We start from the raw sequence: 55,178 nt of genomic DNA on the forward strand, positions 1-55,178 counted from the left end.
CATGAGCGAAGAGGTGAGGTAGGCGGCGCGGGGATCCATGACCTGACGCGCTTCCGGCGTGAAGTCGGCGACGACTTCACCGCGATCGTTGCGGACAGAGGAGAGCATCCAAGGGTTCAGGTGCACGCCGTTGTTGGCAAAGACGGTGTAGGCACCTGCCATGTCGAGCGGTGTGGCATCGTAGGCTCCGAGTGAGACAGCAGGAGTGCCGCGCGCGGCGGTGATGCCGGAGGCGCGTGCCAGTGCGGCGACGTTCTCAAACCCGACCTGCTGGCCGAGCGAGATGGTCGCGTTGTTGAGCGACTGCGCGAGGGCCACGATGGCGGGAACGCTGCCGTGGAAGTGATCCTTGTAGTTGCGCGGGTTGTAGGTCTGGCGGCCGTTGTCGAAGGTGAAGGTCGTCGGTTCGTCGTTGAGGATGGTGGTCGCCGTGAAGACGTTGCCGTCAGAGAGTGGAGTTCCATTGACGGCCTGCACGTTGGCGGCGGCGTAGACGAAGGGCTTGAAGATCGATCCCGTAGGGCGTTTGGCAACGGCGTGATTCAGTTGCGAGGTTCCGTAGTTGCGACCGCCTACGAGTGCGAGCACCTGGCCGGTGTGGGGATTCAACGCGATCAGCGAGACCTGCGGATACGTGATTGCGCTATCGCCGTGATGGAGTTTGCGGACCTGCTCGTCCACGTTCTGCATACCGATGGCGACAGCGGCGGAGGCGGCCTTCTGCAGGTCGGGGTCAAGCGAGGTGTAGATACGCAGAGCGCCGCGCGCATTGTCCGAGTCGCCGAGTCGCTGCACGAGCTGGTCGTGCACGAGATCGACGAAGTAAGGAGCTTCGCTGGCGTCTACGTTGGGCGAAGCGAGGTGGATGGGCTCGGCCTTGGCGCGTTCTGCTTGCGCGGGGGTGAGCGCTTCGGTCTCCACCATGGACGAGAGTACGAGGTTGCGGCGTTCGAGCACGCGGTCCATGTGCTTATAGGGGTTGAAGTAGCTAGGCCGCTGGATGATGCCCGCAAGCATGGCGCACTCGGAGGTGTCGAGCTGCTTGAGGTCTTTGCCGAAGTAGGCCTGGGCGGCTTCGGAGAAGCCGGCGACGGCGAAGGAGCCACGCTGTCCCATGGGGATCTGGTTGGCGTACATCTCGAAGATCTGCTGCTTGGTGAAGCGCGCTTCGAGCTGGAAGGAGATCATGATCTCGATCAGCTTGCGCTTGAATTTCTTCTCCGGAGAGAGAAAGAAGCCGCGCGCGAGCTGCTGCGTGATCGTCGAGCCGCCGCAGTTCTTTTTGCCGGAGAGGAGATCGCCGACGGCGCAGCGGATGGTGCGGCCCACGTTGATGCCGGAGTGGTCGAAGAAGCGGCGATCTTCAATCGCGGTGACGGCTTGCACCATGCGCGGAGGGATGTCTTTGTACGTGACAAGTCGTCGCTTGGTGCGGTTCTTGTCTTCGGAGAGGCCGGTGATGAGCTGTGGTTCGAGCTCGTAGGCGCTGAGAGCGACGCCGTTTTCTGCGGTGATGGCGGTGACCTGACCGTCGGGCGTGGTGATGGTCGCGCCGTCCGTGGAATGGAAGCTCTGCGGACCGGGCTTGATCATGATGCTGTCGCCGTTGAGCTGGAAGCTGCCGAGCTGATCGTTGGAGTTGTAGCCAGCGCGGCGCAGCTCGGAACCGATCAGCTCAGCGGTCATCTTCTGGCCGACACGGACTTCACGCGGCCCCGCGTAGATCTGCGAGGTGCTGGCGAAGAGCGGGCCGTTGTTCAGGCGATCGTCTACGACGTGCTGATACTTGTAGTAATAGAAGCCAAAGACGGCCGCACCGACGACGAGGCAGGCGAGACCGACGACGAGGAAGAAGCGAAGCGCGCGGTGCAGAAAGGGATCTCTTCCGCCACGGACCGCACTGTTGGAGTCGTACTGTCCTTTGTACTTGACCTTCACTGCCACGGTGTCACCTGGTCTTCCTTGGAGCTGCTTACTGCTTGATCGCTGCCTGAAGCTGGGGAACGACTTCGTTGACCGCGCACTCGATGGTGTTGCCTGTGAGTCGGTCAACGAGTTCTACGAGGCCGTCGACAAGTTTCTTGCCGACGTTGACACGGTACGGCACGCCGATCAGGTCGGCGTCTTTGAATTTGACGCCTGCAGACTGGTCACGGTCATCCAGCAAAACATCAAAACCTGCAGAGTCGAGCGCTTTGGCGATGGTTTCGCCTGCTTCCGCCAGCGTCGCGTCGCTCTGTTTGGTGACGGTGACGATGACCTGGAAGGGAGCGATGGAGGCGGGCAGGGCGTAGCGAATGTCGCCGCGATCGCTCAGGCCCATCGATGCCGCGGAGCGTTCCATGGCAGCGGTGAGGATGCGCTCGATCCCGATGCCGTAGCAGCCCATGATCGGCATGGTTTCTTTGCCGTTCTGGTCGAGGACGCGCGCGCCCATGCTCTCGGTGTATTTGTAGCCGAGCTTGAAGATATGACCAATCTCGACGGCCTTCCCGAGACGCAAGGGTTGGCCGGTGATGGGGTCGGGCTCGCCTTCGTTGATGTTGCGGATGTCGGCGATGACTGTTGGTTTGAAGTCGCGGCCCGGCGTCACATTGCGGAGGTGATGCTCTTCCTTGTTCGCTCCGGCGATGAGGTTAGCGCGGCCTTCGAGGGCTTTATCGAGGACGACGAGCGTCTTCTCGCTGTCGAGGCCGATGGGGCCGAGGTATCCAGCAGGCGCATTGAAGGTGGCGAAGATCTCCTCCGCAACCATGGGGCGTAGTTCCGCACCGGCGACGAGCGAACCGAGCTTGGCTTCGTTGAGCTGGTGGTCGCCGCGCAGGAAGGCCACGACGGCCTTGGTCTTCACAACACCCTTGGCGTCTGCGGGCCATGTGGCAATGAGGGCCATGGTCTTCATCTGGTGATGCTGCGCGACGTTGAGGAACGCGCTCACATCGTCGATGGTCTTCTGGCCGGGGGTGTGAACGAGCTCCGGTGCGGCCTCGCCGGGAAGGTCTTCGACCGTGACGAGGGTACTGGTGGCCTTTTCAATGTTGGCCGCATACTGGCCGTCGGGTGAGCTGGCGATGAGGTCTTCACCTGCTTCGGTGTAGACCATGAACTCCTGCGACTGCGATCCGCCCATGGCGCCCGAGTCGGCTTCTACGGCGACGAAGGAGAGGCCGCAGCGCGTGAAGATGCAGCGATAGGCTTCATCGTGCAGCTTGTAGCTGACGTCGAGGCCCTCTTCGTTGAGATCGAAGGAGTACGAATCCTTCATGGTGAACTGGCGCACACGGAGCAGGCCGCTCTTGGGGCGGGGCTCGTCGCGGAACTTGGTCTGGATCTGGTACCAGATCTGGGGCAGCTGCTTGTAGCTGCGGATCTCCGAGCGCGCGATGGAGGTCATGACTTCTTCATGCGTCATACCCAGGCAGAGATCCGCTCCCTTGCGGTCCTTGAGACGAAACATGTTATCGCCCATGCCGGTCCAGCGGCCGCTCTCCTGCCAGACCTCGGCGGGGTTCAGGGCAGGGAGATACATCTCCTGTCCGATGCGGTCCATCTCTTCGCGCACGATGGCTACGATCTTGTTGATGGAGCGCGTGGCGAGGAAGAGGTAGCTGTAGAGGCCCGCGCCGAGCTGACGGACGTAGCCTGCGCGGAGAAGGATCTGGTGACTGGCAACGACGGCGTCTGCCGGGGCCTCGCGGAGGGTAGGAATGAAGAGTTTTGACCAACGATGCATAAGTGTTGATTCTAACTGGCTGGCCGGAGCGATGGGCTGAATGAGCGCCTTAGTGGATGCCCGCTTTCGCCAACTTTGCAAGAAGCTGCCTCTCCGTAAGCATATTGACGGATTGAGCGACGAGCTTGCCTTCCCGGTCGAAGATGAAGTTGCGCGGAAGGTCGTCCACGTGAAAACTGTCGGACACCTTGCCCTCCGGATCGAAGAGAACAGTGGACTTGTACCCCATGTCACTGATGAACGGTGTGACTTTGGCGGTGTCTTCTTGTGTGATCGACAGAACGACGAGACCCTGGCGCGCGAAGCGAGCGTGAAGGGCATCGAGGTCTGGCATCTCCTTACGGCAGGGCGGGCACCAGGTAGCCCAGAAGTTAACCACAACCACCTTGCCGCGCAGATCGGAGAGCTGTACCTTCTGGCCCTTGAGAGCATCCAGGGTGAAGTCCGTTTTCTGGATCTCCGCTTCCTCCTGCGCAAGAATCTCCTGGGCGCGGTCGATCTCCGGCCCCTTGAGATCCGTGGTCATACCCTCGAAGCGCACGAGCTTTGCCAGCAGCATGTACGGCCGTCCGGGCCGGTTGTTGCGCATCGAAATCGGTGCTTCTTTGATCGCCTGGCTCAGCGTGGTGGTGACGGCCTGGAGCGCCGCCGCGCCGGGATCGCTTTCGGTGGAATAGCTGGCGAAGCCGGTCGCCAGCTTTCGCTTGTCTCCCCCTGCGGGAAGAGCGCGGATCTTCAGCGCAATTTCAGTGGTACGCGCGCCGCGCTGGGCGTCGGGGACCTGCCGCAGGTCTCTGATTTCCCCGGTGATCTCTTTGGTGACATCGTCCGCATCGGGCGTCGCCTGCGCGTTAAGAAACCTGTGCGCAAAGGGCGCTGCGAGGCATATCAAAGCGAGAAAAGCAGTCCGGTGAGCTTTCATGACCGGATTTTATCGCGATCTGCCTAGCGTTCCCAGAGGTCATGCAGATGCAGGACGCCGGTGACGGTGCGGTTGGCATTACAGGCGACGATGGCAGTGATCTTCTTTGCTTCCATAATCGCCAAGGCCGTGGCGGCGAATTCGTTCTCGTCAATCCATGTTGCGTCCGCGTGCAGGACTTCTCCTGCAGTTCGTTCCAGAGCGAAGCCGCCTTCGCGTTCGAGGAGGCGGCGGAGATCGCCGTCACTGATGACACCGAGGAGTTGGCCTTTGGGGCTGAGGACCGTGGTCATGCCGAGACGCTTTTCGCTCATCTCGTGGATGACCTTGAGCAGCGGTGTCTCCGGAGGAACCTGGGGCAGGCGTTCGTTGGCGTGCATCAGTTCGCGTACGCGCTGAAGGCGGTGGCCGAGGCGGCCTCCTGGATGGAGAAGGGCGAAGTCTTCCGGGCGGAAGTTGCGGCGTTGTCCGGCTTCGATGGCCAGAGCGTCGGAAAGCGCCAGCATGGAGGTAGTGGATGCCGTAGGGGCGAGATTCATGCCGCAGGCTTCTATGTCCACGCTGACGTCGAGGACGAGGTCTGCGGCACAGGCAAGCGTGGAACCGGTGCTGCCGCAGAGGGCGATGAGGGCTGCTGCACGGAGCTTCAGGGTGTCGAGCAGGCGGAGAAGCTCTTCGGTTTCACCGGAGTAGGAGAAGGCGATCAGGAGATCGCGTTTGCCGACCATCCCGATGTCGCCGTGTGCGGCCTCCGCTGCATGAAGAAACTGTGCCGGGGTGCCCAAAGAGTTAAGAGTGGCGACGAACTTCTGCGCGATATGGCCGCTTTTGCCCAAGCCGACGGCGATCACGCGACCACCAGTGTCGGCGCAGGCCACGATGCGGTGAATGGCGTCGTCAATCGAGGCTTTCATGGGGCCGCTCATGCGGTCGGCGAGGCGCATGAGGGCGTCGGCTTCGACGCGGACGCACTCGGCGGGGGTAAGCGGGGAGTTCTCCATCGAACCCGATGCTACCAAAGCAAGGCCGCCGGGAAGCCGATACACTTGAAGAAGGAGTATTCCGTGAAGCGCAATGTCGTGGTTCTTGCCGTTATCGTTCTGTTCGTGGCCGGACTTTTCTGGGCCGGGGTCCACAATGTTCGCCGACGTCACGCCGAAGAAGCGCGCGTGCGGCAACAGCAGATCACGCTGATTCCGGATGGCAAGGCCGGCTCTCCGGTTCCGGATGACGACGTGCCGGACCTTCGCGGCAAGCAGGCGGCAGGCTTCACGCTGGCCACTCTGGAGGGCAAGAAGGTCTCGCTGGCCGATTACAAAGGCCGGCCGGTGATGGTGAACTTCTGGGCGACCTGGTGCGCACCGTGCAAGGTGGAGATGCCGTGGTTTGAAGAGTTCAGCAAAAAATATGAGGGGCAGAAGCTGACCATCCTCGGCATTACGGAAGACGCCGTCAGCAAGGAAGAGGTCCAGAAGGCTGTGAGCAAGACCGGCGTGACGTATCCGATTCTGCTGACGGACAACAAGGTGGATACCGCATACGGCGCGGTCAACTATCTGCCGTCGACGTTCTATATCGGACGCGATGGCAAGATCGTCGCACAGACGGCTGGCCTTGGCAGCAAGGACGACGTTGAGGCAAGTATCAAGAAGATTGTGGGTGAATAATGCGCTTCCTCCTTGCGATGCTTTTGACAGTTTTGCCGGTGGTTCAGACGCAGCAGATTGAAGGCGCGCCTGCGGTCAATAAGCCGAAGGGCCATGTGGTGTTTGTTCCCGAGGCGCAGGTGATCGCGGCGAATAAGGCGACGACACTGGTCCTCCACTTTTCCGTGGAGGAAGGCTTCCATATCAACTCGCACACGCCGCACTCTGCAACGCTGATTCCGACAAAGCTGGCGGTGCAGGACGACCCGACGGCGAATGTGCGCACGGTGGATTTTCCCAAGGGGCATGACTATAGCTTCGCCTTCGATCCGAAGGAAAAGCTGGATGTGTATACCGGGGATTTTGCGTTGACGCTGCATGTGACGGCGAAGCCGGGTGAGCACACCATTAAGGGCGCTCTGCATTACCAGGCGTGCGATTCTGCGGCTTGTTATCCGCCGCGGTTGCTGCCGGTGGAAGTTTTGTTTACCGCGAAGTAAGCGGGATGTGCCCCATTCTTCGCGGCTTTATCGCGAAGGGTGGGTTCGCGCGGAGCGCACAAACCTGATTTGTCCGAAAGCCGAAACCGGTGCCCCATGTCCCGCTTTTGGGACATGGGTTATGCGCAAAGCGCATCTATCGCTCGAAGAGCGACCCCTAAGGAGATTCTCAAAGAGCAGATCCCGCCGCTACGCTGCGGGATGACAAGAGTCTTCGAAGTTCTATTTCTTGGCGCTGGGTGCGAGCTTCTTCTGCGTATCCACGAAGCGGCGGACGCGGTCGAGCGAACGTGCCTTGCCGAAGACGACGAGCGATTCGAGCAATGGCGGAGAGGCCGTTGAGCCAGTGAGGATCGCGCGCAGAAGCATATAGCCTTCCTTCACGCTCCACTCTTTTGCCGTGAGCAACGCGCGGAGAGCCGCGTCGATCTCTGGCTCCGTCCAGGTTGCGGCTTCGAGAGCAGTGAGAAGATCCACCGTGAAAGCGAGCGTCTCTTCGCGTGTGCGCTTCTTGGGAAGGAAGACTTCTTCCGCAGGCATCACGTTGTCGCGGAAAAGGAAGTCGGCCATGTCGCCTACCTGACCGAGGGTCTCCACGCGCGTCTGGATGAGCGGCACAAGCTGGCGGAGGATCTCATCGGAGAAGACGGTGTTGCGAAGTTCCGTGAAGTACTGCTCCGGCGTCAGTGCGCGGAGATATTCGCCGTTGAGCCACTTCAGCTTGACGAGATCGAAGACCGGCCCGCCGAGCGAGATGCGCTCGAACTGGAACTTCTCGATCATCGCGTCGAGCGTGAAGATCTCGGCGGCGCGGTTCTGTTCGGGCGTGTTGTTGTGGTCGCCCGGCGCGGGCATGCCTCCGCCCATCAGGCCGAGGAAGTTCAGCATCGTCTGCGGAAGGTAGCCCGCCTGGCGATAGTAGATGAGCGAGACAGGATTTTTGCGCTTCGAGATCTTGCTCTTGTCCACATTGCGCAGAAGCGGCATGTGCCAGAAGCGCGGCAGGTCCCAGCCGAAGGCGTTGTAGAGGAGCACGTGCTTCGGCGTGGAGGAGATCCACTCTTCTGCGCGGATGACGTCGGTGATGCCCATAAGATGGTCGTCGACGACGTTGGCAAGGTGATACGTGGGGAAGCCGTCGGACTTCATCAGCACCTGGTCGTCCACGTTGAAGTGGTCGAAGGTGATGTCCTTGCGCAGCTCATCGCGGAAGGTGGTGGAACCCTCTGACGGGACCTTCAGGCGGATGGTGAAGGGCTTGCCCGCTGCGAGGTTAGCGTCGATCACATCCTGTGACAGATTGCGCGAGGCTCCGTTGTACTTCGGCGGCTGCTTGGCGGCGATCTGTGCTTTCCGTGCCGCTTCCAGCTCTTCCGGCGTTTCGAAGGAGCGATAGGCGTGGCCGCTGGCGAGCAGTTTGTCGCAGTATTCGCGGTAGATTTCGGTGCGTTCGGACTGCCGGTAGGGGCCGAAGGGGCCACCGACATCGGGGCCTTCATCCCACTCAAGGCCGCTCCAGCGAAGGGCGTCGAAGATCATCTGTTCGGAGGACGAGACGAAGCGTGTGCGGTCGGTGTCTTCAATGCGCAGGACGAATTTGCCACCACGTTGGCGGGCAAAGATGTAGTTGAGCAGGCCGATATAGGCAGTGCCAACGTGTGGGTCGCCGGTGGGCGAGGGGGCGATGCGGACGCGGATGGGTTTTTGAGTCTCAGGCATGATCCTAATAAGTGTATCCGCTCCTGCGGCGTTGACTAACCTGACCAAGTTGTATACTCGCCGCAGAGGTGAGTCATGGCGGCATACAACATTTATGAAGCGAAGACGCACCTCTCGGCGCTCGTGGAGCAGGCCGTCAATGGCGAAGAGGTCATCCTGGCGAGGGCAGGAAAGCCTGTGGCAAAGATCGTACCCATCAAGGATGAGAAGCGTCCGAAAAAGCGCAAAATCTTCGGCCAGAACTTCCTTGGAATCACTTACGTCGCTCCCGATGCCTTTGATCCAATGACAGAAGAAGAGTTGAAGGAGTGGGGCCTCTAAAGATGGCGAGGTTCCTTCTGGATACTCATGTTCTTATCTGGCTTGACGAGGGTTCTGCCAGGCTGCCTGCCAGTTATCGCCATGCCCTCGAAGATCCTGACAACAAGATCTATCTGAGCGCCGTAACTGCCTGGGAGATCCAGACAAAGAAAGTGAAGTGCGCCCTGGCTTTCGAAGGATCGGTTGCCGCACATGGCGAACGGTTCGGGTTTATCGAGTTGCCCATTACGATCGCGCATGCAGAGGAAGCTGCCGAACTGCCGCCCTTCCACCGTGACCCTTTTGATCGCTTGCTCATAGCGCAGGCGCGAGTGGAAGGATTGACGATGCTCAGCGTGGATGCAGCAGTTCGTCAGTACTCCGTAACCTGCCTCTAAAGGTTTGATTTACGTAGTGTCCAGGCATAAGAGTCGCAATGCCTGACTTTGATGAGAAGCTGCGCCACTTCTCGTCTTAAGTAATGTCGTCGGTATCGAAGGTGGGTTTGCGCCCGAGAGCGCTGGTATCGCGAACGCCGTTGACGAGCGTACGAACCACGACGTCGACGTCGATATCGTCGTCTGCTTCCGCAGTCTTTGTCTTCAGCGTGTCGGGCTCTGCGATGGGCCTGAGCAGAACGGTGCAGTGGGCCACGGCGACGCCGTCCTGGTTGAGGCCTTCGGGAGTTTTTGCCTTGATGCCGACATCGCGCGGGCTGATACAAAGCAGTTCGGCCACCTTTTCGCGGAGTTCCCCAGCGATGGGCACGATCTTGGGCTGCGCGAGAATGAGGACGGTGTCGATGTTGCCAATCTCGTAGCCTGCGGTGGCGATCTCTTCGAGCGCGGTGCGCAGGAAGATGGACGAATCGGCGTTCTTCCAGCGCTGATCGCTGGGCGGAAAGAAGGTGCCGATGTCTCCGGCGGAGACTGCGCCCAGCAGGGCGTCGGTGATCGCATGCAGAAGAACGTCGCCGTCGGAGTGGCCCGCGAGCCCGGAGTGGTGCTCGATCTTGAGACCGCCAATGACGAGGGGGACGTCCGGTTTGAATGCATGCGAGTCGAAGCCGTAACCAATTCTCATAGTCGAAAGAAACCCCTCTTGCCCATTGTCTATGATCCGCGGAGATTTGCGATGAGAAGAAGAGGCGATATACTCCGATTCCTATGCAAGTACACGTGATTCTTCCCGCCGCGGGCATCGGAACCAGGATGGCCGCAGGCACACATAACGTTTCAGCACCCAAGCAGTTTCTGGCCCTTGGTGGTATTCCTATCCTGATTCACAGCCTGCGCGCCTTTGCCGCAGTGCCCTCAGTCACGACGATTCTTGTGGCGGTTCGGGCCAATGAGCGCGAACGCGTGCAGGCGCAGATTGATGAGTATGAGCTTTCCGATCGGGTAAAAGTCGTCGAGGGCGGCGACAGCCGTCAGCAATCTGTGACCAATGCGCTTCATTCTTTGAAGGCCGAAGCGGACGACGTGGTGCTGGTGCACGATGCCGTGCGCCCGTTGATCGATACGGCTTCGATTGAGCGCACGATTGAGGCGATTGCGCGTCATGGCGCTGCCATTGTGGGGCTTCCTGCTGTGGATACGATCAAACAGGTAGATCGCACGGTGGATGGAGCGATCATTGCCACTACCGTTCCGCGTGAGCGCATCGTGATGGCGCAGACGCCGCAGGGCGCGAAGTTTTCGCTGATGAAGCAGGCGTTTGACGAGGCGGAACGCGACGACTTCGTCGGCACCGACGAGGCCAGCCTTCTGGAGCGCGCGGGGATCGAGGTCTCCGTGGTGGCAGGTTCTCCACGCAACCTGAAGATCACGCAGCCTGCGGATCTCGCGCTGGCCGAGTTTTACCTCTCCCAGACGGCGTAACTACTCCCAGCCCTGCGTGTCTTCGTTCAGGCGAAGAATCATCTCGTTGTTTTGGGCAAAGCCGAAGCGCTCGTAGATAGGCCGCCCGAACTTCGAGGCATGCAGGGTGACGACGCCGATGCCGCGCTTTTTGCACTCTTCCACGCTGATACGGAGGAGTTCCTTGGCCAGGCCGCGACCGCGTGCGGCGGGAGCGGTGTAGAAGTTGGTGAGATAGCCCCGCGCCGGGGCGATGTCCATCCAGTGCGGCAGGAAATCCATGATCCAGAGGCCGCAGGCGGCGAGGATGGTGTCGTCTTCCACGGCGAACCAGCCGAGGTAGCTTCCGTCCGCGAGTCGTGGCGTGACCCATTCGGTGAAAGCGGCTTCGAGCTGATCAAACTCCTGTTCAGTGCGGCTGAAATTGTCCGCGAACATGAGGCGGCGCTGGCGCGAGATCGTGGCGGCGTCGTCTACGGTGGCAAGTCGGATTTTGTGCATCTTGTGACGATACGATGAAAGCGATGGCAGATCGCGCAAACCTTCCTTTGAATACCTCGCTTTTCCGACCGGGAGACCGTATCGCCGTGGCCGCTTCGGCTGGCGCGGACTCCACCTCTCTGCTGCTGGCGCTCCATGAGCAGAGAGTCGCCCTGGGAATTGGGCTGTCGGCGGTGCATCTGCATCATGGAACCCGCGGTGCAGAGTCGGACCGTGATCGGGATTTTGTGCAGGCGCTGTGTGCGCGGCTGGACGTTCCCCTGCGTCTGGCGGAATCTGATATTCCCGCGGCTGCCGAGGCCGACGGCGAGACGCTGGAAGAAGCTGCTCGGAATGCGCGTCTTGAACTCTTTCGGACCCTGATGTTGGGTGGCGAAGTGACCATGGTGGCGACGGCCCACACGCAGGACGATCAGGCCGAGACGGTGCTGGCAAAGCTGCTGCGCGGCGCGTGGACTGAGGGTTTAAGCGGCATTCACCCGATCCTCTTCCTCGGCGAGGGCGAGCGTTTGCCGGTGATTCGACCAATGCTCCATCTTTCGCGGGTGCAGGTCGAGGCATTCCTGGAGGCGCGGGGCGAGGCCTGGTGTGAGGATTCCAGCAACACGTCCACAAAGCATATGCGAAACCGGATCCGTCATGACCTGATGCCGAAGATGCGCGAGTTCAATCCGCAGATCGCGTCCGCCTTGGCTACGACGGCAGAGCTGGCACGCGAGGAAGAAGCGCGCTGGGCCATTGAAATCGAACGACTTCTGCCCCAGTTGCTTCTACCGGGAAAGCCGGTGCGCGGGGGAGGCCGGGCGGTAGGAACTGCGTCGGGGGAGTCTGCTTTCTCCCTGGAGATCGAGCGTCTGCGACCGATGGACCTGCCCATGCGGAGGAGAATCCTGCGCGGGGCCGTCAAACGGCTGGGTTTAAGCCTCTCGGCGGCGGATACGCTGCGTCTGCTCCGGCTCGCGGGATTGGCTCCTGCGACGTCTCCGGTAGACCCTACGGTTTCAGCAAAAGTGGGCGCGCGCCTGTCCCTCGGATCGGGTCTGCAGGCGGAGCGGTCGGCGCGGGAACTGCGGCTCTCTCGTACCCGTTAGGCGCGTCCTCCACAGGTACCGTTCCGTTGGTGCTGGCCCCGACAGAAAAATCGTGCGTACGCGTTAACTTTCCTGTCATAAGAGTAGAATCGCAAGACGACATTTAGAGCGAGTCGAGTTCGTCGCATCTTTGGCGCCTGACCTTCGTCTAATGGACTAGCCCGCAGTACGGGGTGTGGCGTGCGCGGATGTGGCTGCCTGGGAATGAATCGAGGGAATCGGATTGAATTCGACCGTCAAGACAATATTGATGTGGGTTTGCATGATCACCTGCCTGGTCTTTGTATTCCAGTTTGTGGTGAAGGGCAGTAACACGGGACACGATAGCGCGATCAGCCTGTCTAACCTGATGGACGACGCCGACAAGGGTAAAGTTGCCGAAATTACGGTCAATGGAACTGAAGTTACGGGTAAATACCGTGACAGCAAGGAACAGTTCCATACGACAATTCCGGCCAACTATCCTGACATGTACAAGGTGCTGCGCGAAAAAGGCGTGAACATTACCGTCAAGGACCAGAACAACAACGCCTGGTTCGCCATTCTTCTGCAGATCGCACCGTTCGCCCTCATTCTGGGCATCATGATCTTCTTCCTCCGCCAGATGCAGTCGGGCGGAAACAAGGCCATGAGCTTCGGCAAATCGCGCGCACGTCTGCTCAGCCTGCAGCAGAAGAAGGTGACGTTCAAGGACGTCGCCGGCGTGGATGAAGCCAAGGAAGAACTGAAAGAGATCATCGAGTTTCTGCGCGAGAGCGCGAAGTTCCAGCGTCTCGGCGGCCGCATCCCCAAGGGTGTGCTGCTCGTCGGACCTCCGGGAACGGGTAAGACACTGCTGGCTCGCGCGGTTGCGGGCGAAGCAAATGTCCCGTTCTTCTCGATCTCCGGTTCGGACTTCGTGGAAATGTTTGTCGGCGTGGGCGCTTCGCGCGTACGCGATCTGTTCGAACAGGGTAAGAAGAACGCTCCCTGCATCATCTTCATCGACGAAATCGACGCTGTTGGACGGCACCGCGGTGCTGGCCTGGGCGGCGGGCACGATGAGCGCGAGCAGACGCTCAACCAGCTTCTCGTCGAGATGGACGGATTCGAGTCCAACGACGGCGTCATTCTCGTAGCCGCCACCAACCGTCCCGACGTTCTGGATCCAGCTCTTCTTCGTCCGGGCCGCTTTGATCGTCGCGTGATGGTAGGGCGTCCTGATGTGCGCGGCCGTGAAGAGGTTCTTCGCGTACACGCCAAGAAGGTTCCGCTCTCGGAAGACGTCAATCTGAACGTTCTGGCTCGTGGAACCCCAGGGTTCTCCGGCGCCGACCTTGCCAACATGGTGAACGAAGCTGCCCTGGCTGCCGCCCGCTATAACCGTAAGTCTGTCCACATGTACGACTTCGAAGTAGCCAAGGACAAGGTCCTGATGGGTGCTGAGCGGAAGAGCATGTTGCTGACCGACGAAGAGAAGAAGGTCACCGCGTATCACGAGGCCGGACACGCTCTGGTGGCCGCGATTCGCGACCACGCCGATCCTCTCCATAAGGTGACGATCATCCCGCGCGGCATGGCGCTTGGCGTTACGATGCAGCTTCCGGAAGACGATCGCCACACTGTGACCAAGGACTATCTCGAAACGCAGCTTGCCATCCTGATGGGCGGACGCTGCGCAGAAGAGATCTTCCTGAAGAAGATCACCACGGGTGCTGGCAATGACATCGAGCGTGCAACCGAACTCTCACGTCGCATGGTGTGCGAGTACGGTATGAGCGACCTTGGACCTCTGACCTTCGGCAAGAAGGAAGGCGGAGAGATTTTCCTGGGCCGCGAGATCACGCAGCATCGCGACTTCTCGGACGATACCGCCAAGCAGATCGACTTTGCCGTCCGCAACTTCGTAGACCTCGGTTACAAGTCGGCGTACAGCATCCTGGATACGCATCAGGACGCGATGCACCGTATGGCCGTGGCCCTGCTGGAGCGCGAGACGATCGACGCAGCCGAGATCAAGATGATCATCAACGGAGACGAGCTTCCTCCGATGAAGTCGGCCCTGGCACACGCCGAGCCGAATACCGCCGATACCCAGAAGGTACTGAAGCCCGAGGGTGGACGTGCTCCTGGCTTTGGCGAAGGTCGTCCCTCTCCCGCCTAGTTTTTCCTTGTTCCAAAGGGTGCAGCTTCGGCTGCGCCCTTTTTCTTTTGCGGTACGCTCCGGGTGAGGCGTTCGCAGGCGACAATGGGGAGGTATGAGAATGCGTTCACTGCTGGGGCTCGGATTGGTTCTGCTGACGGGCTGCGGATATCACACGGCAGGATCGGCGACACATATTCCCGCCGGCATCTCGGTATTGGCGATACCGACCTTCAAGAACAGAACCCATGCGTATCACACGGAAGTGGCTTTCACCTCCGCGGTGATTCACGAGATGAATACGCGCACGAAGTATCGGATCATCAACAGCGCGACCGCACCGAGCGACGCGACGCTGGAGGGTACGATCCTGACGGAGTCCGTTGCGCCTCTGACGTACGACTCCTCCAGTGGAGCGACCTCCAGCTACCTGATTACGCTGACGGCGAAGGTCGTGCTGACGTCCTCCACAGGGCGTGTGCTTTACCAGAACTCGAAGTTTTCCTTTCGGCAGCAGTACCAGTCGACGCAGGATCTTTCGGCCTTTGTGCAGGAAGATACTCCGGCAGTGGACCGGATGGCGCGAGACTTTGCGCAAACGCTGGTTTCAGACATACTGGAATCGCTCTAAATACCACCAAAGATTCGCACCACGGATTAAGGAGCTTTGCCATGCGCCGTTTTTTGATTGGACTCTTCTTCGTTGCCGCTACCCTGCAAGCGCAGACCCACGACCACGGAGGCATGTTGGGGACGCAGATGAACTCAACCAACACAAAGGGCATGGTGGTGAGCTTCAAGAGTGGCGGCGAGACGGTGCAGGCCGAGATGTTTGTGGCTATGGGTAAGCAGCGGGCGGCCACGCCGGTGTTGCTGCTGATTCCGGAGTGGTGGGGCCTGAACGATTGGGTGCGTGAGCAGGCACGGACCTTCGCTGCTGCTGGCTACACTGCGATTGCGGTGGATCTGTATCGCGGTCAGGTCGCTACGGACGCGGAGACGGCGCATGAACTGATGCGCGGCCTGCCCCACGACCGCGCTCTGCGCGATCTGGATGGCGCCTTGGAGTTTGTCCACAAGACGGTAGGCGCTGGCGCTAAGGTCGGGGTCGTGGGCTGGTGCATGGGCGGCGGATACGCCATCGATTTCGCCGTGGCGCAGCCAAACCTGCAGGCCGTCGTTGTGAACTACGGAGCGCTTCCCACGGACAAGACGACCCTTGCCAAGATTCAGGCACCCGTTCTGGGGAACTTCGGCGCTCTGGATAAGGGCATCACGCCCGCGATGGTGGACGAGTTCACCGCTTCGATGAAAGAGCTGCACAAGGACGTCGATGTGAAGGAGTACCCGGACACAGGGCACGCCTTCCAGAACGAAGACAACAAGACCGGGTACAACGCTGCCGATGCGATGGATGCGAGGCGTCGGACGATGTTGTTTTTGAACAGCCAGTTGAAGCGATAGGCCCCGAACCAGCGCGTGTAACCCCAGCGGTGGGGGTATCTGTACCCCCGACCCCATTCTGACCCTGAGTCTGCTTCGGCACGAATCCGGAGAGGTACGGCAAACTCTGCATCTGCGTAGTTTGTGCTTGCCTCCGGGTTTGGCCCCCGTTACTTTGTGGTCAATGGCTGACATGCACATCATGACTCCGGCGGTGCCGGCAACACTCTCTTCGGAGCCCGTGTCGATGAATATCGGTGGGACGATCCGCGGTTTTCGTCTGCAAAAAGGCATGTCGCAGGGCGATATTGAGAAGCGCACCGGCCTCTTGCGTTGCTACCTCTCCCGCGTTGAGAACGGCCACACGGTGCCCTCGCTGGAGACGCTGAAAAAGATTGCCTCGGCGCTGGACCTACCCTTGTCGCAGTTTTTTGCCGAAGAGGGCGTGGTACGGGATATGTCCCAGCAGCTCAGCTTGTCCGAGGATGAGATCAAGTTCCTGACGCAGGTGCAGCGGTACTCGTCGAATCTGTCCGATGGCGACCGGAAGTTGCTGCTGGCGATGGTGCGGAAGTTTGCGCAGACGGCTACGAATTAGGTTTCAGGTTTCTCCCAAAGCAGAAGGCCCGGACGGTTTGTCCGGGCCTTCTGCTTTTTGTTCTTCTTTGTCATCCCGTAGCGGAGGAGAGGGATCTGATTTTACTCAGAAACAGATCCCTCTCCTCCGCTACGGGATGACAAAAGGAAAAGGCTTCCTTAGAAATCCGGTTTGTGCGCTCTGCGCGACCCCACCCTTTGCGCGATGAAGCTGCGCAAAGAATGGGGCACAAAAGCGACTACGGGAGAACGAGGAGTTCTACGCCGCTGGGGGCCGAGGCGGAGTGGAAGATTGTCTGGGTGGCCTTCACGAACTGCTCCGGTTTGGCGTGCGGGATGTCCGTGAAGGTCTGCGGGTTGCGGTCGGTCAGGGGGAACCAGCTGCTTTGGACCTGCACCATGATGCGGTGGCCACGGCGGAAGGTGTGATGGATATCCGGCATGTTGAAGTTGATCTCGGTCACTTCGCCGGGTTTGAGGGTCGTGGGATGCTCCCAGCTCGTGCGGAACTTGGCGCGGAAGGGTTCGCCGCGGAGAAGCTGCTGGTAGTTGCCCATCAGGACCGGCGGAGCGGAGACGATGCGTTTGCCCATGGCTGGGTCAATCGGAGGGCTGGGGTAGTCGGCAGGGTAGACGTCGATCAGCTTCACGACGAAGTCCGCATCGGTTCCGGTGGAGGCGATGCGGAGCTTCGGCGAGATCGGCCCGGCTACGGTGAGGTCTTCGGTCAGCGGTTCGGTCTGGTAGACGAGGACATCGGGGCGCGTCGCGGCAAAGCGCTGGTCGTCTGCCATGTAGCGCTGGGGAACGGTATCCGTGACGTAACCGACGAACGGGACGGGATGGGCCGGATCGGCGACGTACTCATCCTTGCTTTCCTTCGCGGTCGGGGCGTCGAAAGAGAGTTTGCCGTTGGCGTGGAAGTAGACCATCTTCTTCGTCGCAGGCTTGGGCGGCCAGGCGTCGTAGCTGCGCCAGGCGTTGGTGCCGGTCTCGAAGACATAGGCTTTGGGAAGCGGCTTCGATTCCTTGTCCTTGAGGTAATGCTCAAAGAACGGGAACTGGATGTGTTTGCGGAAGTATTCTCCCGTTTTGGCGTTGAACTGCACATCGCCGAGATGGTCTCCGTCGGTGCGCGCCCAGCCGCCGTGCGTCCACGGACCGATGACGACGGTGTTGGTGGCTCCGGGGTTCAGTTCATCGATCGCGTGGAAGGTGACGAGCGGACCGGTGAGGTCTTCGGCGTCGAACCAGCCGCCGACGGTCATGACGGCGGCGTGGACGTTGCGCATGTGGGGCGCAAGGTTGCGTGCCTTCCAGTAGCTGTCATAGGTGTTGTGGAAGGCCTGATCGCTGAAGAGGCTCTCTTTGCTGTCTTTGACGACGAGGGAGTTCAGGTCTGCCAGGTTGCCAGCATGGAGATAGTAGTCGTAGGTATCCGGCGTGCCGAAGTCGAAGTGATTGCGTTCGGCGGATGGCAGCATGGGGTTCTTCTGCGGTGTGAAGCCGGTGTAGAAGCCGAAGTTGGCTCCAAGCATAAAAGCACCGCCGTGGTAGCTATCGTCCGCGCCAATAAAGAGGTTCGTCATCGGCGCCTGGGGACTGGCGGCCTTGATGGCGGGATGCGAATCGATGATGGAAGCGGAGGTGAAGAAGCCAGGATAGGAGATACCGGTGATGCCGACGCGTCCGTTGTTATTCTCCACATGCTTCAGAAGGAACTCGACGGTGTCGTACATATCGGAGGCGTCGTCGACGTCCTTGGGAGATTTCTTGTCGTCGATGTGCGGGCGCATCTCGGTAAAGGTGCCTTCGGACTGATAGCGCCCGCGGACATCCTGGCAGACGAAGATGTATCCGGATTCGACGAGCTCCATACTGGAGCCAGCAAAGGCGGTGGCGAACTTGTCCTCGCCGTAGGGACCGCAGGAGTAGGGCGTCCGCGTCATCAGGAAGGGATAGGGGCCTGCGTCTTTGAAGTCGCCTGACTGCGGTACGTAGACCGCCGTAAAAAGCTTGACGCCGTCGCGCATGGGAATACGGTACTCATATTTGGCATAGTGCGATGGGATGAAGTCTGCAGCGGGTGCGGCGGCCTGTGCTCGGCTATGCGGAGTGCAGAGGAGGGAGACAAAGGCAAAAAAAACGACGAGTCGCTGGAGACGGGACATGCTTCCTCCGGATGAAGTGGTTGGAGAGAAGTGTACTTGGTTGTTGCTTCCGTAACTGGAGGTATGCGACTCAACCCTGACCAGGAATTCCGTAATGGGATAGCTTGTGCCGAGAATACTAGGCGACAGCTACAGAAACACCCGAGAGAATATGGCAGCAGACACGATTTCTGCCTTCGGACTTTGCACGATAGAGGGCTTGATCGGCGCGGGCGATAAGGTCCATAGGATGATCGTTTTTATTCGGAATGACAGTGGCGACGCCACAGCTCACGGTCGTTAGAAGAGAAGCAGGCGGGCGATTCGCTACGAAGCGGGAAGACCTCCGTAAGTCGGTATCGTATGCGGGTGAGCCCGCGATCTCGACTAGGGTGCGGATTCTCTCCGCGACAATCAGGGCGTGCTCTTCATTGGTGTCATCCAGAAGCACGACAAATTCTTCTCCACCGAAGCGGGCGGCGAAGTCTGTCTCTGCGCGAAGCGCCTCCGAGACGAGGGTCGCGACGCGACGGATGACGCGGTCGCCGAAGAGATGTCCGTGGGTGTCATTCAGGATCTTGAAGTGGTCGATGTCCACCATGATGGCTGAGATGGGGCGTGGGTTCGCGATCGTATCGGCAAAGAGCTCCTGGAGGCGTAGGTCGTAGGTGTGGCGATTGTTCAGACCGGTGAGTGCATCACGGGATGCGACGCGCTGGAGATCGAGATTGGCGGCGTCGAGGAGGGCCGTTTGGGTTTCGCTGCGAAGGCGCTGCAGATACGAGATGCGCAGAGCACGAGTAAAGGTAAAGTTGCCGATAAGCGAAAGAACCGCTGCTGCGATGACCGGAGCGGTCGCGAGGACCATACCTCCTAAGCTCAGAGCGGTGAGAGAGGCGACTCCGTCTCCGTACGCGATCAGACATAGCACCGAAGTAACCAATCCGTAGCGCAGATCGACACGAAAGACGCCGTTCAGAAGAACGAAGGCCAGAAAGAAGATCGGTTCGACCGTCGCCTGGAAGAGTTGTTCGGTGCCGCGGCCAAGATAGAGCGTGGCGCAGCAAATCGTCAGGACAATACCGCCGATGGACGCCTCGCGTACGGCGCGTGTTTTGGCGTGGAGAATGGCGAATAGAAAGAGAAGAATCGAGGGAGTAACAACCAGTAAGCGGACCGAAACGGCTTCACCAAATCGTGCCGGGATAAAGATTGAGTCGCCAAAGAGAAACAGGTCGAAGATGAGGAGGGCGCACAGGCCGGTCCAGGCGACGTATTTCCGCCGTCGCCTCGCAGTAGACGCGACGTAGCTTTCCTCCAGAAGCGGGGGGAAGCGTAGGCGGCGAAAGTACGAACCTACGAAGTCCTGGATCTGTTGTTCAACCTGCGGAAGCAGCTCGGTGAAGGTAGACATTCGCTCTCAGTAAAGATGCCAAAGTGCGGGAGGGGTTTGTGTTGATTGCTTCGATTTTTCCGCGGCGATCCGTACCTATTAGTACGGCGCAAATTGGCATTCCGTTACGTGACTGAAGTTTATATTTCGAGCGCGAACTGGGAGGTTTCGACGCCATGAACATTTGCTCGCGGCTCCGTTGCCAACTCCAGCACGAGACGTTCTAAGACGAGCCGCTTGTCTGGAGGGGAATTACGCAGTTCCAGGTCGGCCCGGGCGATCAGGCGGAGAGCGCGGGAGAGTTCGCGGCGCGACTTATAGCGGCGGGCTTGGCGGATGAGGTCGTCTGCGGCAAAAGGGGGCATGCGAAACCCCTGCCAGAGGACCTGCCAGATTGCGCGGGAGTCGCGCACGTTCTTCTCCGCGATGATGAGCATCTGCCGGAAGGTGCGGGCCAGCATATACAGATGGCCGATGGCAGAGTCCTCCCCGCCGTCAGAGGCGTTCAACAGGCCGTGCAGGAGCCCCAGGGCGGCGGCGCGGTCGTGCAGGGAGATAGCATCTGTCAGCTCATAGAGCGACCGCTGCTTGGCGGCAAGGACGAGCGTTTCCACGTCACCGAGGGTAATGCGCGCCTCCGCGTGTTCGACACCAGCCTGTTCGCGCGGCGCGGAGACATAAAGGAGGAGCTTTTCCAACTCGGAGGCGACCAGCATCATGTCCGCGCCGAGGGCGTCGACGAGCTCGCGGGCGGCGTCGGGATCGCATTTGGTGTTCTGCTCATCGCAGGTGGCTGTGACCCAACGGACGGCGTCCTGCTCGTCGACGCGGGCCAACTCCACCACGCCGCAGAGGTCACCGAGGGTCTCCCGGATGCGCTCGAAGCGGTCCTTGTCCTGCATGTCCATCTTGCGGAGATCGGCGGGAAGGCGGAGGTGGTCGGCGACGAAGATCAGAAGCGCCTGCGGGTTCGGCGAACGGAAGTAGGCGTCAATGGCGGCGAACTCGTCCTTTTTGGCGCCGCGCGTGTAAAGAACCTTCAGATTGCGAAAGAAGAAGACCTGGAAGGGAGCCATGAGGGACGGCGTCTGCGCCTGGTCCAGGGCTTCGAAGATGCTGGTTTCCGCGAGATCGAGATCGTGCAGACAGAAATCGCGAAGATTATCCGGAACGAGGGTCTGGAGGACGCCGCGCCGGCAACGCTCGTAGAGAAAGAGCTCGTCGCCCGCCAGAACGTATCCGGGCCGGAGTGCGGGGGATGCGATCTCGGCGAGGAAGCGGTCAGACGAAGCGAAGCTGCGGACAGGGGGCATCTGCATTGAGGATATAGGGCTAAACGCCCGCACATGAGGATATTGCGGTGGAATGCGTGTGGATAGCCCTGTGGATAGCCGGTCCCTAACCCCGCTTCGCTGTCTGTTCGTGCCTTTGCTGTTGGTTCTTTAGGTTCACTCCGCTTTCAGCATAACGGCGGGATCGATTCTGGCCGCACGGACCACGGCGGGAATGGAGGAGAGAAGTGCTGCAATGAGAAGGATCACTGTGGGCCAGAGAAGGACGGCCAGGTCGGTCGGTTTTACGCCGAAGAGGAGCGTGGCCACATAGCGCGAAGCGCCGACACCGAGCGCAAGACCGGCCATGGCTCCGAGGAGGACCATGGCAAACGTTCGCAAGGTGACGAGGCGTGCGATGTTGAACCGTCCCGCGCCAATGGCGATGCGGATACCAAGCTCGCGTTCTCGCTGGAGAACGGAATAGTTCAGGACGCCGTAGAGCCCGATGAAGGCGAGCAAAAGCGCGACGGCGGCGAAGAAGGAAGCAAGCTGCGCGAGGAGACGTTCGCGAATCGTCTGCGCGCGAATGAGCTCTGTCTGGGTGCGGATATTGCTCACGCGAAGCTCGGGCTGCAGGCGAGAAATCTCCCTGCGGAGGGTGTCGGCAAGAGCTGTGGGATCGGCGACCGAGGTTCGGAGGACGAAGGTCGCGCCATCGTAGGCCTGGGGCACACCAGAGGGGTCGACGGAGCGCATGGGCAGATAGGCAATCGGGAGCATGGCTTCGCGCACGTCGCGATAAGCTGCGTTCTCCACCATGCAGAAGAGACATGGCTAAACCGTCCTTAGGACCTGGTTGATGGCGGAGGTGGCGGTGAGCCAGCGGGACTCTTCGACACCAAGCTGCTTCTTACCCGTGGCGGTGAGCTGGTAGATACGGGCGCGGCGGCCGGTGTCGTTCTTGATCCACTCGGCGCGGATCCATCCGGCCTCTTCCATGCGGTGGAGCGCGGGATAGAGAGAGCCCTCTTCGATCCGGAGCAGATCGTCGGAGGCTTCCTTGACTGCAGCCATGATGCCGTAGCCGTGCGTGTTCGGGCGGCGAGAGAGGATCTTGAGGACGAGGAGATCGAGGGAACCCTGTAGGGCGTCTGGCTTTTTCATACTGAGACATCTATATATAGACAGCTTTGTATGAGTCAAGAAAAATCTTTGACATGCGTTTTCTTCTGGCTGGCTTACGATGGAACTCCACTGCCTCGATTGGGTCTGGGAGGATTTATGGGTCATCCGCGAAAGATGTTGGCTGTTCTTTTGGCGTTTGTTGCCGGTTTTTTGACGATTCAGGCGCAGGATCCAATGAAAGCGTTTCCAAAGAACTATAGCGTGATCTTCGAGAACTCGGAGATCCAGGTCATCCATGTTCATTATGGCGCGCATGAAAAGATCGGTGTCCACGATCACTCCAAATCGCCGACGGTGTATGTCTATCTGAGCGACTCCGGCCCGGTCCGTTTCTCGCACGAGGGCGAGAGCGATTATGTGTTGCAGAGACCGCCGTTGAAGAAGGGCGCGTTCCGCGTGAGCCCGGGACGGATCGAGCGGCATGCGGTGGAAAATCTTGGTGACCTGAATTCGGATTTTCTGCGCGTGGAACTGAAGAGCATTCCTATCGGCGGGATGCTGCGTGCGTCTCGCGTAGGCGCTCCATCGATACCTTTGAAGGATACGAATGCGATGGAGTTTCAGAGTGCGAAGCTCGAAGTGCAACGGCTGATTTGCACGCACGCTTGTGCCCTAACGGCATCCCCTCAAGGGAGTCTTGTGATTGCCTTTTCTCCTGTGCAGATCGGTACGGACGCGAGCAAGCGAAGCGTGAAGGGCGGCGAGGTCTTCTGGCTCAACGCTGGACAGGCGGCACCCGCTACGGGCGATGCAGGGGCGCCTGTGCATCTTCTTCGTCTTGCGGTCCATTAGGGCTTTTACGCTCTTTGCTGGCGTTGGCGAAAGGCTGCGACCTTATGCCGGTTGCCGCAGGTTGCCATGCTGCACCAGCGGCGTTGGTGTGACTTGGTGCGGTCGTAGAACCAGAGGATGCAGTCGCTGCTCTCGCATCCACGGACAAGCGCGAAGTCTGCTGTCGCGAGGAACTCCGCGGCGGCTTCTGCGAGCGGGGTCAAAAGCTGTTCGGCAGTTCGTGTGGGATAGATGCGATGAAGTTTATTCTGCGTGAGTGTGAGATAGCTCGGGCTCTTCGCGAGGAAGTCGTTGAGAGCTTCAGGATGAATGCGTTTGCCCTCGGCGCGACGTTCGATGAGGGGACGGACGACTTCGCGGAGCTGGCGGGTGGCATGCAGGAGCGCGTTGGGTTTCAGATTTGTCGCGGAAGGCACGGCGAAACCGAATTGCTTCAGCCAGGCGAGAACGTCACTGTCCGATTGGAGTGTGTCGGCGGGCTGGCCATCCACAAGCGCAACGGTGTTCAGGAAGTCCAGAACGGGCTCGTCGGCCAATGCAAGAAAAGAGCTCATGAAAATATTGTAACCGTTTTTGCATCGTTGTCCGGTTACACTCTGTCTATGTAACCAGTAATGCAATTTATGCAGGTTATGGAGGGATGTATGACACGGAGAAGCTTTGTGGCGGCAGGCAGCGGTCTGGCAGCGTTGGGAGTGAGCGGAACAGCAAAGGCAGCGGTTGCAAAAAACGGTGTGCCCATAACCTCGGTGCATCGTGTGACCGCGGACGGTGTAGAGGTCTTCTATCGCGAGGCGGGACCGAAGGACGCTCCGGTCATTCTGCTTCTGCACGGATTTCCCACTTCGTCTTTCATGTATCGCGAACTCATTCCGCGGCTTGCGGACAAGTATCGTGTGATCGCTCCGGACCTTCCTGGCTTTGGCTTTACGGAGGTGCCCGAGGCGCGGGAATACAAGTACAGCTTCGACGCATTTGCAAAGACGATCGAGGCGTTTACGGATGCTCTTCAACTGAAGCGCTATGCACTGTATGTCTTCGACTACGGCGCGCCGACGGGGCTTCGCCTGGCGATGGCGCATCCGGAGCGCGTGGCGGCGATCGTCTCGCAGAACGGGAACGCCTACGAAGAAGGCTTGGGCGATGCCTGGGCGCCGATCCAACTCTATTGGCGCGAACCAACCGCAGAACATCGCGAGGCGGTGCGACAGGCGTTGTCACCTGAGGGATTGAAAGACCAATACACCTATGGCGTTCCGCATCCTGAACGGATTGCGCCGGAGGGGTACACGCTGGATGCTGCGATGATTGCGCGTCCCGGCAACATGGAGATTCAACTGGATCTGTTCCTGAACTACGCGTCGAACGTGAAGCTATATCCGCAGTTCCAGGAGTACTTCCGCAAGGCCCAGCCACCGTTGCTGGCGATCTGGGGAAAGCACGATCCGTTCTTCATCCCAGCCGGTGCAGAGGCCTACAAGCGCGATCTGCCGAAGGCTACCGTGCAGTTTCTCGACACGGGACACTTTGCCACGGAGACGCATGTGGAAGAGATTGCCTTGGCGATGCGCGGGTTTCTGGCTACGGTGAAGTGGTGAGATCGAGGCGGTAAAACTCAACATCGGGAACGGCGTTGGTGTTGAAGCGCTCCGTGGGCTGGAAGCCGAGCGAGCGATAGAGGTGACCGGCTGCGGGCATCTTCTTCGGCTCGGTGTCGAGGACGACTGCGGTGAGCCGTTGTTCCCGCGCCCAGGCGATGGCGGCTTCCGCGAGCGCACGGCCTGCTCCGGAGGCACGGTGATCGGGAAGGACGTAGAGGCGTTTCATCTCTGCGACGACGTCGCTGCCGATGGTGCGTCGTTTGACCGAGACGCAGCCGAGGGCTTCGTTCTGATCGTTCTTTGCGAGAAGGAGAGGGGCTTCAGGGTTGGTCAGGTTGCTAATGTCGCCTTCCAGGCCGGTGAGGCAGATGTCGATGCCTTCAGCCTGGAGGTGTTCTCCGTAGGCACGGAGGAGAGCCTCGGCGGTGATGCGATCTTCAGGGGTGGCGACGGGGGAGATCGTCATGCCTTATGGTCGTGGGGTTGTGGGGTGGTGTCAACCTTTGTCATCCATAACTTTCACTTTGTCATCCCGTAGCGGAGCGGAGGGATCTGCTGTTTTATCTTCCTGTCCGATCTGTTTGTGCGCTCTGCGCGACCCCATTCTTTCGCGATGAAGCCGCGAAAGAATGGGGCACGGAAAGCTATGCCATGTGCATGCCGCCGTTGATGTCGAGCGTGTGCCCGGTGATGTAGCCTGCGGCGTCCGAGGCGAGGAAGGATACGGCGTGGGCGATATCCGCGTCCCGGCCGTACCGGGCGAGTGGGATTTGCGCAAGAATGGCGGACTTTTGTTCGTCAGTGAGGACGTGTGTCATTGGACTTTCGATAAAGCCAGGCGCGATGGCATTGACCGTGATGTTGCGGGAGGCAAACTCGCGCGCAAGGGATTTGGTGAGACCGATCATCCCGGCTTTGGAGGCAGCGTAGTTCGCCTGTCCGGCAGCGCCGACTTCTCCAACGACGGAGGTGATGTTGATGATGCGTCCGGAGCGGGCCTTCATCATCGACGAAAGCACGGCCTGCGTGAGCAGGAAGGCTCCGGTGAGGTTCGTGCGCAGGACGTCTTCGAAGTCGGCGAGCTTCATGCGAAGGACGAGCCCGTCCTTAGTGATGCCCGCGTTGTTGACGAGGATATCCAGCTTGCCAAAGTGTGCGATCACGGCTTTGGCGGTGGATTTGATGGAATCTTCCGAGGAGACGTCGAGGGCGAAAGTAAGGGCGGTGCCGCCTGCGGCTTCAATTTCGGCTTTGACTTCGGTGAGTTTCGACTCGTTGCGGGCCGCCAGGGCTATTTGCACGCCGTCTGCGGCGAGTTGGAGTGCGATGGCGCGGCCAATTCCCTGTGAAGCACCGGTGATGAGGGCTGTTTTTCCTGTGAGGCTGGGCATGAAGCTCCTTACTGCTGTCGAAGGAGATTATATGAAAGCGTGGCGGCTGCTGCTGACAGAAACGGAGTCCTTCGCTGCCTGCCGGTGGCAAAGGGAAGTATTCTGGTTGGACTTATGGCGAAGAACGAAACGGAAGTCTATGCGATCCACGGGGCGGACCCGGAGGCGCTGGCGTATGCAATGGCAAAGTACTCGCGCTCGGCGTTGAGTTTGAAGGAAAGTCTGAAGGAGATCTCTTCGCAGAAGGCGGAGGAGTTTCTCAATACCTTTTACTTCCAATATGGGCATCGCTCCATTGCGGACCTGGCGCACGTGGCCTTTGCCATCGAGAAGTTAAGCCTGCTGGCGGCCATTTCTCTGGTGGATGAGCAGCGCTGGGATGGGCAGGAACGCTCGACGCGTTACCAGAATTTCCGCAAGAGCGGATGGTTTACGCCGACGTTTGAACCAGCGGATGAGGCTGTGTTTACCGATGCTGTGTCCTCCCTCTTCGAGGCGTATGAGGGTGTAGGCGCGGGGATGCTGGAAGAGTTGAAGGTGCATACCGCTCAGCCTGATGGGATGGATGAAGCGGCGTATACGCGGACGCTGAAGGCGCGGGCCTTCGATATGGCGCGCTACCTGTTGCCGTTGGCGACGAACACCAGTTTGGGACAGATTACGAATGCACGGACGCTGGAAGGACAGATCTCTCGTCTGCTGGGAAGCGAGTTCACAGAGATCCGCGCGCTGGGCGTGCGCCTGAAAGAGGCCGCGAGCGGCGGAGCATGGGATGTATCGCACGCTGCGGCGGCTGGCCTGATTGAAGAGATCGCCGCAGCGGATGCGGCGTTGGGTGAGCGGGCGAAAGAGGCTTGGCTGCGCGAGGTAAAGGTCTCTCCCACGCTGGTGAAGTACACGGCGGCGAGCGAGTTTGCGAAGAAGAGCGCTCAGGAGCTGACGCAGGCTGTCTCCGAACTGATGCGCGGCGCTGCGATTGTGCAGACGCCTGCCGTGGACCTGGTGGAGACGCCGGTGGGCGAGCGGTTTTCGCTGGAGATCGACCTGGCGACGTCGTTGCTTTATTCGCACTGTCACTATGGGTATCGGCAGTTGAGAGCGGCGGTCACAGCGCTCTCTTCTGCGGCGATTGAGGAGCTGATTGCGTTGGGAACGCGGCATCGCGGACGGCACGATGAATTGCCGCGTGCGTTCAGTGCCGCGCAGGGCTTTCGCTTCGATGTGCTGATGGATGTAGGCGGATTTCGGGATATGCACCGCCATCGCAGGTGCACGCAGTTACTGCAGCCCTATACAGACGTGCATGGGTACGAGATGCCGGACTTTCCGGGACAGCCTGCGGTCTCTGGATCGCGTGTTGCAACTGTATTTACAGATGCGATGGAAAAGGCCTTTGCAGCCTATCGCGCGCTTGGTGGCCATGTGGCTGGTGAGGTGAGTGGAGATGCTTCGCCCCTGCCTACGCCGGACGCTGTGGATTTGAAGCCTTTCGATCCTTCCTCGCAGCGCGCTTCGGTGGTCTCTGCCGGAACGGCCCCGGGTGGACGCGGAGGTTCGATTTTCGGATCGTCGCAACGCACGGCCCATTCGCCTGCCGCCGTGCCTGTGCCGCAGTTCGGGCAGGATGGCAGCGTGCGCATGCACTGGGGCGCTCCATTGCCAGTGAAGGCCCGTGCCGAGGCGGCGTATGTGCTACCGCTGGCGACGCGTTGCCGTGCGCTCTTTACGATGGATTACGCCGAGGCGGTGTACATCTCCGAACTTCGGAGCGCGCCTGCGGGGCATTGGAGCTATCGCCGTGTGGCGTGGGAGATGTATCAGGCTGTGGCGCGGGCGCATCCCGCTTTGGGACTTAATGTTCGGATTGAGGACGTGTACGCGCCAGTGGATCTGCTGAAGCGATAGCTTCTGGATCTGCTGAAGTATAGCTTCGCTTTTTGTTTGCTTTTCCCTTAGGTCTGCTGCTAGTATTTGGAAGATAATTGAGACGTGCAAAAGGGAGATTTACGTGGCGGATGATCGCGGCAAGGCAATAGAACTAGCCCTCGCAGGGATTGAAAAACAGTTTGGCAAGGGTTCGATCATGCGTCTGGGAGCCAAGGATGCGATTGTTCCGATTTCGGTGATTTCTACCGGCTCAATCTCCTTCGATCTGGCCCTGGGTGTGGGCGGTGTGCCCCGCGGCCGCGTGATCGAGATCTTTGGACCGGAGTCCAGCGGTAAGACGACGATTACCCTGCAGATTATCGCGGAAGCACAGCGCGCTGGCGGTCTGGCGGCGTTTGTGGATGCTGAGCATGCTTTGGATCCCGTTTACGCTCGCAAGCTGGGCGTGGATACGGATAACTTGTTGATTTCACAGCCGGATTACGGCGAGCAGGCTCTGGAGATCACCGAAGCTCTGGTGCGTTCCGGCGCCATCGACATCCTAGTAGTCGACTCGGTCGCGGCTCTGGTTCCCAAAGCGGAACTGGACGGCGAGATGGGCGATTCGCACGTCGGTCTGCATGCACGTCTGATGAGCCAGGCATTGCGAAAACTGACAGGGACGGTCTCCAAGAGCCGCACCTCCCTGATCTTCATCAACCAGATCCGCGAAAAGATCGGTGTCATGTTCGGCAGCCCCGAAACGACCACTGGTGGACGCGCTCTGAAGTTCTATTCGTCGGTCCGTATCGACATCCGTCGTATCGGCGCGGTGAAGGAGGGCGACGTCGTTGTCGGCTCCCGTACCAAGACCAAGATCGTGAAGAACAAGGTGGCTGCACCCTTCCGCGAGGCCGAGTTCGACATTCTCTACGGCGAAGGCATTTCGCGTGAAGGTGATGTTCTGGATCTGGCCGTCGTCCACAATATCGTGGACAAGAGCGGAGCCTGGTACAGCTACCAGGGCGAGCGTATCGGACAGGGTCGCGAGAACGTTCGTGGCTTCCTGAAGCTGAATCCCGATATCTTCGACCGCATGGACCAGGAACTGCGCGCCAAGCTGGGAATCGGCGCAGCTTCGATTACGGCAGCGCCGGTGCCGGAAGCTCCTGAAGATGGAGCGGAGAAGGCGGCGGAAGTCGTTCGCCGGGGTAAGTCGGCGTAAGCGAGCGAGTCAGCAGGTCAGCGAGTTAGCAAGTCAGCTCAACAAGAAAGCCCGGGATTTTCCCGGGCTTTCTTCTTTTGTACGCGCTGTTTTACAGATTTATCGAGGTTCAGGTCAAAATAAATACGAAACCTAAAGATTTAGGTTGACTTTATAAAAGCTCAGATCCTAATCTCCTATTTGTTTAGGAGACGCGCTATGGTCGGTCGGAAAAAAGGTTCCACCTCCCTTACACCTTTGGAGATGCAGATCATGCAGGTGCTTTGGCGGGACGGCCCGAGCCATGTTCAGCATGTGCAGACGAGCTTGGCTCCAGAGAACGAGTTGGCTTACAACACGGTTCAAACCATGCTGAATGTCCTGCACCGGAAGGGTAGGGTGGAGCGCTCGCTGAGCGGCCGCGCTTATGTGTATAGCACGGTGGCTTCGCGGGAGATCGTTCTTGGCCAGGCGGTAAAGGATTTTGTGGAACGCCTCTTCGGCGGATCTTCCGAGGAACTTGTGATGAGTTTGATCAAGAGTCGACAGGTCGATCCGGAACGGATTGCCGACCTGAGCCGTAAAGTCGCGAACCTGGACAGGGCAGAGGCCAAAGGAGGGAAGAATGAGTAAGGTACTCGGATTCATCCTGTCTTACATTGCCAACTCCGTTTGGGAAGTGTCAGTGATCGCAGGTGCGGGGTGGCTGGTCAACTTTCTCCTGAGGAAGCTTGGTCCCAGGTCGGCACATATCCATTGGGTTGTGACGCTGCTGCTTGCGGTCGTGGCTCCTGCGCTTCCTTTTCTGCGTTGGCTCTTTGCCCTGATCTTCATGCCGCACAGCATGGTTACACGCACTTCGGTTACTTTCGTAGCGGCTCCCATCCATGTTGAAAGCTTTCAGAGGGGACTGGAGCTGCCAGATCTCACCGCGTCGTGTTTTGTTCTCCTTTACCTCGGTGTGCTGCTCTACTTCGCCCTTCGTTTGGGCTGGACCTCGCGCAATACGCTGGCGCTTCTCCGAGAGACGTCTCCTGCGCTCCTCACTGCTGAGCAGGAGGAGATCTGGCGCCAATGCAAGCTTGCCTATGCTTTGCCCTCGGTTCAACTCCAGATCTCGGAGAAGGTATCAGGCCCGGTTACACTCGGATTTCGAAAGCCTGTGTTGCTTGTGCCGCCAAGGTTCATGGAGGGCTGTACTGCGCAGGATCTGCTCTCAGCGTTCGCTCATGAATGCGCCCACATGGAGCGTCATGATTTTGCCAAGAACCTGTTTTACGAAGTGGTCAGTCTTGTGCTGTTTTTTCATCCCGTCGTCTGGATGTTGAAGTCGCAGATTGCGCAAACGCGAGAGATGGTGTGCGATGGCATGGCCGTGGATAGGGCCATCGATTCTCACAGCTATACCCAATCCCTGCTACGGCTCGCGTCCATGGTTTACGAGCATGCGCGAGTCCCTGTCTCACACGCCGTCGGTATCTTCGACGCCAACATTCTGGAGAAGCGAGTCATGGTCATGCGTATCAAAACGCCGAAACTAAACCCTTCCGTGCAGTATGGTCTTGTTCTTTCCGCTGTGCTATTCCTGGCTTCGGTCGCCGCCGCTGGCGCGACGAGGGCGATTGCGGTCGAGCCAGAATCAGCTTTGCAGAGAGTTCCTATGCATGGGCCCGTCTATCAAGTCGGCAATGGCGTCAGCGCACCTGTGCTTCGCTTCCAGGCCGATCCCGAATATCCGAAAGCTGCTCAAGAGGGCAACGGAAAGTTGCGAAGCGGAATGTGTTTCATCAGTTTGGTCGTGGACGCGAAGGGCATGCCAACGGATGTTCACGTTGCCAAATCGTTGAACCCTGATTTTGATGCGAATGCCATCAAGGCTGTCCAGCAGTGGCGTTTTTCTCCAGCACGACGTTCGGGGAAGCCGGTAGCCGTTGCGCTCAACGTTGAGGTGAACTTCCAGAAGTTTTAAACATTCCTATTTCAAGAAAACAGAGAGGCCCGGGAGTTATCCCGGGCCTCTCTTGTGGGTGAGTCTTTATTCGTTAGAGCGCAGGAGAGGATACTGGCGACTCTCCGCGAGGGCCGGGGCCATTTTCTCCACGGGGTCCGCCGGGACCACCCTGGCCACCGTTCGGTCCGCCTTTGAAGCCGCGTACACCCATGCCGCCGCGCATATGATGCTCGGCCTGCAGTTTGGTCCACTGGTCGGCGGTGAGGACGCCACGGATGCTGAGGAGCATCTTGGCATTCGCCTTTTCCATATCGGCGCGTAGGTCTGCCACCTTGTTGATCTGTGCCAGCGCTTTGCCCTGATCGATGGGGTTGGTGCTGAGGAGAGGCTCGAGTTTGAGCTGCTCTTCTTCAATCGAGGCATGCAGATGGATGAGCTGGATGCGGCTCTGCATAAAGGTATCTTCGATGCGCTTCTGCTGGTCCGGGGAGAGACCGATGCGGGCGGTGAGCTCAGGGTTCTTCCACCAGATGCCGAGGGGAAGAATGCCGTCGCGACCACGCATGCCGCCTTCCATGCCATGCTCCATGCCGCCGGGACCGCGTTTATCGCCACGCATGGTCATGGCGCCGGGACCGTGGGGACCTTTGCCGTTCGGCGCTCCACCGGGGAGGGTCTGTGCGCCGTCGGAGGGTGGAGGAGGTGTTGCGTCCTGCGAAAAGGCAGGAACAGACAAGAGCAAAGAGGCTGCAAGGAGAAGCTTGGGGCTCATGGTTAGTCTTCCTTTTGGTTTTCTGTTGTAGAGGTCGTGGAGGTGAGCGGGAGGAGCGGGACCGGGACCGAAGTATTCAGATCACTCTGGATCGTGCTGAGCAGGGCTTCGTCCGAGATCTGGGGTGTCGCCTGCGTCGGCGTCACGGCTACCGGGGCCACGTTGCGATGATGCAGAGCGACGGGTGCGCCGATGGCGAAGGCAAAAGCGGCAGTGGCCATCGCAATACGAGGCATGGTGAACAAAGTACGGCGTGCGCGCGGCAGGCGCAGAGTGCGCGGTCCTCCGATCCGATCGAGATCGCGAAGGTTTTCCGTGGCCAGCGCCGTGGTGGCGAGGCGAAGATCACCAAAGCCCGTGCGCAGGCTGGAGAGTTCGCCGGAGCATGCGGCACAGGTCGCAAGATGCGCGGTCGCGGAGGCGCTGGGGACGCCGAAGAGGGCGATGTCGAAGTCTTCGCTGGAGAGATGCTGGCTGTTGAGAGGGTTCATTTTTTTCCTCGCTTTCGAGAAGCGGGCAGGTTGTTTGTGCGGAGGGAGTCGAGCGCGCGGTAGAGGTGGCTCTTGACGGTGGCGAGCGGAAGGTCCGTGGCGGTGGCGATCTCCGAAAGTTCGAGCTCGTCCACGTAGCGCAGAAGGAAAATGGTGCGTTGCCGCGCGGAGAGTAGCTGAACGTTCGACCAGACTTCGGCGAGGCGTTCCTTCGCGATCATGACATTCTCTGTGGACTGCGCGGGATGCCGCAGTTGCGTTGCGAGATCGTCCGCGCTGACGGCTTCCACCGCGACGCGTTTCCAGAAACGGAAGGTCTCCGTTCGTGTGTGATCGCGGAGAAGGTTGATGGCGATCCGCGTGAGCCAGGTCGCGATGGAGCACTCTCCACGGAAGGAGTCGCGGGCTTTCCATGCCTTCAGGAACGTGTCCTGCGTGATCGTGTGGGCCAGATCGCGGTCCCGCAGAGAGAGCAGGAGGAAGCGGAAGATGCGCTGTTCATACAACGCGTGAACATTGGCGATGTCCTCGAAGGGAGACACGACCGTGTGATCGCTGGACGGCGTCATGTCTGTTGCGAGAGCGGGTTGAATGGCCTGATCGAGCATGTTGTCTTCATAGTGAACAGACGCTCCTTTCAGGAAGAAGCCTACGTCTTTCCGCCGAAATTTTCAGAATGCACTGTTTTGACCGGGTGAAGCAACGTATGTTTCCGCTCGTGAGAAAAGCTCGTCTATGGAGATGAAAGAAAGGCAGGACAGGATGATGGTCGGAAAGATCTGGAGTCGCAGGCGGATGCTCGCTGTGGGAGCCGCGGGCGCGGGGTGGGGATGGATGCGGGGAACATCGTTGTTCGCTCAGGAGAAGGCCGCCTGCACATTGTCTCCGGAGCTGGAGGTCGGGCCTTATTACGTCAACTATGAGTTGATGCGCAAAGACATTCGCGAAGATCGCGCGGGCGTGCCGCTACATTTGAAGATTGTGTTGATGAACTCAAAGACCTGCCTGCCCTTGAAAGATGCGGCGGTGGATGTGTGGCACTGCGATGCCATGGGGATCTATTCCGGCTATACGAAGAACAACCCGGACTCGATGGGTGGCCCCGGTGGGATGCTGCCACCGCCTCCTCCAAAGGGTGCAGCGGGCGGCCCGCATTATGGGCCTCCGGGTATGAAGCAGACGGATCAGGAGACGTTTCTACGCGGCGTGCAGATCACCGGGAAGGACGGATCGGCGGAGTTCCTGACGATCTATCCCGGCTGGTATGTTTCGCGCGATATCCATGTTCACCTGGAGGTACATATGGGAGGGAAGGCCGGAGAGAAGAAGTACGCAGGCGGGCATGTCTGCCACATCGGACAGATCGCGTTTCCGGATGACCTGAGCGATGCCGTGGCAAAATTGGAGCCTTACGCGCAGCACAAAAAAGAACGGACGCGGCTTGAGGACGATCACGTCTTTCATGACGATCTTGCGAATGTGATGCTGCGTTTGCAGCAGATCGATTCTTCTTCGATGACGAAGGGATTTACGGGGGAGATTACGTTCTGGGTGGATCCCGACGCGATGCCGAAGCAGGAGGGGCCGGGTTCCGGTGGAATGCCGGAGCAGTGGGTGGATTAGTGGTTGCTGCGATGACAAAAGTTTTTTGCGGCGCAACGAAGTTCCGTTACGGGATGGTTTGGTTGGCTTGAGAGGTAGAGGCGGCTTATCCTGCTGGTACGCATGAAAACTGTAAAAGCGATTTATCCCGGGACGTTTGATCCACCGACGAATGGGCACTTGGACCTGATTGAGCGCGGTGCCAAGATTGTGGATCACCTTGTGGTGGCGATCCTGCGGAACTCGAGCAAGGCCGAGCCGCTGTTTACGACGGCGGAACGCGCGGCGATGCTGACCGAGTGTGTGAAGCCTTTCGGGAATGTCTCCGTGGCGACGTTCGATGGTCTGCTGGTGGACTTCGCGAAGCAGGAGGGCGCTCGGGCTTTGCTGCGCGGCATTCGCGCCATTTCGGATTACGAGTACGAGTTCCAGATGGCGATGATGAATCGCAAGCTCGCGCCGGAGCTGGAAACGATCTTCATGATGCCCGCGGAGAAGTACACGTATGTGTCTTCACGGTTGATCAAGGGTGTTTATCGGCTTGGCGGCGATGTGGCGGAGTTGATTCCGCCGTTGGTGCTGGAACGGTTGAAACATAAGCGTGGCGCGGTGGCGCCTGAGGGGACTGGGGTGGATCTCGTAGAAGGAAGTCCGGGGGACGATTAGGACCGAGTTTTGAATAACCGAACCGCTCCTGAATATTTCCTCATCCCGGATTCAACGGGGCGTTAGCATCCCACCCGCACATCGCAAAAGCGCGATGTACGGGGCACCCGGGGTTTTAGCTTTCCTCAAGGCTCCTTAGGAATAGTCTTGAAGAGCCCCCATGACAACTCCGCCTCCGATTCCCGACGTAACGGTTTCCACCGATGAGGCTGTGGCATTTCCAGGATTGAAGCGGGGGCTTTTTTTTTATCTCTTCAAGCCGTGGGTGAAGCTGGGACATCCGATTCTGCTCTTCGAGCACTTGCAACAGACGTTTGGAAACGTGGCGCAGTACCGCTTTCTGGGAACGCCCATTGTCTACCTGAACGATCCGGAGTATATCCGCGAAGTGCTGATCAACCAGGCTTCTGCGTTTGTAAAAGAGCGCACCGTCAAGCGGATGAAAGTTCTGCTGGGCGAAGGTCTGATTACCTCGGACGATCCGATTCACATCCGCTCACGGCGCATTGCAGCGCCGGCGTTTCATCGGCAACGGATCGCGGCTTATGGAGATCAGATCGTTGCCATCGCTGCGAGTCAACGGGATCGGTGGCATGAAGGGCAGGTGCTGGATATCGGTGCGGCGTCGATGGAATTGTCGCTGGAGATCGTGGCAAGGACGCTTTTCGACACTGAGGTGACGACGGAGATCCGCTCGATCAACGATGAAGTGAACACAATCATGGGTCTCTACAACTTTATCGTGGCGTTTCCGCAGTTGGAGAAGTTCGTCAATTTCCCGATTCCGGGAGTGATCAAGTTTCGGCGATCGAAGGCGCGGTTGGATGCGGTGGTGGGGCGACTGATTCGAGAGCATCGCGAAGCGTCGCTGCGAGGAGAAGAGGATAAGGGCGACCTGCTCTCGATGCTGCTTTCGTCGCGAGACGAGGAAGGCGACCACTCTGGTCTTTCGGATGAACAGGTGCGCGACGAAGTTCTGACGATCTTTCTGGCTGGATACGAGACCGTAGCGAATGCTCTGACGTGGACTTGGTATCTGCTGAGTCAGAACCCCGAGGTCGAGGCGCGCCTGCACGCCGAACTGGATGAAGTTCTGGGAGGGCGACTGCCCGTGTTGGCGGACTATGCTGCCTTGAAGTACACGGAGATGGTCTTTGCCGAGTCGATGCGTCTCTATCCCCCGGCCTGGGCGATGGGGAGGATGGCCACGCGGCCTGTGCGCGTGGGGCCGTATGAGATTCCCGAGGGCGCGCATGTGTTCTTCAGCCAGTACATGATGCATCGCGATCCACGATGGTATCCGGAGCCGCTGAAGTTCGATCCTGAGCGGTTTTCCGCCGAAAACAAGGCAGGGCGTCCGAAGTTTGCCTATTTCCCGTTTGGTGGCGGGGGAAGGCAGTGTATCGGCGAGGGGTTTGCGTGGATGGAGGGCGTTTTTTCCATTGCGACGGTGGCGCAGCGATGGCGCTTTGAGTTTCTGGGGACACGTGAGCCTGAGGTTCAGGCGAAGATTACGCTGCGGCCTGAGGGGGCAGTGCGGATGCGGGTGGTGGGTCGGTGACTTTGGTTTTGTTTTCGGGAAGGATGCGCTTTACGCATAACCCATGTCCCAGGCGGGACATGGGGCACCCGGATTTCGGGGTTCCCGCTCTTTTTGTCATCCCGTAGCGAAAGCGTAGGGATCTGCTTTCCCCCGGACAGATCCGGTTTGTGCGCTCTGCGCGCACCCCACCCTTCGCCGATAAAGCTGGCGAAAGAATGGGGCACGATGGGAGCCACGGTGACGGTTCTGGAAGGTTCGGCTTTTCAGGGGTGGGGGAAATCTGAAAGACTGTAGGACATGAGCACTGTTGCGGAAGCGAAAACGATGTTAACGGAGCGGATCGGAAGAATCGAAGTATCCGCGACCATGGCGATCACGGCTGAGGCGTTGCGTTTGAAGGCGCAGGGTATGGATCTGGCGGACTTTGGCGCGGGCGAGCCACACTTCCAAACGCCGGCCCACATCAAGAAAGCCGCCATCGACGCCATTGAGAGCGGATTTACGCGCTATACCGCAGTCGCCGGTATCCCAGAGGTCCGCAAGGCCGTCGTAGAGCGGCACGCGAAAGATTTTGGAACGCAGTATGCCGTGGACGAGTGCGTCTTTACCACCGGTGGCAAGCTGGCGCTCTTCAATGCGATCCAGGTGCTGGTGGACCACGGTGACGAAGTGATTCTGCCGGTCCCCTATTGGGTCAGCTTCAAAGACATCATCCAATACGCGGGCGGCGTGCCGGTGTTTGTGCGCGGGCGCGAAGAGGAGAACTTCCGCATCACGGCGAAGATGATTGAAGGCGCGATCACGGAAAAGACGAAGGCGATTGTGTTGAATACGCCTTCGAACCCCTCCGGCGCGGTCGTCTCTCCTGGGGACCTGGAGGCGATCGTTCGGCTGGCACATAAGAAGGGCGTGTATGTGCTGCTGGATGAGTGCTACATCTACCTGAACTACACCGGCAACCTGATCTCTGGTGGATCGTTCCTGGACTGCAAGGAGCACGTCGTCGTGCTTGGGTCGCTGTCGAAGACCTACGCGATGACCGGCTGGCGCGCGGGCTATGCGCTGGGACCGAAGCCGATCATTGCCGCGATGAGCAAGCTGCAGTCGCAGAGCACGTCGAACACCGCGAGCATGGTGCAGCGCGCTTCCGTCGCAGCGCTGACCGAGAGTCAGGATTGCGTCTTCGAGATGCGGGACGGCTATCTAAAGCTGCGCGACAGGATTCTTGCGGGCCTGAAGGAGATTCCGGGCATCACGTGCACGGTGCCTGAAGGCGCGTTCTACGTGTATCCGAATGTAAGCGCCTACTTCGGCAAGGGCGGCATCCACTCTGCTGCCGATGTCGCGGCCAAGCTGTTGAGCGAAGCACACGTTGTGGTGGTGCCGGGCGAGGCGTTCGGTACAGACGAACATATCCGTTTCAGCTATGCAGTGAGTGAGGACGTCGTGGACAAGGGAATCGAACGTTTGAAGAAGTTCTTCGGCGGACTCGCCTAATGGCCCAGGTCGTCAAGTTTGGAACGGACGGATGGCGCGGCATCATTGCAGATGACTTTACGTTTGCCAATGTCCGCGTAGCTGCGGCTGCGGTTGCGAATTACGTGGTGGACGCGGGTGATGCGCCGAAGGGCGTCTGCATCGGCTGGGACACACGGTTTGCGTCAGAGGCGTTTGCAAAGGTGACGGCGGAGGTATTGTCTGCCGCGGGCATCAATGTGTTTCTGGCGGATCGCGTAACGGCGACGCCAGCTCTTTCGTTTGCCGTGCTTGAACGCGGCGCGGCAGGTGGCGTGATGATTACGTCAAGCCACAATCCCGCGCAGTGGAATGGCTTCAAGTACAAAGGGCCGTTTGGCGGTTCGGCTACGGCATCGATGGTGACGGGGATTGAATCGTTTCTTGGCAAAGATCTGCCAGCAGCGATTGTGCCGGGAACCATCGAGCGGGTTAATTTTCTGCCTACGTATCTCGATGCGGTGAAGAAGTTTGCCGATCTGAAGCGGATCAAAGAGTCCGGTCTTCGCTTCCTGATCGACAGCATGTACGGTGCTGGATCCGGCCTGTTGAAGAGCATCTTCGACGAGGCCGGTGTGCCTTGCGTCGAGATTCGCAGCGAGCGGAATCCGTTATTTCCTGGGATTAATCCTGAACCGATCCTGCCGCACATTGCGGAGGCGCAGAAGGCTGTCGTTGCCAACAAGTGCGACGCGGGTGTGATTACGGACGGCGATGCGGATCGTATCGGCGCGGTCGATGAGCATGGCAACGTCGTGACGGCGCACCAGATCCTGGCGCTGCTGACGTGGTGGCTGCTGGAGCGCAAGGGATGGGGCGGCGAAGTGACGCGCGCCTTCAACACGACCAAAATGGTCGATCGCATTGCGGCGAAGTACGGACGGAAGCTCCATGAGCACGGGATCGGCTTCAAGTATGTCGTGGACTTGATGCTGGCGAATGACATCCTGATTGGCGGCGAGGAGTCGGGCGGCGTCGGCATCAGCAAACATCTGCCGGAGCGCGATGGCGTCTTCAACGCGCTGATGATCGCGAACGTGATGGCGGAAGAGAAGAAGACACTCGGCCAGCTCGTGGCGATGCTGCAGGCGGAGTTTGGTGAGCATCAGTATGGGCGCATCGATATGCACATCGACGACACGCTGAAAAAATCCGCAATTGCGCGTGCGTCGAGCGGTCTGACCGAGATGGCAGGCATGCGTGTTCTCCGCACGGAGAACATGGACGGCATCAAGTTTTTTCTGGATAACCCCGAGGCTGCGTCTAAGAAGAACGCCGCAGAGACTTGGCTGCTGTTGCGCGCGAGCGGAACGGAGCCTTTGCTTCGCGTTTATTCAGAGTCATGCTCGCACGAGAGTGTGGAGAAGATTCTGAAGGCGGCGGAGCAGTTTGTGTTGGAAGGGAAGTCTGCGTGATCGAAGTCGAGGTGGGCGCCTTCCTGTTCGACATGGACGGGGTGCTGGTGAGTTCGATCGGATCGGTGCGGCGAAGCTGGCGGAAGTGGGCGAAGATGTACGGGCTTCCCGATTCGGAGACCTTCGAAATCCCCCACGGCCAGAGGGCGCGCGAGATCATCCAGGGTCTGATTCCGGAGAAAGACGTGGATGAGGGACTTCGCGTCATCGAAGAGATCGAGATGGCCGACACCGACGACCTGATCATTCTGCCGGGTGTTCGCGCTCTGCTGGAGAGTCTGCCGAAGGAGCGTTGGGCGATTGTGACCTCTGCTACGAACCGGCTGGTGATTGCGCGTCTTGAAGTAGCGGGTTTGCCGATCCCTACGCGGCTGGTCAGCGCGGATTCGGTGGAGCGGGGGAAGCCTGCTCCGGATCCTTATCTGGCGGGGGCGAAGCTGCTTGGGATTTCTCCAGGGGATTGCCTGGTGGTGGAGGATGCTCCCTCTGGGCTGCAGTCTGGCAAGGCTGCCGGGGCGAAGCTCCTTGGGGTTTTGGGGACACATGCTTTAGAAGATCTGGGCGATGCGATGTGGGTGGTGGAGTCGATGGAATCGGTGCGGGTAGAGGTTGGGGAGCGGTTGCGGGTGAGCCTGGATGTTGTGCGGTAGATGGATCGCTTCGCGATCACCCACACATCGCAAAGAGCGCGATGTATGGGGCACCCGGCACCCGGTCTTCGTTCTTCCGATTCTCTGTCTTCCCGTAGTCCCCCTTTTTTGTCATCCCGTAGCGTTAGCGAAGGGATCTGCTTTTCTTCTCTGAATTTCCTGACAAATCAGGTTTGTGCGCTCTGCGCGACCCCACCCTTTCGCAAAAAGCCGCGAAAGAATGGGGCACGGATCAGGCGAGCAGGGTGGCTACGCGCTGGAGGTCCTCTTCGGTGTCGACGCCAATGGTGTCGTGGTCTACGGTTTCCACATACAGGGCGATGTTGTTTTCCAAAAGGCGAAGCTGTTCGAGGCGTTCGATCTGTTCCAGGGTCGAGGGCGGCAGGGTAGCGAAGCGTTTGAGAGTTGCCGCGCGGTAGGCATAGAGGCCGATGTGCTTCCAGTACTGGACGTCGCCGGAGTTCTCGCGGTCGTAGGGGATGGCAGCGCGGGAGAAGTAGAGCGCGCGGCCGTCCGGGGCGGTCACTACCTTTATAGCATTCGGGTTGGTGATGTTCTCCGGCGTGCAGAGCACGCAGATGGTCGTGGCTTGCACATGATCGCCGAGGTCGAAGGGGCGAAGGAGGGCTTCGATGTGGTGTTCCGTCAGCGTAGGTTCATCTCCCTGGATGTTCACATAGATGTCCGCAGGGTGTGTCTTTTCAAGAGCTTCGGCGACGGCGTGCATGCGGTCGGTGCCGCTGGCCAGCTCGCGCGAGGTCATCTGGTACTGCCATCCGCGCTGCTGACAGAGGTCGGCGACTTCTGCGGAATCCACGGCGACGATGACTCCGTCGAGCTGCGGGACGCGCAGAGCGGCCTCGACAACCCAGGCGAGGAGAGGCTTTCCGGCGATTTCGCGGAGGACTTTGCGGGGAAGGCGTGTGGATTCGAGGCGGGCCGGAATGACGGCGAGGATGCGGTTGGGTCGCAAAAGGTATTTCCTTCGGTGGCGAAAGCCGCGTTGATCTTTGCTTGATCAGGATAGGCCAGGGCCTGTTTCCTTCAAAGCGTAGCGGCCATTTCCTGCGAAATACGTCTGCTTTTGAGATAAGATGGTGAAGTTGGAAGCAGGCTATGCCGCGTTCCGCGTCAACACCTGGCGGTGTAGCTCAGATGGTTAGAGCGACGGACTCATAACCCGTAGGTCACAGGTTCGATTCCTGTCACCGCCACCACTCAAAAGTTACATTCGTTTCGCCGGATCGCAATCCCCTAAGAGCCAGAGAGTATCATTTTCACAGGGCGCTGCGTCTAAAGTGCAGGTGCGTCCTGTGGTTTGCGCTGTCCTATCTGTTTCTTTCTGTTTCCGGAGCTAAGTGCCGATGCCGAAGTCGTTGCGAATCTTTCTGCTTGCCCTGTCTGTGGGTGTGGTGCTGACCGCGTTTGTGGGTGCGAATACGAGCCACGTGAGCGCTGCGAGCGATCCGCAGGAGGGCGCGTACCGGCAGATGCAGGTGTATAGCGAAGTGCTGCGGCATGTCCAGTCGGATTATGTAGAAGACCCGAATATGGGCGCGGTGACGAGCGGCGCTCTGCGCGGCCTGGCGGAGACGCTCGACGGAAACTCCAGCTATTTGAATCCCGCAGAGTACAAGGCCTACAAAGAGACCCTTGCGTCGGACAAAAAGAGTGCGCATGCCCAGACCGGCATCAACGTAGCGAAGCGTTATGGCTATGCGACAGTGGTAAGTGTGGTGACGGACAGCCCGGCGGACAAGGCCGGGGTTTCGGATGGCGACATTCTTCAGTCCATCGGAGACAAGAGCACTATGAATCTCGCCGTAGTGACGGTGCAGGCCCTTCTGCAGGGCGAGCCGGGAACGACCTTGACCATCGGCGTTGTGGATCCGCGCCATGCCGGACCGGAGAAGCGTCTGACGCTGACGCGCGCAAATCTGGTTCTGCCGGCGACGCTGGAGACATTTTACGAGCAGGCGAGCATTTTGTATGTGAAGCCCGAGTCACTGGATAAAGAGCATGTGCAGCAGATCGAACAGAAGCTGAAGGCCATGTCCAAAACGAACACGAAGAAGATCCTTCTGGATCTGCGCGATGTTTCGACGGGAGATACGGCTGAGGCGCTGAAGCTGGCGAACTTCTTCATCAAAACGGGCACGCTGGCCACGCTTGAGGGCCAGAAGGTGCAGAAGCAGGTCTTCACCGCCGATGCTGGCAAGGTTGTGGCGGCGACCGCGCCGATGGTCACTCTGGTGAATCACGGTACGGCTGGACCGGCGGAGCTGGTTGCGGCAGCGCTGCTGGATTCGAAGCGCTCCGAACTGGTGGGTGAAAAGACCTTTGGCGATGCTTCGCAGCAGAAGACGTTTGAACTGCCGGACGGCGCTGCCCTGATTCTTTCGATTGCGAAGTATGAAGGTCCCAGCGGAAAGAAGCTGCAGGATGAGGGCGTGACGCCTGGTGTCCTGGTGGCTTCCGCGGCGGATGACGCAACTGCGGATGATGATGGCGACGATGACGATGCGCCCAAGACTCCGGGTGTGGTGGCAAAGCCTGCGACGGTGCAGAAGCCGACCGCAAAGATCGACGATCAGTTGTCGAAGGCGCTGGAGCTGTTGAAGGCCAAGGCGGCTTAGGCGTTTGTATCGCTCTGCATGCTAAGGTGAAGTTTCGTGCAAAGTCCCTTCGACAGAGATGATTCCGGGCGCAACCTTCTTTTAGAAGAGCAGGGTGGAGCGCGCTTCCGCGTGCCGAAGTTTGCCAACCGCAAGGTGGCTCGGCGTTCGGCGTTTTACGTCATGCTTGGGGCTTCCGCGATCTTTGGCGGTCTGGTGGGCCTGATGCTCATCTACTCCACGGAGCTGCCGCAGATGGCGGATCTGGAGCGCTACCGCCCCAACACCACAACTCAACTGCTGGACGTGCATGGGCGCAGCTTTGGCAGCTTTGCGCTGGAGCGCCGCGTCGTGGTGCCGTACAGTGAGTTTCCCCCGATGTTGAGGGACGCGATCCTCTCCATCGAAGATAAGAGCTTCGAGAAGAACGCAGGCGTGAACCCGATCCGTCTGGTGGAGGCGGCCTACCTCGATATGCACTCGCATGGACGCGGGCAGGGCGCCAGCACGCTGACGATGCAGCTTGCGCGCAACCTCTTTCTCTCCGCGGAGAAGACCTACAAGCGCAAGATCCTCGAGATCTTTCTCACGATCCAGATCGAGCGGCATTTTACGAAGGACCAGATTTTTGCGCTGTACGCGAACCAGATCTATCTCGGCCATGGGACGTATGGGTTTGAGGCGGGCAGCGAGTTTTACTTCTCGAAGCACGTCCACGATCTGACCCTGCCGGAGGCTGCGCTATTGGCGGCTCTGCCCAAGGGGCCGGAGAGCTATTCGCCGATACGGCATCCGCAGCGCGCGCTGAAGCGCAGGAACCTTGTGCTCAGCGAGATGTTGAGTGACAAACAGATTTCGGTGGCACAGTACGAGGTGGCGCGGCAGTCTCCGTTGGGGCTGCATATTGAGACGCCCGCGAACTCGGTGGCTCCGTATTTTGTGGAAGAGGTGCGGCGTCAACTGGAGCAGCAGTACGGTGCGGAGCAGGTACACGGCGCCGGCCTAAAGATTTACACCACGATGGATCTCGACCTGCAGATGACGGCATACAAAGCCGTGATGAGCGGCGTGGCGACGTATGAGCGCAGACATGGCTGGAAGGCGCATCTGCAAAACATCGCCGAGGCCGGGGTCGATCTGGAGACATACAAGCATCCGGACTGGACTGGACCGCTGGCGGAAGGTACTTATGTCCATGCGCTGGTGACCGACGTTACGCCGAAGAAGGTCACGCTACGCATTGGGAACCACATGGTGGAGCTTGCGCCGGAGGATTGGGCGTGGACGAAGTTCAAGAGCGCGGCGGAGTTTTTGACGCGTGGAGACATTGCCTACGTTCGCGTACTGGCCGATACGGACAAGGTCGCACTGGAGCAGGATTCGGGAGCGCAGGCTTCGCTGATGGCGGTCGATAACTCCAACGGCGAAGTGCTGGCGATGGTGGGTGGACGTGACTTTGCTCTCTCTCAGTTCAACCGCGCGACGCAGGCGGAGCGGCAGGTGGGATCGTCTTTCAAGCCTTATGTGTATACGGCAGCGGTGGAAGCGGGGGCGAAGCCTTCGGACATCATTGTGGATGGGCCGACGAGCTTCTACACGCCGAACGGCCCCTATACGCCGCACAACTATGAGGCGGATTACAAGGGCGCGATGACGCTGCTGAATGCCTTTGCGGAGTCGCGGAATATTCCTGCATTGAAGCTGGCGAACCAGGTGGGCATTCGCAAGGTGATTGAAGTAGCGCATCGGTTCGGTGTGACTTCGAATATCCCTTCGTTCTTGCCGGTGGCGATTGGTTCGGCGGGGATCTCGCTGGTGGAGCAGGTGGGGTCGTACAGCGTCTTTCCGAACGACGGCATTCGCGTCGAGCCGCACTACATTCGCAAGGTCGTTCAGGCCGACGGTCTCCCTCTGCAGCAGAATGCGCCGCAGGTGAAGGAAGTGATCTCCGTGGAGACGGCGCGCACGATGATGAAGTTTCTGGAAGCCGTTCCGCAGTACGGTACGGCGGCGCAGGCGGGGGCGATCCTGAAGCATCCTCTCGGCGGCAAGACGGGAACGACGAACGACTACACGGATGCGTGGTTCATCGGCTTCTCGCCCAGCGTGACCTGCGGAACGTGGATCGGCTACGACGACCGCAAGTCCCTTGGAGAAAAAGAGACAGGCGCGAAGGCCGCACTGCCCATGTGGATCGACTTCATGAAGGTGGCGATTGCGCGGACGCCCAACGAGGCCTTCCCAACGGCGAATGCGCCGAAGAAGGCTCTGCAGTTACTCGCTCCAGACGCCAATGCCGAGCCTGCGAAGCCCAAGGCCGATGCGGACGACGATGCGGATGATGACGCGGAGACGAAGAAGGCGGCTCCCGTGGAGCGCGTGGCTCCTCCAACGAGCGTGCCTGCGGATGAGTCTGCTCCTGCTGGACCCAAGCCCGTGGCGAAGCCGATTGTGATTCCGCCCAATGCGCCGGTGACGAAGCCCGCACCGGCAAACGGGCCTAAGCCTGTTGTGATTCCACCGAGCTAAAGGATGATTTCAAGGTTTTGCGCAGGTGCAGATAGCGTTGCGCCTTTGCGATGTCGCGGCCGATCTGCGCTTTGAGAGCTTCGGGGGAAGGGAAGCGAATCTCGTTGCGGAGGCGAAGCTTGAAGGTGAGGCGGAGGGGTGTGGTCTCCGTGAGAGCAACAGGATGGAAGTTGAAGAGGTGGGTTTCCACGGCGAAGGAGTCCGCGCCGAAGGTGGGCCGGTTGCCGATGTTGGTCACGCCGTCGAAGCTCTCGGCTTCCGTGCCTTCGCCGATCTGTAGCTTTGTGATGTAGACGCCGTTTGCGGGCAGAAGCTCGGCGTAGGGCGCGAGGTTGATGGTGGGGACGGCGTACTGCGTGCCGTAGCCGCGACCGCTGGCGGGTGTGCTGTCGATGGAGAACTCGCGACCCAGCAGAGCGCGTGCCTGTGGGAGATTTCCTGCGGCGATCAAGGTGCGGATGCGACTGGAGGAGATGGCCTGGCCGCGCATCGATTGCGGCGCGTAGGCGTGGACGGAGAAGCCCAGCTCTTTACCGAGAGCCGCAAGGCCGTCGGTGCCTGCTTCGGCGTCGTGGCCGAAGCGGAAGTTCTCGCCTTCGTGAACCTCCTGCGCGTGCAGTGCGCGATGGAGGACATTGGTGGCGAAGTCGCGTGCCGAGGTGTTGGCGAGTTCTGTGTTGAAGGGCAGGACGAGCACGGCATCGAGGCCGGTTTCGGCGAGAAGTTCGAGCTTGCGGTCGCCGGGTGTGATGAGGCGCAGACCGCGGTCAGGACGGAGAAGCTTGGCCGGATGCGGGTCGAGCGTGACGGCGATGGCGCGTGCGGAGAGCTTCCGTGCACAGTTGATCACGTGGTCGATGACCCAGCGATGGCCGCAGTGGACGCCGTCAAAGTTGCCGATGGTGACGATAGTGTTGCCGAGATCCGAAGGTAGGTTTTCGAGGCCCCGGATAATCTTTGCGCTCATGCGATTTCAAACTCCAGACGGAGGCCGTCGTAGGCGAGGTAGATGCCTGCGGGGAGCTCCGCGCTGACTGGCCCGTGGTCGAGGTCGTGCGAGATATGCGTGAAGTAGGTTCGCTTTGCGCCGATGCGCTGCGCGAGTGCGATGGATTTGTCGAGGTGCGAGTGGGACGGATGCGGTTCGCGGCGAAGAGCGTCGAGGATGAGGATATCCAAATTCGCTAAACGCTTGATGCTGTCTTCGGAGAGGTCGCTCATGTCTGTGAGATAGGCTGCGGAGCCGAAGCGGAAGCCGGTGATCTCGGAGCGGCCGTGAATCACGGCGACGCGTTCAAAGAGAACACCGTGGATGTCGATGGTTGTGCCGGGCACGGTGGGGATTTCTACAAGCTCCACGCGGGCGCTGGTGGGATAGCGGTTTTCCGTGCGGAAGGTGTAGTCGAAGATGCGTCGGATGGTCGCGATGGTATCGGCATCGGCGTAGAGAGGTGTTGGCGTGGCGTTCTTAAAAGTGAGCGGACGAAGGTCGTCCAGGCCGAGGATGTGGTCGGCGTGCGGATGCGTGTAGAGCACGGCGTCCACACGCAGGATGTGATCGCGAAGGGCCTGGATGCGGAATTCCTGGCCGGTGTCGATAAGAACCAGCCTTTCCCTCGCATCCGCATTCCTTTCACTCGCTTCGTGGAAGCGAATGGCGACGGAGGGACGCATGCGGTTATTGCGCGGATCGGTGGAGGTGCAGACCGCGCAGGTGCAGCCTAGGGTGGGCACCCCCATGGAGGTGCCGCTGCCGAGAAATGTAAGAGACGCCTTCATCTAGCGGACGAGTTTGGGTCCGCCGAGCGGCCCTCCGGGCATGCCAGGTCCGCCGGGCTGCTGTTGCTGCTTGGCCTGTGCGGAACGGGCCAGGGCCTGTGTGATTTCGAGGAAGGCCATGCGCAGTTCGAAGAGCGCGCTCTGGATCAAGGTCGTCTCGTTTTCGTTGACGTTATTGACGGATTTTTCTTCGAGGACGCGAAGCATTTCGATGCTCTGACGTGCGCCGAGAATGTCGACGCGCGGCTGTTCGCCGGGCTGTGCGCCTGCGCCGAGTTGCATCATGGCGGTCATGTAGAGCGACTGCACCAGGCGGTCGAAGGACATGGGCGGCAGGTGGTCTCCGCCGGGGTTCGAGGCGCGCATCATCGTGTCAAGACGATCAGCGGTTTGCTCGTAGGCGAACTTCACCTTGGCGATCTCTTCTTCTGTGGGCGGCGGTGGGAGCGCAGGTTCATCTTCCACGATCTCCGGCAAACCCTCGGGATGAGGCTCTGAGGTTGCTGCCGGGGTCGCTTCCACCGGAGCGACTGGAGCCTCTTCTACGGGCTGCTCCTTGTGAGCGGAGGGATCGCGCAGTTCGCCTTCCATGTTGAACTTGCGGCGGTCGTTGACGACGAAGGGCATCTCTTTTTCGGCCATATTGCCTCTCTTTGCTATTCGATGTCGGAAGCGTCGATCTGGATGGGCGAGGCGACGGGCTGTGCCGTGCCGCCCGGGAAGGTAAGGGCGAGGTTGCGGTCAAGCGCCTCGCGACGAATATAACCGAGAGCAAGGGTGCGTCCGCCGGGAAGTGTGGCGATGCTGGTGAATTCGCCGACTGGCTTTTCTTCCGCCGTGAGCGGCGTTCCGGGGGCGGGAATATCGCCCGAAAGAAGGAAGGCGTGAAAGGTGCGGTGGACGTTGCCGCGTGAGCGGATGCGTTCGACGATCTCCTGACCGAGGTAGCAGCCTTTGTTGAAGTGCAGCGCGCGCGTCTGGGCGGTCTCCTGCGGCAGGTCGCGGTCGCGGATGTCGGTGCCGAAGAGGGGTGTGCCTTCGAGAACGCGGAGCATTTCCAATGCGCCGTCTGCGAGCGGGCTGAGGCCCTCTTCGAGGAACTGGCCGGAGATGGCGTCGAGTGCCGTTGGGCTAGAGGAGATGATCTCAAAGCGTGGCACCACGGCGCCGGGAAGGCGCGCGATCTGCGCGTCTGTGTGGCTGATTCGCGTGAGTTCTGTTGGAGGCGGCGTAAGGCCAGCGGAGTTCAGGAAATCTTCCGCACGGACGCCGAGGATTTGCAGAACGTGTTGATCTGCTGAAACGTCGGCGAGTTCCACATCGTCCATGATGATGAACCGGTCCAGCAGGGCGATGAGCTTTTCTGTCTGGGCCGGGCTCGTCTGGAGGAGGAGATGGTCTGCTTCAGCCCAGATGACAGCGTCGCCCTGGATACGGCCCTGGGCGTTGAGAAAGAAGGTGTAAGCGCCCTGGCCGGGCGCGAGGGCCTGTACGGAGTTGGTCGTCATGCCGTTGAGCCAGCGGACGCGGTCGGAGCCGGTGACTCGGATCCAACCGGATCCGACCGAAACGAAGGCCGCGGAGGTGGTGAGGGCGCGGAGGCTGTCGGAGAGTGGCTGAGTCATGCTTGGTTTTGGACGCTCGTGCGCAGGTGTTTGGCGCGGGTACACTGTTGATTATACGAGTTTGGGATAACTGAGGATCGTTTGCGACAGACGAGATGGATGAAGGTACGAGGGCTCTGCGCGGCGGGCCTTGTGAGTGTGGCGGTGTTTGCGGTTGCGCAACCAGTTGGGACGCCCCAATCTGCAGAAGCGGCGAAGCCTGCCGCTCCCATGACGAAGGCGCAGGGTGACGAACTGCTGCGGTCGGTGGATGAGATTCTGCAGTTTGCCAGCAAGGATACGCATCTAGCCATCAAGAGCAAGGTGAAGAAGAAGCTTCTCTCCCGGGGGGAAGTGAACAAGTTTCTAGTCAAGAAGTTCGAAGAGGACAAGGGCGCACAGAGGTTGGAGCGCAGTGAGGTCATTCTGAAGAAGTTTGGTCTGTTGGACCACGACTTTCACCTGCGTCCTTTCCTGATCAGCCTGTTGACGGAACAGATAGCGGGCTTCTATGACCCCAAGACCCGTACGGTGAACCTGCTGGACTGGGTGGCGGTGGAAGAGCAGAAGCCGGTGATGGCGCACGAGTTGACGCATGCCCTTCAGGACCAGCGCGTGGAGATGGACAAATGGAGCGATCCACTGTCGATGGAAATCAGCAAGGACGCACGCGACGACAATCGCCACATCCAGAGCGATGAAGCCAATACCTCGCGCGACGCTGTAGCCGAAGGCCAAGCGATGGTGGTCTTTGTAGACTACGCTCTGAAGCCCTCAGGCAAAACGCTGGCGGATTCCCCGGATCTTGGCGAAAAGATGCAGGATATGGCCGGCGATTCCTCGGGATCTCCGCTGATGGCGCGTGCACCGTTGCTTCTGCAGAAGTCGCTGCTCTTTCCCTATACGACCGGACTTGCCTTTGAGCAGGTGCTGCTGAGGCGAGGCGTGGATGTGGCCTTTGCGGGCGCGCTGGATCGTCCGCCGAGTTCATCGCATGAGGTCATGCATCCACAGGATTACCTTTCGCGCACGCCCGTACCGCTGCTGACGATGCCGGATATTCACCCACTGCTGGATAAGGACTGGGCACCTTATGATGTCGGTGTGATGGGCGAACTCGATGTCGCCATCACGACGGAGCTCTTTGGTGGCAAGGAGATTGCCTCGGCGGTTGCGCCGGAGTGGGCGGGTGGAATCTACTTCGCCGCGCAGAAGCGAAGCGCGATAACGGCGGAGCAGAAGCAGTCGACCGCTTCGCTGGGGCTGATGTACTACTCGCAGTGGAAGAATGAAGATTCGGCGAGAAGCTTTATGCGCGTGTATGCGTCGCAGCTGGGAAGGAAATATTCCAAACTGAGCCGTGTTGTAGAGAAAGACCCGGATGACGATCACCAGATCTTCGAAACAAACGAAGGCGATGTGGTGCTTTCGCTGGACGACAAGGGTGTGTACGTGAGCGAAGGGTTCGATCGCGAAACGGCACGCAAGATGGAAGAGATGGTGCGAGGAGCACAGGGTACTGGGCCTCTTCGCAGCGCAACGTTGCAGATGCCTGGGACAGGTCCGTCCGAGAACTTTGCATCGTGGATGTCCGGTTTTGGAATGATGAAGTTCGCATTGCAGTCAAAGTAAAAGGGAGAGAGATGGAGCAGAGGGCAGAGATCGGAATTATCGGCGGCAGTGGTTTGTACAACATGGCCGGTTTAACGAATGTGACGGAAGAGCGCGTAACGACGCCGTTTGGCGACCCTTCGGAAGCGATCGTCCTGGGCGAACTGGAAGGCCGCCGTGTTGCCTTCCTGGCGCGGCATGGGCGGGGGCATCGGTTGTTGCCGAGCGAACTTCCGTTTCGCGCGAACATCTACGCGCTGAAGCAGCTTGGTGTAGAGCAGATTCTTTCCATCTCCGCAGTGGGATCGTTGAAGGAAGAGCATAAGCCGACAGACTTTGTGATTCCCGATCAGTTCATCGACCGCACTTTTGCGCGCACGGCGACGTTCTTTGGCGATGGCATTGTGGGTCATGTTGCCTTTGGGGATCCGATCTGTGCGGACGTGGCAAAGGTCTTCGCCAGTGCATGTGCCGAGCTCGGCGTGGTCGGCAAGCTGGGCGGTACGTATGTCTGCATGGAAGGCCCGCAGTTCTCCACACGCGCAGAGTCGAATCTGTATCGCAGCTGGGGTGCGGACGTGATCGGCATGACGAACCTACAGGAGGCCAAGCTCGCTCGTGAGGCGGAGATCTGCTATGCCACGCTGGCGATGGTGACGGATTACGACTGCTGGCACACCGGTCACGACGATGTCACGGTGGAGCAAGTGATCGCCGTATCGCATGCGAATGCGGGCAACGCGCAGCATGTGTTGAAGGCCGCGATTCGCAGCATGCCGAAGGGCGAACGCACCTGCGGATGCGCGAGCGCTCTAAAGTTCGCCATCATGACGGACAAGGCTGCGATTCCCGCGGAGACGCGGAAGAAGCTGGCCCTGCTTTTGGATAAATACAACTGAGATTCTGGAGAGTTTGATGTCGATTCTGGTAGTTGGTTCGGTGGCGTTCGACACGATCGAAACGCCGCATGGAAAGCGTGAGCGCTGCCTCGGCGGAGCTGCAACGCACTTTGCGCTGGCTGCAAGCTTCTTTACCGATGTGCGCGTGATCGGTGTGGTGGGTGATGATTTTGGTGTAACCGAGGAAGCCGTCTTTGCGAAGCGCGGAATTGATATCACCGGCATCGAGCACATTCCTGGCGGCAAGTCCTTCCACTGGAAGGGCAGCTACGAGGGTGCTCTGAACGAGGCGAAGACCTTGGCAACGGACTTGAATGTCTTTGCGGATTTTTCGCCGAAGATCCCCGAGGCGTATCGTGATTCCGAATATCTTTTTCTGGCAAACATCGATCCTGTCTTGCAGGCGCGCGTACGCACGGGGATGCCGGACGTCCGCATGGTTGCTGGCGACACGATGAACTACTGGATCGCCGATCATCGTGAGAACCTGCTGAAGACGCTCGCGATGCTGGATACTTTGATCATCAACGACGGTGAGGCGCGGATGCTGAGCGGCGAACATAACCTGGTCAAAGCTGCGCAGGCTGTCATGAATCTGGGACCGAAGTCGCTCGTGATCAAGCATGGCGAATACGGCGCGACGGCGTTCTTCTGCGAACGTAGCTTTGCAGGAGCACCGAAGGATGTAAAGCCTTTCCGCGCGCCTGCCTTGCCGATTGAAGAGGTCGTCGATCCAACCGGTGCGGGCGATTCGTTTGCAGGCGGGTTCTATGGATACCTTGCGTCGCAAAAAGAGTTGACGCCTGCAGTGTTTCGCACGGCGCTGTTTTACGGCGGCGTGATGGGTTCGTTCTGTGTAGAGAAATTTGGAACGGAGCGTCTGCAGAACACGACGCGGGAAGAGATTGAAGAGCGGTTTGAACTCTTCCGGGAGATCTCACACCTTGATTTTCAGATCCAGTAAGTCACAACCGCGCATGTTGAAGCCCGGCGCCCTCGGACGGACTCCGGGGCGCGCGCCAGGAAGCACAAAGGGTCGCGTGGTGTTGCCACCACGCGACCCTGATGCCGTCGTGGCAGCAACGCGGCAGGAGCTTGCTCCGGTGGCGCTGGCCGCTCTGATTCTGGCGGTGCTGGCGCTTCTGGTTTCGGCCTCGCGCGGCCTGATGTTGTTGTACGGCGACGCAGTTGCGCACCTGGGCATCGCGCGTCGCATCCTGGATTCTCGGTGGCCAGGGTTGGGGCAGCTTGGTGGCGTATGGCTTCCGTTGCCGCACCTGCTCATGCTTCCGTTTGTCCAGAAGATGGAGTGGTGGCAGAGCGGTCTGGCTGGAGCGTGGCCTTCGCTGCTGTGCTACATCGTATCGGTGATCGGCTGCTACAAGCTTGCACGGCACATGATGCCGATGACGTGGGCGTTTGCGGCGACGGCGTTCTTTGCGCTGAATCCCAATCTGCTTTATCTTTCGACGACGGCTATGACCGAGCCTCTGTTTCTCGCACTCCTCCTGTGGTCCGTAGTGGTCACGGTCGAGGGTGTGCAGGCGCTTGGACACAGCAAGGGAGCAGCGGTCGCGCGATCACGGATGTGGATTGCCGGGGCGCTCACGTTTGCCATGGTGTTTACGCGTTACGACGGCTGGATCGTCGGTGCTGTGGTTTGGCTGGTCTTCGCCGTGGCGTGGTGGAAGAGTGTCGAGAAGGTTCGCGCAGCCTCACGCAATGCCTTCTTGGGACTTACGTTGATCAGTCTTGCAGGGCCGCTGCTTTGGTTCTGGTACAACTCCCACTTTGCGGGAGACTGGCTCGACTTTCTGCGCGGACCTTACTCTGCAGCGGCGATTGATAAGAAGACCTCGCCTCCGGGATCGAAGCACTATCGCGGTTGGCATAACCCTGGCTGGTCGCTATTGTTCTACACGCGCACAGCGCAGGTGGACGCTGCGTTCTGGGAAACGGGTTTTGCGGTCATGGTGGCTGCACTCGTCGGCGCGTGGATGGTCTGGAAGCGGCATCTGCATCGAGCCGCACTTCTGCTCTGGGTGCCTCTGCCGTTTTATGTTTACTCGGTCGCGTGGGGATCGGTGCCGATCTTCATTCCGCAGCTCTATCCGCACTCGTTTTACAACTCGCGCTATGGGATGGAGATGCTTCCGGCGCTGGCGATTTTCGGTGCGTTTACGGTCATGGTTCTGGAACGAAGAGTTCGCGCGTGGAAGCCCAAGGTCGCTGGATGGATGCTGCCTGTGACCTTGCTGTTCGTCGCGGTGAATCTTGTGATGATGATCCGTAGCACGCCGCTGGTGCTCAAAGAAGCGCAGAAGAATTCGGCGACGCGTATTCCGTTTGAGACCTCTGTCGCGCAGCAGTTGAGGCAGGCTCCTGCAGGCACACCTATTCTGATCGATACTTCCGACCACATCGGAGCGTTACAGCAGGCCGGCATTCCGTTGAAGCAGACATTGAGCCCCGGTGACTCCGACAGCTTTAACCGCGCGCTGAAAGCACCCGCGGAGAGTGCTGCGCTCGTCGTGTCGTTTGGCGATGATGCCGTGGCGAAGTCGGTAGCGGCGCATCCACAGGGGCTGGCTGAGATTCTGGTGATGTGTACGAGCGGGCAGGGATGTGCGCGCTTTTATCGAAGCGATTTGTATAAGGGGACGCGATGATTCCGTTTGTAAAAGCGCATGCATGTGGCAATGATTTTCTGATCGTGGAGGAAAATCTAGCGCAGGGACGCCATGCAGAGTTGGCTCGCAGGCTCTGCGCGCGCACTACGAGTGTGGGTGCGGACGGTGTGGAGTTTCTGGAGCGCACGGCGGAGGGTGCTTTCAACCTGCGGCTCTTCAACGCGGACGGATCCGAGGCTGAACTCTCAGGGAACGGCACACGCTGCGTCGCGGCATGGCTGGCGGTGCACGAGCGCATTATGGAAGTAACCCTGCATACGCACGGTGGTCCACGGACCTGCAGGACACTGCGCGTCGAGGGCGAAGAGTGCATGATTTCTACGCTGATGGGCGTGCCGCAGGTGATGCCGCATTCGTTCGATGTGGATGGTGTCGGAAACGTGCAGGGCGTGGACGTGAATGTGGGCAATCCGCATTTCGTGGTCTTCACTGATGCCGAGGATTTTTCCTCGCATGGACTGTCCTGGGAAGAACTGGGGGCGAAGATCTGTACGCATCCTGCGTTTCCGTCGGGAACGAACGTGGAGTTTGTCCGCGTACTGGATGAGGACCGCATCGAGTTTCGTATCTTTGAACGCGGCGTTGGACCGACGCATTCTTCGGGAACGGGAACGTGCGCTTCGAGCGCGGCGAGTATCGCTCTTCGTGGCGCTGGGCATATTCTTGCGGCAACGTCGATTGGTGGAACACAGCAGGTTGTCTGGCCTGCGCGTGATGAAGAGATGGAGTTGACCGGGCCTGCGGAGATTGTTTGCGTCGGTGAAGTAAGCGTCGATGAGGTGCTGGGTTGAAGCTGCGCGCGCTGCGAGCAGGTGGACGCATCGCCGTTATCTCTCCAGCGAGCGCGCCGAAGGCCGAAGCCGTGGAGCGCGGCGTGGAACGCCTCTGTGCTCTTGGATATGAAGTCGTACTAGGTGAGCATGCCCTGGCGCGCGGTCCTCTTTACTATGCGGGCGATGTAAAGTCTCGTGTTGCGGATCTGCACGCTGCCTTTGCGGATCCGACGGTGGATGCGATTGTTTGCACGCGTGGTGGATGGGGCTCTGCGGAGCTTCTGCCTCATCTTGATGCGGAGTTGATTCGTACGCACGCGAAGCCCTTCGTCGGCTACAGCGACCACACGTCGCTCGCGATCTGGCTGCAGAACGAAGTTGGCTTCGGCATGTTCTACGGACCGATGGTGTCTGCCGATTTTGCGTGTGGCCGCGCGGTAGAAGAGTCGGTCGATCTTGCCTCGTGGCGTCATGCACTGCAAGGCGATGCAGCATGGGGCGTCGGTGCGATGGAGGGCATGCGCATGCTGCGCCCTGGAGATGCCGAGGGTGTGTTGTTTGGCGGCTGCATCTCTATTCTTGCTGAATCGCTGGGAACGCCATATGCACTGCGGCCACCTTCTGATGGCGGCGTGTTGTTTCTTGAAGATGTGGGAACGAAGCCGTACCAGTGGGACAGGCTGCTCGTGCATCTTCGATACGCTGGCGTGCTCGATGCGGCAAAGGGAATCGTCTTCGGCGATATGGAGCAATGCGCCGATGTGTTTGAAAATGAATTGTTGGA

53 protein-coding genes and 1 tRNA gene (2 of these 54 only partly in view) are annotated in these 55,178 nt (G+C 59.5%); 31 read left to right on the plus strand and 23 right to left on the minus strand.

Translation table 11 applies throughout. From position 1 onward, the window contains the following. The 4 genes in view from ACIPR4_RS03300 to ACIPR4_RS03315 are tightly spaced (at most 49 nt apart) and all read right to left on the minus strand, a layout consistent with a single transcriptional unit that may run on beyond the window. Window positions 1-1,944, minus strand: partial view of a transglycosylase domain-containing protein gene (locus tag ACIPR4_RS03300; RefSeq protein WP_013567230.1) — the 5' portion only. Its footprint begins 588 nt before the window's first position; only the first 1,944 of its 2,532 coding nucleotides appear in the window; the start codon lies at window positions 1,942-1,944; its stop codon lies off the left edge, out of view. 28 nt (window positions 1,945-1,972) lie between these two features. Next, on the minus strand, window positions 1,973-3,733 hold the full coding sequence (locus ACIPR4_RS03305) for a proline--tRNA ligase (protein WP_041585900.1): 1,761 nt from the start codon (window positions 3,731-3,733) through the stop codon (window positions 1,973-1,975). A 49-nt stretch (window positions 3,734-3,782) separates the two neighbouring features. Further along, window positions 3,783-4,655 (minus strand): TlpA disulfide reductase family protein, encoded by an 873-nt coding sequence (locus ACIPR4_RS21400; protein ID WP_013567232.1) that lies wholly within the window; start codon window positions 4,653-4,655, stop codon window positions 3,783-3,785. Window positions 4,656-4,678: 23 nt separating this feature from the next. Further along, window positions 4,679-5,656 carry a KpsF/GutQ family sugar-phosphate isomerase gene (locus tag ACIPR4_RS03315; RefSeq protein ID WP_013567233.1) on the minus strand — a complete coding sequence of 326 codons (978 nt, stop codon included), beginning with the start codon at window positions 5,654-5,656 and terminating at the stop codon, window positions 4,679-4,681. A 63-nt stretch (window positions 5,657-5,719) separates the two neighbouring features. Here ACIPR4_RS03315 and ACIPR4_RS03320 point away from each other — a divergent pair, with 63 nt between their 5' ends. Both ACIPR4_RS03320 and ACIPR4_RS03325 read left to right on the plus strand, forming a co-directional pair. Next, window positions 5,720-6,322, plus strand: coding sequence for a TlpA family protein disulfide reductase (locus tag ACIPR4_RS03320; protein ID WP_013567234.1), 603 nt, complete (start codon window positions 5,720-5,722; stop codon window positions 6,320-6,322). Then, window positions 6,322-6,801, plus strand: a complete 480-nt coding sequence (locus ACIPR4_RS03325; protein ID WP_013567235.1) for a protein-disulfide reductase DsbD domain-containing protein — start codon at window positions 6,322-6,324, stop codon at window positions 6,799-6,801. The genes ACIPR4_RS03320 and ACIPR4_RS03325 overlap by 1 nt, the downstream gene beginning before the upstream one ends. A 222-nt stretch (window positions 6,802-7,023) precedes the next feature. Here ACIPR4_RS03325 and gltX read toward each other — a convergent pair whose 3' ends face one another. After that, window positions 7,024-8,520 carry a glutamate--tRNA ligase gene (gltX, locus tag ACIPR4_RS03330; RefSeq protein WP_013567236.1) on the minus strand — a complete coding sequence of 499 codons (1,497 nt, stop codon included), beginning with the start codon at window positions 8,518-8,520 and terminating at the stop codon, window positions 7,024-7,026. 75 nt (window positions 8,521-8,595) lie between these two features. Here gltX and ACIPR4_RS03335 point away from each other — a divergent pair, with 75 nt between their 5' ends. After that, window positions 8,596-8,841 (plus strand): type II toxin-antitoxin system Phd/YefM family antitoxin, encoded by a 246-nt coding sequence (locus tag ACIPR4_RS03335; RefSeq protein WP_013567237.1) that lies wholly within the window; start codon window positions 8,596-8,598, stop codon window positions 8,839-8,841. A 2-nt stretch (window positions 8,842-8,843) separates the two neighbouring features. Further along, entirely contained in the window at window positions 8,844-9,218 is a 375-nt protein-coding gene (locus ACIPR4_RS03340) for a type II toxin-antitoxin system VapC family toxin (protein ID WP_013567238.1), read from the plus strand. Between the two features lie 76 nt (window positions 9,219-9,294). Here the strand turns inward: ACIPR4_RS03340 and ispF are convergent, their stop codons facing one another. After that, window positions 9,295-9,903, minus strand: coding sequence for a 2-C-methyl-D-erythritol 2,4-cyclodiphosphate synthase (gene ispF, locus ACIPR4_RS03345; protein WP_013567239.1), 609 nt, complete (start codon window positions 9,901-9,903; stop codon window positions 9,295-9,297). 83 nt (window positions 9,904-9,986) lie between these two features. Between ispF and ispD the strand changes: the two genes are divergently transcribed. Next, window positions 9,987-10,700, plus strand: a complete 714-nt coding sequence (gene ispD / locus ACIPR4_RS03350; RefSeq protein ID WP_013567240.1) for a 2-C-methyl-D-erythritol 4-phosphate cytidylyltransferase — start codon at window positions 9,987-9,989, stop codon at window positions 10,698-10,700. On the opposite strand, the gene ACIPR4_RS03355 is transcribed toward ispD, so the two are convergent. After that, window positions 10,701-11,219, minus strand: a complete 519-nt coding sequence (locus tag ACIPR4_RS03355; RefSeq protein WP_245536440.1) for a GNAT family N-acetyltransferase — start codon at window positions 11,217-11,219, stop codon at window positions 10,701-10,703. It lies immediately after the preceding gene. Here ACIPR4_RS03355 and tilS point away from each other — a divergent pair. From tilS to ACIPR4_RS03380, 5 genes are all read left to right on the plus strand, one after another. After that, entirely contained in the window at window positions 11,204-12,271 is a 1,068-nt protein-coding gene (gene tilS, locus ACIPR4_RS03360; protein WP_187290242.1) for a tRNA lysidine(34) synthetase TilS, read from the plus strand. The two genes, ACIPR4_RS03355 and tilS, sit on opposite strands and share 16 nt — an antisense overlap. 223 nt (window positions 12,272-12,494) lie before the next feature. Further along, entirely contained in the window at window positions 12,495-14,414 is a 1,920-nt protein-coding gene (gene ftsH / locus ACIPR4_RS03365; RefSeq protein WP_013567243.1) for an ATP-dependent zinc metalloprotease FtsH, read from the plus strand. A 100-nt stretch (window positions 14,415-14,514) separates the two neighbouring features. After that, the gene (gene lptE, locus ACIPR4_RS03370; RefSeq protein WP_013567244.1) at window positions 14,515-15,024 is read left to right on the plus strand and encodes an LPS assembly lipoprotein LptE; all 510 of its coding nucleotides are present in this window, start codon (window positions 14,515-14,517) and stop codon (window positions 15,022-15,024) included. Between the two features lie 41 nt (window positions 15,025-15,065). Then, window positions 15,066-15,857, plus strand: a complete 792-nt coding sequence (locus ACIPR4_RS03375) for a dienelactone hydrolase family protein (protein WP_013567245.1) — start codon at window positions 15,066-15,068, stop codon at window positions 15,855-15,857. 226 nt (window positions 15,858-16,083) lie between these two features. Next, window positions 16,084-16,434, plus strand: a complete 351-nt coding sequence (locus tag ACIPR4_RS03380; protein ID WP_013567246.1) for a helix-turn-helix domain-containing protein — start codon at window positions 16,084-16,086, stop codon at window positions 16,432-16,434. A 238-nt stretch (window positions 16,435-16,672) separates the two neighbouring features. Here the strand turns inward: ACIPR4_RS03380 and ACIPR4_RS03385 are convergent, their stop codons facing one another. The 5 genes from ACIPR4_RS03385 to ACIPR4_RS03405 form a co-directional block, all read right to left on the minus strand. Further along, window positions 16,673-18,604 (minus strand): CocE/NonD family hydrolase, encoded by a 1,932-nt coding sequence (locus ACIPR4_RS03385; RefSeq protein ID WP_013567247.1) that lies wholly within the window; start codon window positions 18,602-18,604, stop codon window positions 16,673-16,675. Between the two features lie 118 nt (window positions 18,605-18,722). Then, window positions 18,723-19,997 carry a GGDEF domain-containing protein gene (locus ACIPR4_RS03390; RefSeq protein WP_013567248.1) on the minus strand — a complete coding sequence of 425 codons (1,275 nt, stop codon included), beginning with the start codon at window positions 19,995-19,997 and terminating at the stop codon, window positions 18,723-18,725. A gap of 119 nt (window positions 19,998-20,116) precedes the next feature. Continuing rightward, complete coding sequence (gene holA, locus ACIPR4_RS03395) at window positions 20,117-21,289, minus strand: DNA polymerase III subunit delta (protein ID WP_144312298.1); 1,173 nt, start codon at window positions 21,287-21,289, stop codon at window positions 20,117-20,119. A 135-nt stretch (window positions 21,290-21,424) separates the two neighbouring features. Continuing rightward, window positions 21,425-22,069 carry an FtsX-like permease family protein gene (locus tag ACIPR4_RS03400; protein ID WP_041585901.1) on the minus strand — a complete coding sequence of 215 codons (645 nt, stop codon included), beginning with the start codon at window positions 22,067-22,069 and terminating at the stop codon, window positions 21,425-21,427. Between the two features lie 15 nt (window positions 22,070-22,084). Next, a complete protein-coding gene (locus ACIPR4_RS03405; protein ID WP_013567250.1) occupies window positions 22,085-22,414 on the minus strand; it encodes a PadR family transcriptional regulator in 330 nt (109 codons plus the stop codon). A gap of 117 nt (window positions 22,415-22,531) precedes the next feature. Between ACIPR4_RS03405 and ACIPR4_RS03410 the strand changes: the two genes are divergently transcribed. Then, window positions 22,532-23,227: a hypothetical protein gene (locus tag ACIPR4_RS03410; RefSeq protein ID WP_013567251.1), complete on the plus strand. Its 696-nt coding sequence runs from the start codon at window positions 22,532-22,534 to the stop codon at window positions 23,225-23,227. 5 nt (window positions 23,228-23,232) lie between these two features. On the opposite strand, the gene ACIPR4_RS03415 is transcribed toward ACIPR4_RS03410, so the two are convergent. Continuing rightward, window positions 23,233-23,781, minus strand: a complete 549-nt coding sequence (locus ACIPR4_RS03415; protein ID WP_013567252.1) for a CGNR zinc finger domain-containing protein — start codon at window positions 23,779-23,781, stop codon at window positions 23,233-23,235. A 90-nt stretch (window positions 23,782-23,871) separates the two neighbouring features. Here ACIPR4_RS03415 and ACIPR4_RS03420 point away from each other — a divergent pair, with 90 nt between their 5' ends. Then, on the plus strand, window positions 23,872-24,825 hold the full coding sequence (locus tag ACIPR4_RS03420; protein ID WP_013567253.1) for an alpha/beta fold hydrolase: 954 nt from the start codon (window positions 23,872-23,874) through the stop codon (window positions 24,823-24,825). On the opposite strand, the gene ACIPR4_RS03425 is transcribed toward ACIPR4_RS03420, so the two are convergent. Together ACIPR4_RS03425 and fabG are read right to left on the minus strand one after the other, a co-directional pair. Beyond that, window positions 24,809-25,294: a GNAT family N-acetyltransferase gene (locus ACIPR4_RS03425; protein WP_013567254.1), complete on the minus strand. Its 486-nt coding sequence runs from the start codon at window positions 25,292-25,294 to the stop codon at window positions 24,809-24,811. The genes ACIPR4_RS03420 and ACIPR4_RS03425 overlap by 17 nt on opposite strands. A 178-nt stretch (window positions 25,295-25,472) precedes the next feature. After that, entirely contained in the window at window positions 25,473-26,219 is a 747-nt protein-coding gene (gene fabG / locus ACIPR4_RS03430) for a 3-oxoacyl-[acyl-carrier-protein] reductase (RefSeq protein ID WP_013567255.1), read from the minus strand. A gap of 114 nt (window positions 26,220-26,333) precedes the next feature. Between fabG and ACIPR4_RS21405 the strand changes: the two genes are divergently transcribed. The 4 genes from ACIPR4_RS21405 to ACIPR4_RS03450 all read left to right on the plus strand — a co-directional run bounded on the left by ACIPR4_RS21405 (window position 26,334) and on the right by ACIPR4_RS03450 (window position 31,258). Then, a complete protein-coding gene (locus tag ACIPR4_RS21405; RefSeq protein WP_144312301.1) occupies window positions 26,334-28,124 on the plus strand; it encodes an FAD-dependent thymidylate synthase in 1,791 nt (596 codons plus the stop codon). Window positions 28,125-28,227: 103 nt separating this feature from the next. Next, a complete protein-coding gene (recA, locus tag ACIPR4_RS03440) occupies window positions 28,228-29,310 on the plus strand; it encodes a recombinase RecA (protein ID WP_013567257.1) in 1,083 nt (360 codons plus the stop codon). 198 nt (window positions 29,311-29,508) lie between these two features. Next, entirely contained in the window at window positions 29,509-29,922 is a 414-nt protein-coding gene (locus ACIPR4_RS03445; protein WP_013567258.1) for a BlaI/MecI/CopY family transcriptional regulator, read from the plus strand. Then, the gene (locus ACIPR4_RS03450; protein WP_013567259.1) at window positions 29,915-31,258 is read left to right on the plus strand and encodes a TonB family protein; all 1,344 of its coding nucleotides are present in this window, start codon (window positions 29,915-29,917) and stop codon (window positions 31,256-31,258) included. The genes ACIPR4_RS03445 and ACIPR4_RS03450 overlap by 8 nt, the downstream gene beginning before the upstream one ends. 73 nt (window positions 31,259-31,331) lie before the next feature. On the opposite strand, the gene ACIPR4_RS03455 is transcribed toward ACIPR4_RS03450, so the two are convergent. Genes ACIPR4_RS03455 through ACIPR4_RS03465 form a run of 3 tightly spaced genes read right to left on the minus strand, consistent with a single transcriptional unit; the run spans window position 31,332 to window position 33,111 of the window. Then, complete coding sequence (locus ACIPR4_RS03455; protein WP_013567260.1) at window positions 31,332-32,012, minus strand: Spy/CpxP family protein refolding chaperone; 681 nt, start codon at window positions 32,010-32,012, stop codon at window positions 31,332-31,334. Between the two features lie 2 nt (window positions 32,013-32,014). After that, window positions 32,015-32,503, minus strand: coding sequence for a hypothetical protein (locus tag ACIPR4_RS03460; RefSeq protein ID WP_013567261.1), 489 nt, complete (start codon window positions 32,501-32,503; stop codon window positions 32,015-32,017). Further along, on the minus strand, window positions 32,500-33,111 hold the full coding sequence (locus ACIPR4_RS03465) for an RNA polymerase sigma factor (protein WP_013567262.1): 612 nt from the start codon (window positions 33,109-33,111) through the stop codon (window positions 32,500-32,502). Before ACIPR4_RS03465 ends, ACIPR4_RS03460 begins: the two co-directional genes overlap by 4 nt. A gap of 127 nt (window positions 33,112-33,238) precedes the next feature. Between ACIPR4_RS03465 and ACIPR4_RS03470 the strand changes: the two genes are divergently transcribed. The 6 genes from ACIPR4_RS03470 (at window position 33,239) to ACIPR4_RS03495 (ending at window position 39,894) form a co-directional block, all read left to right on the plus strand. After that, the gene (locus ACIPR4_RS03470) at window positions 33,239-34,126 is read left to right on the plus strand and encodes an intradiol ring-cleavage dioxygenase (RefSeq protein ID WP_049780765.1); all 888 of its coding nucleotides are present in this window, start codon (window positions 33,239-33,241) and stop codon (window positions 34,124-34,126) included. Between the two features lie 102 nt (window positions 34,127-34,228). Further along, on the plus strand, window positions 34,229-34,771 hold the full coding sequence (gene coaD / locus ACIPR4_RS03475; RefSeq protein ID WP_013567264.1) for a pantetheine-phosphate adenylyltransferase: 543 nt from the start codon (window positions 34,229-34,231) through the stop codon (window positions 34,769-34,771). 160 nt (window positions 34,772-34,931) lie between these two features. Next, complete coding sequence (locus ACIPR4_RS03480; RefSeq protein ID WP_013567265.1) at window positions 34,932-36,332, plus strand: cytochrome P450; 1,401 nt, start codon at window positions 34,932-34,934, stop codon at window positions 36,330-36,332. 279 nt (window positions 36,333-36,611) lie between these two features. Then, complete coding sequence (locus tag ACIPR4_RS03485; RefSeq protein ID WP_041585902.1) at window positions 36,612-37,811, plus strand: pyridoxal phosphate-dependent aminotransferase; 1,200 nt, start codon at window positions 36,612-36,614, stop codon at window positions 37,809-37,811. After that, the gene (locus ACIPR4_RS03490) at window positions 37,811-39,244 is read left to right on the plus strand and encodes a phosphoglucomutase/phosphomannomutase family protein (RefSeq protein ID WP_013567267.1); all 1,434 of its coding nucleotides are present in this window, start codon (window positions 37,811-37,813) and stop codon (window positions 39,242-39,244) included. The genes ACIPR4_RS03485 and ACIPR4_RS03490 overlap by 1 nt, the downstream gene beginning before the upstream one ends. After that, window positions 39,241-39,894 carry an HAD-IA family hydrolase gene (locus tag ACIPR4_RS03495; protein WP_013567268.1) on the plus strand — a complete coding sequence of 218 codons (654 nt, stop codon included), beginning with the start codon at window positions 39,241-39,243 and terminating at the stop codon, window positions 39,892-39,894. Before ACIPR4_RS03490 ends, ACIPR4_RS03495 begins: the two co-directional genes overlap by 4 nt. 232 nt (window positions 39,895-40,126) lie before the next feature. Here ACIPR4_RS03495 and kdsB read toward each other — a convergent pair whose 3' ends face one another. Then, window positions 40,127-40,867: a 3-deoxy-manno-octulosonate cytidylyltransferase gene (gene kdsB, locus ACIPR4_RS03500; RefSeq protein WP_013567269.1), complete on the minus strand. Its 741-nt coding sequence runs from the start codon at window positions 40,865-40,867 to the stop codon at window positions 40,127-40,129. A 167-nt stretch (window positions 40,868-41,034) separates the two neighbouring features. Here kdsB and ACIPR4_RS03505 point away from each other — a divergent pair. The 3 genes from ACIPR4_RS03505 to ACIPR4_RS03515 all read left to right on the plus strand — a co-directional run bounded on the left by ACIPR4_RS03505 (window position 41,035) and on the right by ACIPR4_RS03515 (window position 45,038). After that, a tRNA-Met gene (locus ACIPR4_RS03505) sits at window positions 41,035-41,111 on the plus strand. A gap of 147 nt (window positions 41,112-41,258) precedes the next feature. Next, the gene (locus ACIPR4_RS03510; protein ID WP_013567270.1) at window positions 41,259-42,530 is read left to right on the plus strand and encodes a S41 family peptidase; all 1,272 of its coding nucleotides are present in this window, start codon (window positions 41,259-41,261) and stop codon (window positions 42,528-42,530) included. Window positions 42,531-42,566: 36 nt separating this feature from the next. Beyond that, a complete protein-coding gene (locus tag ACIPR4_RS03515) occupies window positions 42,567-45,038 on the plus strand; it encodes a penicillin-binding protein 1A (RefSeq protein WP_013567271.1) in 2,472 nt (823 codons plus the stop codon). Here ACIPR4_RS03515 and ribF read toward each other — a convergent pair. Genes ribF through ygfZ form a run of 4 tightly spaced genes read right to left on the minus strand, consistent with a single transcriptional unit; the run spans window position 45,010 to window position 48,442 of the window. Further along, a complete protein-coding gene (gene ribF, locus ACIPR4_RS03520) occupies window positions 45,010-46,005 on the minus strand; it encodes a riboflavin biosynthesis protein RibF (RefSeq protein WP_013567272.1) in 996 nt (331 codons plus the stop codon). The genes ACIPR4_RS03515 and ribF overlap by 29 nt on opposite strands. Next, the gene (locus tag ACIPR4_RS03525) at window positions 46,002-46,778 is read right to left on the minus strand and encodes an MBL fold metallo-hydrolase (RefSeq protein WP_245536441.1); all 777 of its coding nucleotides are present in this window, start codon (window positions 46,776-46,778) and stop codon (window positions 46,002-46,004) included. The genes ribF and ACIPR4_RS03525 overlap by 4 nt, the downstream gene beginning before the upstream one ends. Window positions 46,779-46,817: 39 nt before the next feature. Further along, window positions 46,818-47,459, minus strand: a complete 642-nt coding sequence (locus ACIPR4_RS03530; RefSeq protein WP_013567274.1) for a DUF1844 domain-containing protein — start codon at window positions 47,457-47,459, stop codon at window positions 46,818-46,820. Between the two features lie 14 nt (window positions 47,460-47,473). Then, window positions 47,474-48,442, minus strand: a complete 969-nt coding sequence (ygfZ, locus tag ACIPR4_RS03535) for a CAF17-like 4Fe-4S cluster assembly/insertion protein YgfZ (protein ID WP_013567275.1) — start codon at window positions 48,440-48,442, stop codon at window positions 47,474-47,476. Between the two features lie 99 nt (window positions 48,443-48,541). Between ygfZ and ACIPR4_RS03540 the strand changes: the two genes are divergently transcribed. The 6 genes in view from ACIPR4_RS03540 to ACIPR4_RS03565 are tightly spaced (at most 16 nt apart) and all read left to right on the plus strand, a layout consistent with a single transcriptional unit that may run on beyond the window. Continuing rightward, window positions 48,542-50,053 carry a hypothetical protein gene (locus ACIPR4_RS03540; protein WP_013567276.1) on the plus strand — a complete coding sequence of 504 codons (1,512 nt, stop codon included), beginning with the start codon at window positions 48,542-48,544 and terminating at the stop codon, window positions 50,051-50,053. Window positions 50,054-50,064: 11 nt separating this feature from the next. Next, window positions 50,065-50,931 (plus strand): S-methyl-5'-thioadenosine phosphorylase, encoded by an 867-nt coding sequence (locus ACIPR4_RS03545; RefSeq protein WP_013567277.1) that lies wholly within the window; start codon window positions 50,065-50,067, stop codon window positions 50,929-50,931. A gap of 16 nt (window positions 50,932-50,947) precedes the next feature. After that, entirely contained in the window at window positions 50,948-51,895 is a 948-nt protein-coding gene (locus ACIPR4_RS03550) for a PfkB family carbohydrate kinase (RefSeq protein WP_013567278.1), read from the plus strand. Then, complete coding sequence (locus tag ACIPR4_RS03555; protein ID WP_245536442.1) at window positions 51,876-53,600, plus strand: hypothetical protein; 1,725 nt, start codon at window positions 51,876-51,878, stop codon at window positions 53,598-53,600. The genes ACIPR4_RS03550 and ACIPR4_RS03555 overlap by 20 nt, the downstream gene beginning before the upstream one ends. Next, the gene (gene dapF, locus ACIPR4_RS03560) at window positions 53,597-54,412 is read left to right on the plus strand and encodes a diaminopimelate epimerase (protein ID WP_013567280.1); all 816 of its coding nucleotides are present in this window, start codon (window positions 53,597-53,599) and stop codon (window positions 54,410-54,412) included. The genes ACIPR4_RS03555 and dapF overlap by 4 nt, the downstream gene beginning before the upstream one ends. Next, window positions 54,409-55,178: the 5' portion of a S66 peptidase family protein gene (locus tag ACIPR4_RS03565; protein WP_013567281.1), read on the plus strand. It continues 163 nt past the right edge of the window; the window shows 770 of its 933 coding nt (coding positions 1-770); it begins with the start codon at window positions 54,409-54,411; its stop codon lies beyond the right edge, outside the window. Before dapF ends, ACIPR4_RS03565 begins: the two co-directional genes overlap by 4 nt.

Source organism: Terriglobus saanensis SP1PR4 (assembly GCF_000179915.2).
In the GTDB taxonomy this organism is placed as follows: domain Bacteria; phylum Acidobacteriota; class Terriglobia; order Terriglobales; family Acidobacteriaceae; genus Terriglobus; species Terriglobus saanensis.

What these genes read in the sequence shown, in the direction of transcription:
- ACIPR4_RS03305 (WP_041585900.1), bottom strand. Translation starts at nt 3,733, where the DNA reads ATGCATCGTTGGTCAAAACTCTTCATTCCTACCCTCCGCGAGGCCCCG.
- ACIPR4_RS21400 (WP_013567232.1), bottom strand. Translation starts at nt 4,655, where the DNA reads ATGAAAGCTCACCGGACTGCTTTTCTCGCTTTGATATGCCTCGCAGCG.
- ACIPR4_RS03315 (WP_013567233.1), bottom strand. Translation starts at nt 5,656, where the DNA reads ATGGAGAACTCCCCGCTTACCCCCGCCGAGTGCGTCCGCGTCGAAGCC.
- ACIPR4_RS03325 (WP_013567235.1), top strand. Translation starts at nt 6,322, where the DNA reads ATGCGCTTCCTCCTTGCGATGCTTTTGACAGTTTTGCCGGTGGTTCAG.
- gltX (WP_013567236.1), bottom strand. Translation starts at nt 8,520, where the DNA reads ATGCCTGAGACTCAAAAACCCATCCGCGTCCGCATCGCCCCCTCGCCC.
- ACIPR4_RS03335 (WP_013567237.1), top strand. Translation starts at nt 8,596, where the DNA reads ATGGCGGCATACAACATTTATGAAGCGAAGACGCACCTCTCGGCGCTC.
- ACIPR4_RS03340 (WP_013567238.1), top strand. Translation starts at nt 8,844, where the DNA reads ATGGCGAGGTTCCTTCTGGATACTCATGTTCTTATCTGGCTTGACGAG.
- ispF (WP_013567239.1), bottom strand. Translation starts at nt 9,903, where the DNA reads ATGAGAATTGGTTACGGCTTCGACTCGCATGCATTCAAACCGGACGTC.
- ispD (WP_013567240.1), top strand. Translation starts at nt 9,987, where the DNA reads ATGCAAGTACACGTGATTCTTCCCGCCGCGGGCATCGGAACCAGGATG.
- tilS (WP_187290242.1), top strand. Translation starts at nt 11,204, where the DNA reads ATGGCAGATCGCGCAAACCTTCCTTTGAATACCTCGCTTTTCCGACCG.
- lptE (WP_013567244.1), top strand. Translation starts at nt 14,515, where the DNA reads ATGCGTTCACTGCTGGGGCTCGGATTGGTTCTGCTGACGGGCTGCGGA.
- ACIPR4_RS03375 (WP_013567245.1), top strand. Translation starts at nt 15,066, where the DNA reads ATGCGCCGTTTTTTGATTGGACTCTTCTTCGTTGCCGCTACCCTGCAA.
- ACIPR4_RS03380 (WP_013567246.1), top strand. Translation starts at nt 16,084, where the DNA reads ATGAATATCGGTGGGACGATCCGCGGTTTTCGTCTGCAAAAAGGCATG.
- ACIPR4_RS03385 (WP_013567247.1), bottom strand. Translation starts at nt 18,604, where the DNA reads ATGTCCCGTCTCCAGCGACTCGTCGTTTTTTTTGCCTTTGTCTCCCTC.
- ACIPR4_RS03390 (WP_013567248.1), bottom strand. Translation starts at nt 19,997, where the DNA reads ATGTCTACCTTCACCGAGCTGCTTCCGCAGGTTGAACAACAGATCCAG.
- holA (WP_144312298.1), bottom strand. Translation starts at nt 21,289, where the DNA reads ATGCCCCCTGTCCGCAGCTTCGCTTCGTCTGACCGCTTCCTCGCCGAG.
- ACIPR4_RS03400 (WP_041585901.1), bottom strand. Translation starts at nt 22,069, where the DNA reads ATGGTGGAGAACGCAGCTTATCGCGACGTGCGCGAAGCCATGCTCCCG.
- ACIPR4_RS03405 (WP_013567250.1), bottom strand. Translation starts at nt 22,414, where the DNA reads ATGAAAAAGCCAGACGCCCTACAGGGTTCCCTCGATCTCCTCGTCCTC.
- ACIPR4_RS03410 (WP_013567251.1), top strand. Translation starts at nt 22,532, where the DNA reads ATGGGTCATCCGCGAAAGATGTTGGCTGTTCTTTTGGCGTTTGTTGCC.
- ACIPR4_RS03415 (WP_013567252.1), bottom strand. Translation starts at nt 23,781, where the DNA reads ATGAGCTCTTTTCTTGCATTGGCCGACGAGCCCGTTCTGGACTTCCTG.
- ACIPR4_RS03420 (WP_013567253.1), top strand. Translation starts at nt 23,872, where the DNA reads ATGACACGGAGAAGCTTTGTGGCGGCAGGCAGCGGTCTGGCAGCGTTG.
- ACIPR4_RS03425 (WP_013567254.1), bottom strand. Translation starts at nt 25,294, where the DNA reads ATGACGATCTCCCCCGTCGCCACCCCTGAAGATCGCATCACCGCCGAG.
- fabG (WP_013567255.1), bottom strand. Translation starts at nt 26,219, where the DNA reads ATGCCCAGCCTCACAGGAAAAACAGCCCTCATCACCGGTGCTTCACAG.
- ACIPR4_RS21405 (WP_144312301.1), top strand. Translation starts at nt 26,334, where the DNA reads ATGGCGAAGAACGAAACGGAAGTCTATGCGATCCACGGGGCGGACCCG.
- ACIPR4_RS03445 (WP_013567258.1), top strand. Translation starts at nt 29,509, where the DNA reads ATGGTCGGTCGGAAAAAAGGTTCCACCTCCCTTACACCTTTGGAGATG.
- ACIPR4_RS03450 (WP_013567259.1), top strand. Translation starts at nt 29,915, where the DNA reads ATGAGTAAGGTACTCGGATTCATCCTGTCTTACATTGCCAACTCCGTT.
- ACIPR4_RS03455 (WP_013567260.1), bottom strand. Translation starts at nt 32,012, where the DNA reads ATGAGCCCCAAGCTTCTCCTTGCAGCCTCTTTGCTCTTGTCTGTTCCT.
- ACIPR4_RS03460 (WP_013567261.1), bottom strand. Translation starts at nt 32,503, where the DNA reads ATGAACCCTCTCAACAGCCAGCATCTCTCCAGCGAAGACTTCGACATC.
- ACIPR4_RS03465 (WP_013567262.1), bottom strand. Translation starts at nt 33,111, where the DNA reads ATGCTCGATCAGGCCATTCAACCCGCTCTCGCAACAGACATGACGCCG.
- ACIPR4_RS03470 (WP_049780765.1), top strand. Translation starts at nt 33,239, where the DNA reads ATGGAGATGAAAGAAAGGCAGGACAGGATGATGGTCGGAAAGATCTGG.
- coaD (WP_013567264.1), top strand. Translation starts at nt 34,229, where the DNA reads ATGAAAACTGTAAAAGCGATTTATCCCGGGACGTTTGATCCACCGACG.
- ACIPR4_RS03480 (WP_013567265.1), top strand. Translation starts at nt 34,932, where the DNA reads ATGACAACTCCGCCTCCGATTCCCGACGTAACGGTTTCCACCGATGAG.
- ACIPR4_RS03485 (WP_041585902.1), top strand. Translation starts at nt 36,612, where the DNA reads ATGAGCACTGTTGCGGAAGCGAAAACGATGTTAACGGAGCGGATCGGA.
- ACIPR4_RS03490 (WP_013567267.1), top strand. Translation starts at nt 37,811, where the DNA reads ATGGCCCAGGTCGTCAAGTTTGGAACGGACGGATGGCGCGGCATCATT.
- ACIPR4_RS03510 (WP_013567270.1), top strand. Translation starts at nt 41,259, where the DNA reads ATGCCGAAGTCGTTGCGAATCTTTCTGCTTGCCCTGTCTGTGGGTGTG.
- ribF (WP_013567272.1), bottom strand. Translation starts at nt 46,005, where the DNA reads ATGAGCGCAAAGATTATCCGGGGCCTCGAAAACCTACCTTCGGATCTC.
- ACIPR4_RS03525 (WP_245536441.1), bottom strand. Translation starts at nt 46,778, where the DNA reads ATGGGGGTGCCCACCCTAGGCTGCACCTGCGCGGTCTGCACCTCCACC.
- ACIPR4_RS03530 (WP_013567274.1), bottom strand. Translation starts at nt 47,459, where the DNA reads ATGGCCGAAAAAGAGATGCCCTTCGTCGTCAACGACCGCCGCAAGTTC.
- ygfZ (WP_013567275.1), bottom strand. Translation starts at nt 48,442, where the DNA reads ATGACTCAGCCACTCTCCGACAGCCTCCGCGCCCTCACCACCTCCGCG.
- ACIPR4_RS03540 (WP_013567276.1), top strand. Translation starts at nt 48,542, where the DNA reads ATGAAGGTACGAGGGCTCTGCGCGGCGGGCCTTGTGAGTGTGGCGGTG.
- ACIPR4_RS03545 (WP_013567277.1), top strand. Translation starts at nt 50,065, where the DNA reads ATGGAGCAGAGGGCAGAGATCGGAATTATCGGCGGCAGTGGTTTGTAC.
- ACIPR4_RS03550 (WP_013567278.1), top strand. Translation starts at nt 50,948, where the DNA reads ATGTCGATTCTGGTAGTTGGTTCGGTGGCGTTCGACACGATCGAAACG.
- dapF (WP_013567280.1), top strand. Translation starts at nt 53,597, where the DNA reads ATGATTCCGTTTGTAAAAGCGCATGCATGTGGCAATGATTTTCTGATC.